Raw genomic sequence first — 55496 nt, 5'->3', positions numbered from 1 at the left:
AACCCGCCGTGTGCTGGACCGCCTCTACGGCTACGAAATCTCCCCGGTGCTGTGGCGCAAGGTGGCCCGCGGTCTCTCCGCCGGCCGTGTGCAGTCCGTGGTGACCCGCATGGTCGTGGACCGCGAGCGTGAGCGGATGGCCTTCACGGCGGCCTCCTATTGGGACCTGACCGGCCAGTTCGCCGCCGGGTCCGGCTCGTTCAAGGCCAAACTGGCCATGGTCGACGGCGCCAAGGTCGCCAGCGGCCGCGACTTCAACGACAACGGCGAGCTCACCTCCCGCAACGCTGTGCACCTCAACGAGGACCTCGCCACCTCCCTCGCCGCCGGCCTGCAGGACGCCGACTTCCGCGTCCGCTCCGTCGACACCAAGCCGTACACCCGCCGCCCGGCCGCACCCTTCACCACCTCGACGCTGCAGCAGGAAGCCGGCCGCAAGCTGCGCTTCTCCTCCAAGAGCACCATGCAGGTCGCCCAGCGGCTGTACGAAAACGGCTACATCACCTATATGCGTACGGACTCCTCCGCGCTGAGCAACGAGGCCGTCACGGCTGCCCGGCGGCAGGCCTCCGAGCTCTACGGCCCGGAATATGTCCCCGCGTCCCCGCGCGTTTACAGCGGCAAGGCAGCGAATGCGCAGGAGGCCCACGAGGCCATCCGCCCCGCCGGTGACTCCTTCCGCACCCCGGCCCAGGTGGCCAAGCAGCTTTCCGGCGACGAGTTCCGGCTCTACGAGCTGATCTGGAAGCGCACCGTCGCCTCGCAGATGGCCGATGCCAAGGGCTCCACCGCCACGATCCGCCTCGGCGCGGTGACTGTCGGCACCGCCGATCGCCGGGACGCCGAGTTCTCGGCCTCCGGCACCGTCATCACGTTCCCCGGCTTCCTCGCCGCCTACGAAGAAGGCAAGGACGAAAGCCGCGGCGACGACGAGTCCGAGGAAGCCCGCCGGCTGCCCAATGTGGCCAAGGACGACGCGCTCACCGCCTCGGAGATTGTCGCCGTCGGGCACGAGACCTCCCCGCCGCCGCGTTATACGGAAGCGTCGCTGACCGCCGAGCTGGAAAAGAAGGGCATCGGCCGCCCGTCGACCTACGCCTCCACCATCTCCACCATCCAGGACCGCGGCTACGTCAGGAAACAGGGCTCCGCGCTGGTGCCGAGCTGGATCGCGTTCTCCGTGATCCGCCTGCTCGAACAGCACTTCCACGACTACGTGGACTACGAGTTCACGGCGGACATGGAAGCGGACCTCGACAAGATCGCCAACGGCCAGGCCGAGGGACCCGCCTGGCTCAAGCACTTCTACTTCGGCGAGGATTCCAACCCCGGGCTGCTGAGCATCGTCAACAACCTCGGCGAGATCGACGCCCGCGAAATCAACTCCATTCCGATCACCGAGGGCATCACGCTGCGGGTCGGGAAGTTCGGCCCGTATCTGGAAAGCTCCGTCCCCACGGTTGATCCGAAGACCGGCGAAGTGGTGGATGCCGCCCGCGCCAACGTCCCCGAGGACCTGGCCCCGGATGAGCTCACCGCGGCCAAGGCGGTCGAGCTGATGGAAACCGCAGCCCCCGAGGAGCGCGTGCTCGGCGCGGACCCGCACACCGGGCACACCGTCGTCGCCAAGAACGGCCGCTACGGCGCCTACGTCACCGAGGTCATCCCGGAGATGACCGAGGAACAGCTCGCCAACCAGCCGGTGGAATACTACAAGAACGGCAAGCCCAAGCCGCCGAAAAAGCCGGTGAAGGCCAAGCCCCGCACCGGGTCGCTGTTCGCCTCGATGAGCGTGGACACCATCTCCCTGGACGAGGCGCTGCAGCTGATGAGCCTGCCCCGGGTGCTCGGCCAGGACGCCGAAGGCAACCCGATCACGGTGCAGAACGGCCGCTTCGGCCCGTACCTGAAGAAGGGCACGGACTCCCGGTCCATCGGCTCGGAAGAGGAAATCTTCACGATCACGCTGGAGCAGGCCCTGGAGATCTACTCCCAGCCCAAGCAGCGCGGCGCCCGCGCCGCCGTCCCGCCGCTGGCCGAGTTCGGCCCGGACCCGGTCTCGGAGAAGAACATCGTGGTGAAGGAAGGCCGCTTCGGCCCGTACATCACCGACGGCGTCACCAACATCACGGTGCCGCGCTCCACCTCGCTGGAGGAACTCACCCGGGAACAGGCCGTCGAACTCCTCGCGGAGAAGCGCGCCAAGGGCCCGGTCAAGCGCACGACGACGGCCCGCAAGGCCCCGGCCCGCAAGGCAGCCGCCAAGAAGTAGCCCAGCCCCACCGAAGTCGCCGGAAGCGTTCGGGTTCGCCGGAAGTTTCCGGCGACTTCGCAGGTTTCCGGCGATTTCGCGTTTGCGGACCCGGGCGCAACGTGATCGAGTAGAGGCATGACTGAAACGCCCGATCACTTGGACCTCCAGCCGCTGAACGACCTCGAAGAGCAGCTTGCCCGGGGGGAGGAGCCCGACGCCAACCCCGTTGACGTCATCCTCGCCTTCCTCAACAACGAGGTCTACATCGTCAGCTCCGACGTGCTGGAAGGAGCCGACGCCCAGGTCGAGCCGCTGGTGCTGGCCAACTCCGCCGGCAAGCCGGTCCTGGCCGTGTTCTCCCACCCGAGCCGCGTCACCGAGCAGTACCTGGCGGCCGCCCCCAACGTGCTCGGCACGCAGGGCGCCGCGATCCTGGGCAACCTCGGCGATGACCTCGGCATGGTCATCAACCCCGGCGCAGCCTTCGGCTTCGAAATCGATCCGGAAGGCGTGGCGAACATCCGCCGGGACTTCAAGCCCGCCGACGAGCCCGAAGACGTCCACGGCCAGGACGGCCAGGCCTAAGCCGGCTGTCGGGGCGCGGCCGGTCCGTTAGGCGGGCCGCGTTCCCGGGGGCAATAATGACACTATGCGTCTTGGCGTCCTCGATATTGGATCTAACACCGTCCACCTCCTGCTCGTGGACGCCCACCCCGGTGCGCGCCCGGTGCCGTTCGCCTCGCACAAACGCCCGCTGTCCCTCGTGCAGTTCCTCGAGAGCGACGGCAGCATCAACGACGCCGGCCAGCATGAGCTGATCGAGTTCGTCCTTGAAGCGTGGGAATTCGCGGCCAAGCACAAGGCCGAAGACCTGCTGGCGTTCTGTACCTCCGCCATCCGCGAGGCCACCAACGGCCCTGCCGTGCTGGCCCGGGTCAAGCATGAGACCACCGTGACGCTGCGGGAACTGACCGGCAGTGAGGAAGCGTCGATGACGTTCTTCGCGGTCCGCCGCTGGTACGGCTGGGGCGCCGGACCCATCCTGAACCTGGACATTGGCGGCGGCTCCTTCGAGATGGCCTACGGGGAGGATGAACTCCCCAAACTCGCCACGTCCGTTCCGCTCGGGGCGAGCAGGCTCACCCGTGACTGGCTGCAGGAGGACCCGCCCTCGGCCAAGAGCGTGAAGGAACTCCGCCGCTATATCCGGACCACGCTCAAGCCGGTGGTCCGCGACTTCGCGAAGCTCGGCAAAGCGAACCACGTGGCGGGCACGTCCAAGACGTTCCGCTCGCTGGCCCGGATCGCCGGGGCCGCTCCCAGCGGCGCAGGCCCCTACGTCAAGCGGGAACTGTTCGCCGCGGACCTGGGCCTGTGGGCGCAGCGCATCTCGGCCATGGAGGTGGAGGACCGGCTGAACCTTCCCGGTGTCTCAGAAGCCCGCGCTCCCCAGCTCCTGGCAGGGGCCCTGGTGGCCGAAGCGGCCCTGGAAATGTTCGATTTCCCGAGCATGCAGATCTGCCCCTGGGCTCTCCGCGAAGGCCTGATCCTCCGCCGGCTGGACCAGCTGATCTTCGAGGGGCCGCTGGACCCCGCGCCCCACGTGACCCAGACCGACCACCCCGCCAAGCTGCAGTCCCCCGGGGCAGAGGCACCGGACGCAACGCGATCCCAGTCAGCCGACGCCCGGTGACCGATCTCCTGTAGGGCCGCATTGCCGGCAGTGGCGTGTCGATCCGGACGATGGCCGTTCGTCTAGTAGGTGAGAGGCCGGCACGGAAGCTGGCCGAATCGTCAAGGAGGACAACACCATGGCACAGTACCTGCTCAGCGTTTACCAGCCCGTCGGCCCCGCCCCGGCCCCGGAGCTCCTCGAACCGATCATGCAGGACCTTGAGGCCCTGAACCGCGAGATGAAGGCCGCCGGCGCGTGGGTGTTTGCGGCCGGACTCCATCCCACCGATACCGCGACTGTCGTGCGGCAGCAGGGCACCGAGGTGCTCGTCACGGATGGCCCTTTCGCCGAAGCCAAGGAGCACCTGGGCGGCTTCACCGTCATCGAGGCGGCAGACCTCGACGCCGCGCTCGGCTGGGCCGAAAAACTGGCCCGCGCCACCACACTTCCCATCGAAGTGCGACCCATCCAGCACTAGGCACCCCGAATGGTCCGGAACACCGCGTCCGCGATCCCGCCGGCACCCGGCGGGAGGCCACAATCCGCGCTCCCGCCGGCACCCGGCGGGGCACCGGAACCCGCAGGGGCACCGGCGGCGGAAGCGGACGTCGCCCGCGTTTTCCGGGACGAATACGCGCGTGCCGTCGCCGTTCTGACCCGCCTACTCGGGGACATCGACGCTGCCGAGGACGCCGTCCAGGAGGCTTTCACCCTCGCCGTCCGGCACTGGCCCTCCACCGGCCTCCCGCCGAGCCCTGCGGGCTGGATCATCACCACCGCCAGGAACCGGGCGACCGACCGGCTGCGCCGGGAAGCCGGACGCGGGGACAAACACCTCAAGGCCGCGCAGCTGCTGGCGTCCCGCTCCCCGGCCGTGCCGACGCCGGAGGAACTCGTGATCACGGAACTCGCCAGGGAGGGCACGGTGGACGATGACAGGCTGCGGCTGATGTTCACCTGCTGCCACCCGGCCCTCGCCGCCAACGCCCAGGTGGCCCTGACGCTGCGGCTGCTGGGTGGACTCACGACGGCGGAAATCGCCCACGCGTTCCTGGTGCCGGAAACCACCATGGCCCAGCGCCTGGTCCGGGCCAAAGCGAAAATCCGGGAAGCCAGGATTCCCTACCGGGTGCCGCGCGGGGCGGAACTACCGGCGCGCCTGCAGCCGGTGCTCGCGGTGGTCTACCTCATCTTCAACGAGGGCTACAGTGCCAGCTCCGGCGGGCCCCGGATCCGGGAGGACCTCTGCCGGGAAGCGATCCGGCTGGGCCGCCTGCTGGCCACGCTGATGCCGGACGAGGTCGAAGTGAAGGGACTGCTGGCCCTGATGCTGCTGACCGAGTCGCGGCGCGCCGCACGGGACACCGGCGGCGGCCCGGTGCTCCTGGCAGACCAGGACCGCGGCTTGTGGGACAGTGCCCTGGTCGCGGAGGGCCAGGAGCTGGTGCGTCAGTGCCTGCGGCGGAACCAGCCCGGACCGTACCAGCTCCAGGCCGCCATCGCCGCGGTCCACAGCGATGCCCCCGATGCCGCCGCCACGGACTGGCACCAGATCCTCCGGCTCTACGACCAGCTCCTCGAACTCGCGCCCGGACCTGTCGTGGCTCTCAACCGGGCGGTCGCACTGGCCGAGCTGAAAGGCCCGGAACCTGCGCTGCGCCTCGTCGACGCGCTGGGGCTGGAGAGCTACTACCCGTTCCACGCCGTCCGGGCCGCCTTCCTGGCCCGGCTGGGCCGCAGCAGTGAGGCCGCCGCGGCATACAGCGCTGCGCTGCAGCTGGCCGGAAACGCTGCCGACCGGGGATTCCTCGAAACCCGCCTGCGGGCGGCCCAACTGGGTGCCGCCGGGCAGGACCTGGACTGAGGCGGGGAAGCGCCGGGCTGCTTCGCGGCGGGCACGGGGTGGACTTGCCTGTTAACGGCGAAGGCACCGGCGGTCCGCTGCGGGAAAATGGGGGAAACCCGCTGCAGACCACCGGTGCCGGGCAGACATCCGCATGACTGCCGCATCACTCGCACCCTCAATGAGGTAACCACCACGTTAGTTACGGAGTTTGTGAACTTGCTGACCTGAAGGTGGGAGCTGGCTGGGAATCGGGCCGGACTGCAATGATGGGGGCATGAGCAACCGAATCGCATTCCTGGGCTGTGGATCAATGAACGAGGCCATCTTGGGCGGCCTGATCGCCGGCGGCACCGACCCGGCGGACATCGTCGCCACGGTCCGCCGCGCCGAACGCGCCGACGAACTGGCCAAACGGCATCACGGCATCACGGCCATCGCCGGCGCGGAAGAGCCGGAGAACAACAAACAGGCGGCCACCGGCTCCGGCGTCGTGATCCTGGGCGTCAAACCGGTGGGCATCACGGACCTGGCCCGGGAGATCGGCGATTCGCTGGCCCCGGACGCGATTGTCATCAGCGTCGCCGCCGCCGTGTCGCTGGAGCAGCTGGAAGCGGCGCTGCCGGCCGGCCAGCCCGTGATCCGGAGCATGCCCAACACCCCGGCTCAGCTGGGCCGTGGCGTCATTTCGGTGTCCCCGGGCACGCACTGTTCCCGGGCGCAGCTCCAGCTGGCCAAGGACCTGCTGGCAGCGGCGGGCACCGTCGTCGAGATCCCCGAGCAGCAGGTCGACGCGCTGTCCGCGATCAGCGGCTCCGGCCCGGCGTACGCGTTCTACCTGGCCGAAGCGATGGCGGCCGCCGGCGTCGAACTCGGACTGGACCCTGAACTGTCGCTGCTGATTGCCCGGGAAACCGTCGCCGGGGCAGGGTTCATGCTGGCTGAGCCGGGCGCGGATCCGACGGCGCTCCGCAAGGCCGTCACCAGCCCCAACGGCACCACCGAGCGCGCCATCGCCACCTTCGATGCGCGCGGCGTGCCCGCGATCATCGCCGAGGGAGCCCGTGCCGCCGCCGCCCGGGCAGCGGAGATCACCAAGCAGCTCGGCTAGCGGCAGACGCGGGCGCAACCCATGACGCAGACCGGAACGGGTGGCAGGATGGGACCCATGGAACTGCACATCACAGGGGATCCCGCGGCGGACAAACTACTCAGCGACGACGCGTTTGCACTGCTCACCGGCATGCTGCTTGACCAACAGGTGACCATGGAATCGGCTTTTGCCGGTCCCGAAAAAATCCGGACGCGCATCGGTTCCATGGATCCCGCCGCGATCGCCGGCTACGATCCGCAGCAGTTCGTGGAGGTGTTCAAAGAGCGCCCGGCCGTCCACCGGTTTCCCGGATCAATGGCCGGCCGCGTGCAATCCCTTGCCGAGACGGTGCTCAAAGACTGGAACGCCGACGCCACTGGCATCTGGACGCAGGGTGACCCCGACGGGCAGGAGGTGCTGCGCCGGCTCAGGGCATTGCCGGGATTTGGCGAGCAGAAAGCGATGATCTTCCTGGCGCTGCTGGGAAAGCGGTGTGGCCTCCAGGCTGAAGGCTGGCGTGAGGCCGCCGGCCACTATGGTCAGGAGAACGCCTTCTTGTCCGTCGCTGACATTGTGGATCCGGAGTCGCTGGGCAAGGTGCGGGCCAGCAAGCAGGCGGCCAAGGCCGCCGCGAAGGCTGCGAAGACCGCCGGGCCCTGATAGCGCGGCAGCTAAGGGCCCCGGACATCACCGCTTTCCCCCACGGCCAGCCCCGGGGCGCGAGGTGCCGCTACGGCCGCGCGGCGAACCGTTCCAGCAGGTCCACGTGCCCGGAGACAATGAGCATGTCCCGTGAGGAAACCTTCGTCTCGGGCCGGGCGTAGGTGAAGTCCTCACCCGGGGACTTCACCCCCACGATCGTGACGCCGTACTTGGAACGGACCTTGGACTCGTCCAGGGTGAAGCCCACGGTTTCGCGCGGCGGATACATCTTCACGATCGCGAAGTCGTCGTCGAACTCGATGAAGTCCAGCATGCGGCCGGAGACCAGGTGCGCGGCGCGGACACCGGCGTCGGCCTCCGGGTAGATCACGTGGTTGGCGCCGATCCGGGTCAGGATCTTGCCGTGCGAGGGCGTGATCGCCTTGACCCAGAGGTGCTCGATGCCGAGGTCCACGAGGTTCACGGTGATCAGCACCGAGGATTCGATCGAGGTGCCCACGCCCACGACGGCGGAGCTGAACTCCTGCGCGCCGAGCTGGCGGAGGGCATCGATGTTGGTGGCGTCGGCCTCGACGACGTGTGTCAGGACGCCGGACCACTTCTGCACCAGGTTCCGGTCGCGCTCGATCGCCAGCACCTCGCGGCCCTGCTTGACCAGCTGTTCTGCGGTGGAGGAACCGAAACGGCCCAGCCCGATCACCAGCACGGGGGCGTTGTGGGCGGGACGGTTGACGGCGCTGGATGAACTAGCCAATGATCGGTCTCTCTTCCGGGTAGTGGTACAGCTGGCTGCGCTGGCGCAGGGCCAGGGCAGCGGCAAGGGTGACGGTCCCGACGCGCCCGGCGAACATCAGGGCGGTGAGGACGTACACGCCCGACGGCGGGAGCTCGGCGCTGAGGTTCGTGCTGAGGCCGCAGGTGGCGAAGGCGGAAATGGTCTCAAAGAGCACCCGGTCGAGGGACTCCCCGCTGATGTGGAGCAGCACCATGGCCGACACGGCGACCAGGGTGGCGCCGGCGACGATGACCGAGATGGCCACCCGCATGGTGCCCTCCGGGATGGTGCGGCCGTAGACCTTCACGTCGGAGTCGCCGCGGGCCTCTGCCAGGATCGCCAGGAACATTACGGCGATGGTGGTCACCTTGATGCCGCCGGCGGTCGACGCCGAACCGCCGCCGGCGAACATCAGGGCGTCGGTGAGCAGCATGGTGGTGGAATCCATCTGGTTCTGGTCCACCAGGTTGAACCCGCCGGAACGCGTCATCACGGAGGCGAAGAGCGAATGGATGACCTTGTCCGCGTCGTTCATGCCGCCGATGGTCCTCACGTTTTCCCATTCCATCAGCCCCCACAGCACCGTGCCGGACACCAGCAGGATCAGTGAGACCTGGATGGTCAGCTTGGTGTGCAGGTTCCATTTCTTCCAGTTCAGGCCGTTCTGCTGCAGCACCATCACCACGGGGAAGCCCAGGCTGCCGAGGAAGACGCCGACCATCAGCGGGACGAGGATCCACAGGTCGGTCTCGTACGGGACGATGCCGTCCGAGTGAGGGGTGAACCCGGCGTTGTTGAACGACGAGATCGCGTAGAACACCCCATGCCAGACCGACTGGCCGAGGCTTTCGCCCAGCATCAGGAAGCGGGGGATCAGCGCCAGCGCAAGCGCGGCCTCGATCACCACCGAGGTGACGATGACGATCCGCAGCAGGGTGCCCACTTCACCGAGGCGGCCGGTGTTCATGGCCTCCTGGGCGATGAGCTTGCCGCGGACACCCAGCTTCTTGCTCACCAGGAGGGCCAGCAGCGAGGCCAGCGTCAGGGTACCCAGGCCGCCGACAAAGATGCCGATGAGGATCACGAGTTGGCCGAAGAAGGACCAGTGCACCGCCGTGGACACCACGGTCAGCCCGGTCACGCAGACGGCGGACACGGCGGTGAACAGGGCCTGGTGCAGCGGGGTGAAATCACCGGTGGCGGAGGAAGCCGGCAGGGACAACAAGACAGTGAAGACCAGGATCACCAGTCCGAAGGCGGACAGGGCGAGACGGGCCGGGGAGGTATTCGCAATGTTGTCGATGAAGTCGCGGAGGCGTGTGAAGATCCACAGGCCTTCCCGCTCCGGAATGCCGGGGTGCCAGTTGGCCGGGCTCTTGGACCTCGACTGGCTCTGCGTCATGTGTGGCTTTTCCTCGCTTGAAACTGCTTCCTTCAGTAGTAAACCACTAAACCCCGCGCAATGACTGGGGAAAGGCACCCCACGCTCAGGTAGCCTGTGATTGATGACATACCTGCCGGGGCTCGCCAAGACCGCACTGCCAACGACGGTGGTGTGGGATCCCTCCATGACTGCCTACAACTTCGGCCACAGCCACCCGATGGCTCCGGAGCGGATGGAACTCACGGCCAAGCTGGCCGGAAGCCTCGGCCTGCTCGACCTGGAGCACGTCACGGTTGCGGCCCCCGACGTCGCCAGCGACGCGGAGCTGGCCACCGTCCACAGCCCCGACTTCGTCGCCGCGGTGCGGCGCGTGAGCGCGGACCCCGGGACCCCGGACCTGGAACGCGGACTCGGTACCGAGGATGACCCGGCCTTCGCCGGCATGCACGAGGCCAGTGCCCGGCTGGCCGGGGGCTCCCTCCTCGCCGCCGCCGCCATCCTGGACGGCAGTGCTGTCCGGGCGGTGAACTTCGGCGGGGGCATGCACCACGCGGCCCGTGAGCGCGCGAGCGGTTTCTGCATCTACAACGACGCGGCCCTCGCCATCCAGCGGTTGCTCGACGGCGGTATGCAGCGCGTGGTGTACATCGACATCGACGCCCACCACGGCGACGGAACCCAAAGTATTTTCTGGGACGATCCGCGCGTGCTGACGATCTCCCTGCACGAGACGGGGCTGACCTTGTTCCCGGGCACCGGCTACGCCAACGAGATCGGCGGCCCGAACGCGCAGGGCAGCGCCGTGAACGTGGCACTGCCGGCCGGTACCGGAGACGGCGGCTGGCTCCGCGCCTTCCACGCCGTGGTGCCGCAGCTCGTGGGCGCCTTCGCCCCCGAGGTCATCGTGAGCCAGCACGGCTGCGACTCCCACCGGCTGGACCCGCTCACCCACCTCAATATCAGCGTCGACGGCCAGCGGGAGGCCGCCATAGCGATCGGCAACCTCGCGGCCCGCCACTGCGAGGACCGCTGGATCTCCACCGGCGGAGGGGGCTACAACGTCATCACCGTGGTGCCGCGGGCCTGGAGCCACCTGATCGCGATCGCGGCCGGGCGCCCCGTCCCGCTGCGCACCCCCGTGCCGGAGGACTGGCGCAGCTACGTGAAGGAGAAGTACGGGGCCAAATACGGGGTGGACGCGCCGGAAATGATGGGCGACGACGTCGATCTCTGGTGGCGCTCCTGGGAAGTCGGCTTCGATCCCAACGACGAAGTGGACCGGACGGTCATGGCCACCCGCAAGGAAGTTTTCCCGCTCTACGGGCTGGACCCCTGGTTCGACTAGGTGGCTGGTCCGGCACCGGCTAACCGGCTGCGGACGGCTGCGGGCTGGGCTTCTCAGTCTGGAACACCACGCCGGCGGCGCCGATGATCCAGCCCAGCAGCGAAAGAGAGAACGCCCCGATCAGGTCGGTGGATGCGGTGCCCTTCACCAGCCATACGCCGAGCACCAGCATTCCTATCACGAGGTACACCATGAGCGCCGCGATGATCCGGCCTGAGAGCTTCGTGGTGATCCCGCCGGCCTCGAAGACACCTTCCTGGGCCCGGCCCGCGGCCGCCGCGCCGCCGGCCTGTTCCTCCCGGCGGACCTCGGCAATGGTGAACCCGAGGGCGGAGGCGGTCAGCGAACTCAGCGAGGTGGACAGTACCCCGGCGGCGCAGACGACGGCGCCGTTCAGCCTGGGCGGGGTGCCCGGAACTTCCGGGACGAATACCCAGACCTGGAGCAGCACGTTGCCCCAGACGATCACGAACAAGGCCAGGAACACGACAGCGATGATGTTGAACAGCTGTTTCCGGAAGAAATCCCCCATGGTCGTCCACTCCTCTCTCGTCGGTAGGCTGCGGCCTCACCTGCCGGGAGGGCGGTGCGTCCGTTTTAGCACCGCGCCCGGTACAGGGCAATGCCCGGCGGCTACGGCCGCGGCCCGCAATTGGTGGATGCCATCCGGCGTATATGTCGCTAGTGTGGAGGGCATGGTGACAGACGACGTATTTGCCGTCATTGCTGAGGCAACCCGGCGTGACATTCTGGTATCCCTCCGCAAGGGGGACAAGGCGGTGGGGGAGCTGGTCCAGGAGCTCGAGGCCAGCCAGCCCACCATTTCCAAGCATCTGAAAGTGCTCCGCGAAGCGGACCTGGTGAGCATGCGCGCCCAGGGCCAGAAGCGCTACTACACACTCAACCCCAAGCCGCTGGCCGGGATCGCCAACTGGCTGGAGACGTTCGACGTCGGCGCTGCCGCCTCTCCGGCACCGTCGCCAGCGCGGACCGCGGAAACGTCCCCGGCGCGGACCCCGGCACCCCGGCTCCAGCCCGTCCCGGACACCCTCGCCGCGGCTGCCACGGCCACGGTTGCCCCGCCCGAAGCGCACGCCGCCCCGGCGTCGCAGCCAGCCGCGGCGCTCGCCGGACGGCCCGCCGGAAGCCCGCTGAGCCCCGCCGTCGTAATCCCGGTCGGCACGGCAGGGGAAGACAAAATGCCGCAACAGATCGGCCGGACCGTGGGCAGGGCCGCGACCAGGGCCGCCGATCTCCTGGCCAGCCTGCCGAAGTTCGGCCGCAAGAAGTAGCCCAGCCCGTTTGTGTCCCGCGCCACCCCTTTTTTGTCACACGGGGCGGCCTCGGGGCCCCGAATGGAAATCCCCTCCTGCCCGGTGCAACCATGGAAAGGCTTGATTGTTGCGCCCAAAGAGGGGCGCCAGGGTTTAGGGAGTTGGAATGGACGCACGGCTTGAGGCCATCCGGGACACAGTACTGGCACGGAATCCCGGCGAAGGGGAATTCCACCAGGCGGTCACCGAGGTCTTCGAAAGCCTCGGCCCGGTCCACGACCGCCACCCCGAGTTCCTCGAAGGCGCCGTCCTTGAACGGCTCTGCGAGCCCGAACGGCAGATCATCTTCCGGGTCCCCTGGGTCGATGACGCCGGCCGCTTCCAGATCAACCGCGGCTTCCGGGTGGAATTCAACTCGGCGCTGGGCCCCTTCAAGGGCGGCCTCCGCTTCCACCCCTCGGTGAACCTGGGCATCGTGAAGTTCCTCGGCTTCGAGCAGATCTTCAAGAATGCGCTGACCGGCATGCCCATCGGCGGCGGCAAGGGCGGCTCCGACTTCGACCCCCGCGGACGCTCGGACGCCGAGGTCATGCGCTTCTGCCAGTCCTTCATGACTGAGCTGTACCGCCACATCGGCGAGTACACGGACGTCCCGGCCGGGGACATCGGCGTCGGCGGGCGCGAAATCGGTTACCTCTTCGGGCAGTACAAGCGGATCACCAACCGGTACGAATCCGGCGTCCTCACCGGCAAGGGCATTTCCTGGGGAGGTTCGCTGGTCCGGCCCGAGGCCACCGGCTTCGGCACCGTGATCTTCGCCGAGGAGATGCTGAAGACCCGCGGCCATACCTTCGACGGCCAGCGCGTGGTGGTCTCGGGTTCCGGCAACGTCGCCATCAACGCGATCGCCAAGGCCCAGGCGCTCGGTGCCACCGTGGTGGCCTGCTCGGATTCCTCCGGCTATGTCGTGGACGAGGCGGGGATCGACGTCGCGCTGCTGCGCCAGATCAAGGAGGTCGAGCGCGGACGGCTCAAGGACTACGAGGCCCGGCGCTCCGCCGTCGACTATGTGGAGGGCGGCTCCGTGTGGGACCTCGACGCGACCGTCGCGCTGCCGTGCGCCACGCAGAACGAGCTCGACGGCGACGCTGCCGCCCGGCTGGTCCGGAACGGGCTGCGCGCGGTGGGGGAGGGCGCCAACATGCCCTCGACCCGTGAAGCCGTCGCGGTCTTCCAGGACGCCGGTATCCTGTTCGGCCCGGGCAAGGCCGCCAACGCCGGAGGCGTGGCCACGTCCGCGCTGGAAATGCAGCAGAACGCCAGCCGCGACTCCTGGTCCTTCGCGCACACCGAGGAACGGCTGACCGAGATTATGATCGGAATCCACGACAGCTGCGCAGCCACCGCGGACGAATACGGGGAGCCCGGGAACTACGTGCTGGGCGCAAACATCGGCGGCTTCGTGAAGGTGGCCGACGCGATGCTCGCCCAGGGGCTCATCTAGGACTTACCTGCCGCGCAGTGGCGGCCGTGTTCTTCAAGAGCACGGCCGCCACTGTGATGTCCGCGTTGCCCGCGCAGGCTACTTGGAGAGCAGCCGCACGTGGTCCGGGGTCAGCTCCGAGATCCGGCTGACGCCCAGCAGGGCCATGGTGCGGAGCATGTCCTTTTCCAGGATCTCGATGGCACGGTCCACGCCGGCCCGGCCGCCGGCCATCAGCCCGTAGAGGTAGGCGCGGCCAATCAGCGTGAAGTCGGCACCCAGGGCCAGCGCGGCGATGATGTCCGCTCCGCTCATGATGCCCGTGTCCAGGATGACCGCGGCGTCGGAGTTGTCCTTGTCGAAGGCTTCCTTGACGCCGGGCAGCAGGTGGAACGGGATCGGGGCACGGTCCAGCTGGCGTCCGCCGTGGTTGGAAAGCACGACGCCGTCGGCCCCGTGGTCCACCACCCTGCGGGCGTCCTCGACGGTCTGGATCCCCTTGACCACGAGCTTGCCCTTCCAGGTCTCGCGGAGCCAGTCGAGGTCGTCGAACGTCAGGGTGGGGTCGAACATCGAGTTGATCAGGTCCGCGACGGTTCCGGTGTAGCGGGAGAGCGACGCGAAAGTCAGCGGTTCGTGGGTGAGGAAGTTGAACCACCACGCCGGCCGGTAGGAGGCATCCAGTACGGTCTTGATCGTCAGCGCCGGCGGGATGGTCATGCCGTTCCGGACGTCGCGCAGCCGGGCCCCGGCGACGGCGGTGTCTACCGTGACCATCAGGGTGTCATTGCCGGCCCTGGCGGCACGCTCGATCAGTTCCAGCGAACGGTCGCGGTCCGTCCACAGGTACAGCTGGAACCAGTTCCGGCCGTCCGGAGCGGCGGCGGCCACGTCCTCGATGGAGGCAGTGCCCATGGTGGAGAGCGTGTACGGGATGCCGGCGGCCGCGGCGGCCTGGGAACCGGCGTACTCACCCTCGGACTGCATCATCCGGGTGAAGCCGGTGGGTGCAATGCCGACCGGCAGCCGGGACGTCTTGCCCAGGATGTCGGTGCTCAGGTCTACTTTGGAGACATTCCGGAGGATGCCGGGCCGGAACTCGATGTCCAGGAATGCCTCGCGGGCGCGGCGCAGGGTGATCTCCGCTTCGGCCGCGCCGTCGGTGTAGTCGAACGGGGCCTGCGGCGTGCGGCGCTTCGCCTGGTCGCGGAGGTCCCAGATGGTGCTGGCACGCCGCAGCCTGGCGGCGCGGCTGAACTCGGGCTTCTTGAACTGCATCAGCGGGGCGAGGTCCGAGTACTTGGGGACGCGGCGCGTCAGGGCCGGAATGCGAACCGGGGTGGCTGCGGCGGAGTGGGTGCCCGCGCCGGTGTCTTCGGGTTGTGTGGGCGCCTCGGGGTTGCCGGGTTCGATGGTCTGCGTCATTGCTGCCTCCGGGCAGGTCTCGTGTTCCTGGATGTCGGGATCCCCCCGAATAACACCGCGGGGAGTGTGGTCCAACCACAGTCTAGACCTATGGTCCAACCACATCAAGTAGGATGGGCCCATGCGTACCCACCAGCTTGTCCTGCAGTGGATTGAGGGCCAGCTCTCCAGCGGTCAGCTGGCCCTGGGCGGACGGCTTCCGGCCGAGCGCGCCCTCGCCGAGCAGCTCCAGGTCTCCCGTACCTCCGTCCGCGAGGCCATCCGCGTCCTCGAGGCCATGGGTGTGCTCCGGGCCGGGGTGGGTTCGGGCCCGGATGCGGGGACCGTCGTCATCGCCGACCCGACCGCGGCGCTGGGCTCAGCGCTTCGGCTGCACGTGGCCACCTCGCACCTGCCCGTCAAGGACATCGTGGAAACCCGTGTGCTGCTGGAATCCTGGGCTGCGTCGCGGGCTCGCCCGGAGTCGCCCGCGCTGGCCGAGGCAGCCCGGCTGCTGGAGCAAATGGACGGCTGCGCCGGCACGGAGGCGTTCCTTGCCCTGGACGTCCGCTTCCACCTGGCCCTGGCGGACGCGGCGGGCAACGCCGTCGTCAGCGCCATGATGGGTTCCCTCCGCGAAGCCATCCAGGACTACGCCGGACGGCTGACCGGAAACCTCCCGGACTGGGACTCGACGGCGGCGCGGCTCCGCGCGGAACACCGGGGCATTCTGGCGGCCATCGCCAGCCACGACGGCGGCCGCGCGGCGCAGCTGGTGGCGGACCATATCGAGGGGTACTACCGGGAAGCCGGGCTGGGGTCCGGGGCCTGATCCGAAGCTGATCCGCCCGCAGATCTCCCGTCTGATTCGCCGGCCAGGGACGGAATGTTACGTCCCGGATTTTGCCGTGAAGTCAGTCACCGGGCTATCGTCGAATCATGATGAACCGTTGGTATGCGTATTTTTCGTTGGCTCTGGAGGGGCCCGCGTCTAGCTGACACGCATCCAACCTTCCTTCAGAGCCAACAGGGCAGAGATCATTCTCTGCCCTTCGCCATTTCCCGGCGGGTTCTGACCAGGGCCCGCTCCGCACCCCGGAACAGGACCCCGCACCATGAGCATCGAAGCAGCCCCCGAATCCCAGCAGTCCACGTCCAACCTGCGCGTCAGCGAATTCACCCCGCTCCCGACCCCGCAGGAGATCGTCGCGGACCTGCCGCTGGACACCCGCCTGGCCGACGTCGTCGCGCGGGGCCGGGACGAGGTCCGCGCCATCATGGACGGCGTCGATGACCGACTGCTTGTCATTGTGGGCCCCTGCTCCATCCACGACCCCAAGGCCGGCCTCGAATACGCCCGCCGGCTGGTCAGCCAGGCCGAGAAGCACAAGGAAGACCTGCTGATCGTGATGCGGGCCTACTTCGAGAAGCCCCGCACCACGGTGGGCTGGAAGGGCCTGATCAACGACCCCCGGCTCGACGGCAGCCACGATATCGCCGCCGGGCTGCGCGCCGCACGCAGCTTCCTGCAGCAGGTCACCGCGCTTGGCCTGCCGGCCGGCACCGAATTCCTGGAACCCATCAGCCCGCAGTACATGGCGGACCTCGTCTCCTGGGGCGCCATCGGTGCCCGCACCACCGAAAGCCAGATCCACCGCCAGCTGGTATCCGGGCTGTCCATGCCGGTCGGGTTCAAGAACGGGACCGACGGCGACCTGCAGGTCGCACTCGACGCGTGCAGCGCCGCCGGGGCAGCCCAGGCGTTCCTCGGAATTGACGGCGACGGCCGTGCCGCCCTGGTCTCCACCGCCGGCAACCCGGACACCCACATCATCCTCCGCGGCGGACGCAAGGGACCCAACTACTCCGCCCCAGACGTGGCGGCCACCACCGCCAAGCTGGCGGCCAAGCAGCTCAACCCGCGCCTGATCGTTGACGCGAGCCACGCAAACAGCGGCAAGAACCACCACCGGCAGGCCGAGGTCGCGCTGGAAATCGGCGCGCAGCTGGAGAGCGGCGGCACCTCGGCGGGTGCCATCGCCGGCGTCATGCTGGAGAGCTTCCTTGTTGGCGGGGCGCAGAACCTCGACGTCGCCGAGCACGCCGCCGGAACGGACGACCTCGTCTACGGCCAGAGCGTGACAGACGCCTGCATGGACTGGGATGTCACGGCCTCGGTCCTGGCCCAGCTGGCGGCCTCGGCGCGCCTCCGCCGGACCCGGAGCTAGGCGGGACGGCGGTCAGGAAGGGCCGGCAGGCGGGCGGCAGAAGGGCGGGGCGGCAGCCGGGCGGCAGAAAGGCGGGGCCCCAGCCGGGCGGCAGAAGGCCGGGGCATCAGGAATTCCCTGCCGGGGCCCGGAGATTCCCGGAACTCTTTCACATTGGCACCATCAGCCCCTAGAGTATCTAACACATGGTTGTTTGATGGCTCAGCATCGGCACACCGCCATGTCATTCAGATGGGGCTGCCGTTCGCTTGAGCAAAGGAATAGTGAAATGTCTTCGGAGGCCAACTTTTCCAACGCGCGCTTCTTGACCGTGGCTGAAGTTGCGGAGGTGATGCGCGTGTCCAAAATGACCGTGTACCGGCTTGTTCATTCCGGCGAGATGCCGGCTGTCCGTTTCGGGCGGTCCTACCGGGTGCCGGAAACCGCCGTCGAGCAGTACCTCAAGGGTGCTGTGGTCGACGGGAAGACGGAAACAGCCTGAGCATCCGGCGTCTTCTGTGGCCGGAATGAGGATGTGTGGGCGCCGGATGGTGCCTGCGGTCGTGGTGTGCCCCCGAGAGGCGGTACCCTGTTAAGGAACGTTTTACGTCATTGTAAGAACCTGTCAGTTGTACAGTCTGCTGCTTAGCCCGCGGACCCTTCCCAACAGGCAGGTACTGCATCTAGCCGGTAAGGAACTTTCGTGGGTTCAGTTATTAAGAAGCGTCGCAAGCGTATGGCCAAGAAGAAGCACCGCAAGCTGCTTCGCAAGACGCGCCACCAGCGTCGTAATAAGAAGTAGAGATACTTCGCATCATGTGAATGCCCGTTGCCTTCCCGGCAGCGGGCATTTTCTTTGCCGTCTTCGCGCCGGGTTTGGCGGGGCGATGCGGGTTTGGCGGGGCGATGCGGGTTTGGCGGGGCGACGCGGGTTTTTACGGGCGCTACGCGGATCCAGGTAGCGCGAGGGCAGAAGCGCAGCGCTCGGCCGAAACTGTAGCGGAAATAGGCCCGGCAGCGGCGCGCGGGCCAGACCCTGGGGCCACGGAAGCCGGAGAAGCCAGCCAGCGACTGTAGACCGCCCCTCCGACACGGGCGACGCGGGTTTGGCGGGGCGACGCGGGTGCGGCAGGGTGACGCGGGTTTGGCGGGGCGACGCGGCTTCGGCAGGGTGACGCGGGTTTGTACGGGCGCTACGCGGATCCGGGTAGCGCCAGGCCGGAAGCGCAGCGCTCGGCAGGAATCGCAGCGGAAAGTGGTGGAGAAGTGGTGCCGCGGGTTAGACCGTGGGTCCGCGGAAGCGGGAGAACCCCCGCCAGAGGCCGTAGATGGCCCCGCCGACGGTGGCTGCCTTGAGCCCCAAGGTGGCCGCGCGCCGTCCGGAGCGGAAATCGTAGACCGGCCAGTTGTTGTCGCGGGCATGGCGGCGGAGCCCGGCGTCGGGGTTGATGGCGACGGGGTGCCCCACCATGCTCAGCAGCGGGATGTCGTTGCGCGAGTCGCTGTACGCCCAGCACCGGGCCAGGTCCAGCCCCTCGGCCGCGGCCATCGCTTTGACGGCCACCGCCTTGGCCGGGCCGTGCAGGATCTCGCCGACCAGCCGGCCGGTGTAGGAACCGTCGAGGATTTCGCCCACCGTGCCGAGCGCGCCGGTGAGGCCCAGCCTGCTGGAGATCACCGTGGCCACCTCAATCGGCGTCGCCGTGACGAGCCAGACCCTGCGGCCCACGCGGAGGTGCTGCTCGGCCAGTGCCTTGGCCCCCGGCCAGATCCGGGATTCGATCATTTCGTCATAAACCTCTTCGCCGAGGGCCTCAATGTCCTCAACGGTGAAGCCGGAGGCCAGGCCCATGGCGGTGTCGCGGACAGCGTGGATGTCATCCATCTTCTCCCCGCGCAGCACGAACATGAGCTGCTTCCAGGCAATCCCGAGCGCCTGCGGAATCGTGAAGGCCCCGCGCTGGTGCATCTTGCGGGCGACGTGGAACAGGCTGGCGCCACGCATGAGGGTGTTGTCGACGTCGAAGAACGCTGCTTCGCCGTGCTGCGGCGCTGCAACAGGCTCGGTGACCACAGCGGCGTACTTCTCTTCGGGCATGCCCCGAGTCTAGCCAACGCCGGGGGCGGTTCCGGTCGCATCGGCCGCGGCGGCGGCACCGGACGTGTCGGGAGCGTCGACGCGGGCGCGGCGGCCGGGCTACCGTGGAGCCATGCCAAGCCCCGACGTCGTCCTCATCACCAAAGCTGACTGCCATCTGTGCTCGGCGGCACGCACCGCCGTCGGCCGCGTCACCCAGAGTCTCGGGATCGGCTGGCGCGAGCAGTCCGTCGACGACGACCCCGAACTGCGGGAGCGCTTTGCGGAGGAGATTCCCGTGGTCCTGGTGGACGGCATCCAGCGCGACTTCTGGAAGATCGACGAAGCCCGGCTGGAACGGACGCTGCGGCGGGTGTTGGGCCAGCAGGCCTGAGGCGCGGGGAGCCGTTGGAGACGGCTGCTTTGTTCGCTGAACTGCGGGGGCTCTAGAGTGGAACTCACAACGCGACTCAATGGAGCAGATAGTGACTTCGCTGGATTCATCCCCTGACGCGATGCCCGGGGGAGCAGGGACTGCAGCAAAGCAGATTCCGCCTGCGGCCGTGGCCCGGCTGACCATTTACCTGCGCGCCCTCACCACCCTGCTTGCCGAAGGAATTGACCGGGTCTCGTCCGAATCCCTCGCCGAGGCCTCAGGGGTCAGCTCGTCCACCCTCCGCAAAGACCTTTCCTATGTCGGCTCCTACGGGACGCGTGGGGTCGGCTACGAAGTGCAGTACCTCAACCGGCATATTGCCGCGGCGCTGGGCCTCACGCACGACTGGAAGGTCGCCATCGTCGGTGCCGGCAACCTGGGCAAGGCGTTGGCCCGGTACGGAGGATTCGAATCCCGGGGCTTCGATATTGTTGCGATCTTCGATGCGGACCAGATGGTGGTGGGCAGCGAGGTGGGCTGGCTGCGTGTCAGCGATGCCGCCGACCTCGAGCCGGTGCTGCAGCGGACCGGCGCCAACATGGTGGTGCTGGCCCTGCCGGCCGCCGTGGCGCAGGACGTCTGCGACCGGGTGATTGCCGCCGGTGTGCGGAGCATCCTCAGCTTCGCCCCGGTGATGCTGCAGGTGCCGCCCGGGGTCAACCTGCGCAAGGTGGACATGGCCACCGAACTCCAGATCCTCGCCTATCACGCACAAAGGGCGCAGGACCCGGAGGATGCCGACTAGTTTCAGTCGGCCCGTCCGGCTCCCGCGCCCGCTGCGCTGGTGCCTGGCGGCTTAGTAAGGCCCGCCCGGCTGACCGTAGGGGTTGGCGAACGGCTGGCGCTTGGTGAAGTACGGCGACGCGGCCGGCAGGTACAGCATCACAATGCCTGCGATGCCCAGGAGGACTGCCAGCGTGCCGAGGCTCAGCGGCAGGACGCTGAGGAGGGACAGGGCTGCGAAGACCGTCCCCAGGATCCGTGCCCAGTTCTTGCCCTTGCGCACGTTGAAGGCCACGAGCGCGTAGAGGCCGGCACCGATCACGGCGATGGCCACGAGGCTGCCGACCAGGAATCCCCTGAGGTCTTCGAACCTGACGTCCGCGCCGGCGGAGGCCATCTGATCCTCGAACTCGGCCCGCAGCTCAGGGGAGTCGACCATGCCGATCGCCAGCAGGGCGGACAGGACCCACAACACCCCGGACGCGACAATGAGCCAGAATGCCGTGTTAACGAGCTTGGGCATACCGGCCGTGGCCTGCGGCTGCTCGGAGGGGAACTGGGCGTAAGGAGACTGGCCGTACCCGGGCTGTCCGTACTGCGGACCCTGCTGGTTGTACGGGGGCTGGTTGTACTGCGGCGGGTTCTGGCCGTATTGGGGAGCCTGCGGGGCGTTCTGTCCGTACTGCGGAGCCTGCTGCCCGTACTGCGGTGCCGACGGGGCCTGGCCGTACTGGGGCACGGAGGGCGCCTGCTGCCCGTACTGCGGTGCGGACGGCGGCTGCTGGCCGTACTGGGGCGCGTTCTCTCCGTAGCGGGGAGGCGGCTGTTCGCCCGGCTCGGGGGAGTCCGGGTTCGACGGCGGGACTGGCGGGATGCTCATGGGCGTTCCTTTGCGTGGCGGTCTGGTCAGATACCGGAAACAGCTTCCTGCCCTGCCCCCAGCATGGTTTACTCCCACCGTACCGCGGGCTGGCGCCCCCGCGGATCATTCCGGAGAGGTATTCTCGCCGCGCGCCCGGGCATCCGATAGGGGCCGGTTCCACCACGAACGAAGTGTGCCCGGAAGCGGCTGGCGCGCAGCTCAGTCGCGGCTCAGGCGCGGCTCAGGCGCGGCCCCGCAGCGAGGCGAACCATGCCTGGGAATTGGGCAGCCACATCAGCACGGCGGCCACCAAACTGATGGTGAAGCTCGGCCAGCTGCCTGCTCCACGGCCGTCGGCCGCGCTGGTGTTGAGGATGGCCAGCAGCAGGGAAATGCCGGCGACGATCGTGAGGGCGAAGCGGGCCCACTCGTGGCCCTCCTTCATCTTCATGGCCAGGATGACCTGAGCCCCCGCGAGGGCCAGGGCCACCAGCACCAGCAGGAGCACCACAAATCCCAGGCCCGGGACGACGGCGAGGAGCACAAACGCCCCGAAGAGGCCCACAACCCCGCCCAGCAGGCCCAACAGTCCGCCGATGAGCCAGATCCAGTAGGCGACTTTGAGCTCGATTGGCAGCCAGGTGACCGCGAACATGTCGGAGACTCCGCCCCGGGGCATCATGTCGTTGAAGTCCCGCGGCCGGTCCGCGGGCATCTCAAAGCGGAATCTGCCCGACGGCTGCCCCGACGGTCCGCCCGGCACTTGGTTGCCCGGCGCCTGGCCCGGCACTTGGTTGCCCGGGGTCTGGTTGCCCGGCAGCCGGTTGTCCGGTGCTTGGTTGCCCGGGGCCTGGTTCCGTGGTGTCTGGTTCCGCGGGGGCTGGGCGCCCGGCTGCTGCGGCTGAGGTACCTCATTGGGGTTGCTCATGGCTCTCACTGTAGACCGCGGATGTGCCGGTATCGAGGGAACTTCGGCATGTTGCGGAGCATGTCGGGGCAACGTCAGCCGCAGCCTGTTCGCGCTCTGCGGGAGGTGCCTTCCGGAGATGCCATCCGAAGGTGGCTCCGCAGCAGGACAACCCCGGGACACCCCCCCCGGAATAAGCGGAACACCCAGCCTCGTCACATGGACGAAGCGGGGTGCCGGCGGCTGAAAGCCGCGGGTCCGGCCTGGTCCTGTGGACCAGGCCGGTCAAACATGTACTGACTAGGCTGCCGGAGCGATGAAGGCCAGTTCGAGGTTGACGGCAACCTTGTCGCTGACCAGCACGCCGCCGGCTTCGAGGACTGCGTTCCAGGTCAGGCCGAAGTCCTTGCGGCTGATCGTGGTCTCGGCGGACAGACCGGCGCGGGTCATACCAAACGGGTCGACGGCAACGCCGTTGAACTCGGTCTCGAGGGCCACCGGGCGGGTAACACCCTTGATGGTCAGGTCACCCTGGAGTTCGTAGCTGTCACCCTTGGGGACGATGCTGTGGGAGACGAAGGAGATTTCCGGGAACTTCTCGACGTCGAAGAAGTCTTCGCCGCGGACGTGGCCGTCGCGGTTGGCGTCGCCGGAGTCGAAGCTCGCGGTCTGGATCGTGGCGTTGACCTTGGAATCGGCCACGTTCTCGGCGAGGTCCAGGGTGGCCTCTGCATCCTTGAACTGACCGCGGACCTTGCTGATGCCTGCGTGGCGGACGGTGAACGCGATCTCGCTGTGCGAGTTGTCGAGGGTCCAGGTGCCGGTGGTGACGTTAGCGGGAAGTGCCATGGTGTTGCTCCTTGAGTCGGGTGGGCCGTGCGGTGGGTCTGATCGTCAGTTGAAGCTCCATTTGTTGAAGTCTCAACTAACTGCTTCACCCAGTATAAACATGCATTTGCATCTTTTATTCCAACTCCGGGGAACATTTCTGAAAACTCTTCAGTTCTACTTCTTGTAGAAGATTTCGTCATTGCCCCTGCCCTTTGAGAAACTGGTACACATGCCCCAAGCCACTGTTCATTTGCTCCGCCACGGCGAGGTCTACAATCCCGATGGCGTCCTGTACGGCAGGCTGCCCGAATTCCACCTCTCCGAGCTCGGCCAGGAGATGGCCCGGACGCTGGCGGCGCACTTCAGTGCACGGTCCGCGCAGGGGGCGAACATCGTCCACCTCGTCGCGTCGCCGCTGACCCGCGCGCAGGAGACGGCGCAGCCCATCTCCGAGGCGCTCAACCTCGCGATTACCACCGAGGACCGGATCATCGAGGCCGCCAACTACTTCGAGGGCATCCACGTCAACAAGGCCGAGATCTTCAAGCCGAAGCACTGGCCCATGCTGCGCAACCCGTTCCGGCCTTCCTGGGGCGAGCCCTACAAGGACCAGGCCGCCCGCGTCATCGCCGCAGTGCAGGACGCCCGGCTGCGCGCCATCGAGCTCGGCGGCGAGGGGGCCGAGGCCATCCTCGTCAGCCACCAGCTGCCCATCTGGGCCACCCGGCTCAGCGCCGAGGGCAAGCCGCTGTGGCATGATCCGCGCAAACGCGAATGCACCCTCACCTCAGTCACCTCCCTGGTGTTCGACGACGCCGGGAACCTCCTGCGGGTCGACTACAGCGAGCCTGCTGCCGCCCTTCTCCCCGGTGCCTCCAGCACCCCCGGAGCCTGAGCATGGCCGGTAACAACATGAACGCGTCACCGTTGTCCCGCCGCAGTGTCCTGACGGCGGGCGGTGCTGCCCTCGCCGTCGTGCTGGGTCTTTCCGGCTGCGCCCAGGAGGATGCGCTGGCCAAACAGGCCAAGGCCGGCGACAACAAGAACTACGTGGCCGGCGACGGTTCGGTGACGGAATTCGCCGCCGCGGACCGCAAGAGCGCCATCGCCATCGAGGGCACCCTCTTTGACGGCACCGAGGTGACGGCCGAGGCCTTCCAGGGCCAGGTGACCGTGCTCAACTTCTGGTTCGCGGCCTGCGCGCCTTGCCGGGTTGAGGCACCCTCGCTGGAGGCCCTGCACCAGGAGTTCAAGAGCCAGGGTGTGCAGTTCTTCGGGGTCAACCTCCGCGACGAGAAGGCCACGGCGGAAGCGTTCGACAAGACCTTCAACCTGACCTACCCGAGCTTCAATGACAAGGACGGCGCCGTGCTGCTGGCCGTGTCCGGACTGGTGCCCCCGGGAGCTGTGCCCACCACGCTCGTGCTCGACAAGCAGGGACGCGTGGCCTCCCGTGTCCTTGGCGAGATCCAAAAGGGCACCCTCAAGTCCCTCATCGCCGCTGCCGTGGCCGAGTAGCGGACGGGCCAGCCACCGTGAACAGCCCCTTCGCCGAAGCCATCCTGAGCGGTTCGCTGCTGCTTGCCATCCCCGTGGCCCTGCTCGCCGGATTCGTTTCCTTCCTCTCGCCCTGCGTGCTGCCCCTCGTGCCGGGGTACCTGGGCTACGTCACGGGGCTGACCGGCGTCGACCTCCAGAAGCAGAAGCGCGGCCGCATGCTGGCCGGCATCGGGCTCTTTGTCCTGGGCTTCTCGGTGATTTTTGTGCTGCTCGGCGGGGCATTCGGGCAGTTGGGGACACTGATCACCGGCTCGCAGAACGCCTGGATCACGCAGGTCCTGGGCATCCTGGTCATCATCATGGGTGTGGTGTTCATGGGCGGCTTCGGCTGGCTCCAGCGCGACGCCAAGATCCAGTCGAAGCCGCCGGCCGGGCTGTGGGGTGCGCCGCTGCTGGGCATCACCTTCGGGCTCGGCTGGGCCCCCTGCATCGGCCCGACCTATTCCGCGGTCCAGCTGCTGAGCCTCTCCGGCGGGTCCTCGGCCGCCAAGGGCGCGTTCCTGGCGTTCGTCTACAGCCTGGGCCTGGGCATCCCCTTCCTGCTGATCGCCCTGGCCGTGCGCCGCGGCATCGGCGTGATGTCCTTCTTCCGCAAGCACCGGCTCGCCATCCAGCGCATCGGCGGCGGCATCCTGGTGGGGCTGGGCCTGCTGATGGCCAGCGGCGTATGGGGAACGTGGGTTTCCGAGTTGCAGTACTGGTTCCAAACCGATGTGAAATTGCCGATCTGATGAGCGAGCGAGTGAACGTAGAGAAGAAGTCCCCGGCCCCCGGCACCAAGCCTGGCGCCAAGTCCGGCGGCAGCCCTGTGGCCGCCGCCAAGGCTGACGCTGTCCTTCCCACGCTTGGGCCGATGGGCATGCTCCGCTGGGCCTGGACCCAGCTGACCAGCATGCGCACCGCGCTGTTCCTGCTGCTGATGCTGGCGGTCGGCGCGGTTCCCGGTTCGCTGTTCCCGCAACGGCCCGCCAACCCCTCGATCGTCACGCAGTACATCAAGGACAACCCGGACTACGGCAAGATCCTCGACGCGCTCCAGCTCTACGACGTGTACTCCTCGGCCTGGTTCTCGGCGATCTACATCCTGCTGTTCATCTCGCTGATCGGCTGCGTGGTCCCGCGCGCCATCGCGCACTACAAGGCGATGCGCTCCCAGCCGCCGCGGACACCCGCACGGCTGTCCAGGCTGCCCGAATACGGCACCCTCGTGATTCCCGCCGACGCCGGGATCCCGGCGTCGCGCGCCATTACCGACGCCGCCGGGCTGCTGAAGAAGCGCGGCTACCGCGTCGACGTTCGCGACCGCGACGGCGCGCGGCCGTCAGTGGGTGCGGAGCGCGGCTTCCTGCGCGAAGTCGGCAACCTGGTCTTCCACACCTCGCTGATCGGGGTGCTCGTCTCGGTCGCGATCGGCGGGCTGTTCGGCTACAGCGGGCAGCGGATCCTCGTGGAGGGCGACACCTTCGTGAACACCCTCGTCGGCTACGACCAGTTCACCCCGGGCACTAACTTCCAAAGCAGCCAGCTGGAGCCGTATTCGGTGCAGCTGGACAAGTTCCAGATCACGTTCGACCGGGAGTCCCAGGGCAAGATCGGCCAGCCCATCGACTTCCAGGCCGACGTGACCACCAAGGACTCCCCGGACGCGCCCGCCCAGAAAGAGGTGCTGAAGGTCAACGACCCGCTCACCCTCGGCGGCACCAGCATGTACCTGACCGGCAACGGGTACGCCCCGGTCGTCACCATCCGCGACGGCGCCGGCAACATCGCCATGCAGGGGCCGGTGGTGGCCAAGCTGCAGGGCGACAACTACTACTCCTCCGCGGTCATCAAGGTCCCCGATGCCAAGCCGGAGCAGCTCGCGTTCGCCGGCTTCTTCCTGCCCACCGCGTTCGTCACCGAGGAAGGCGTGTCCTTCAGCGGCGACCCGGAGCTGTTCAACCCGCAGCTGACCCTGAACTCCTACTACGGCGACCTCGGCCTGGACGACGGCGCCCCGCAGAACGTCTTCGAACTCGACGTCAAGAAGCTCACACCGCTCAACGCCCGCAACCTCGACGCCGGAGGCATCACCCTCTCCCCGGGCGCCAGCTACACCCTCCCGGACGGCAAGGGCACCATCAGCTTCGACGGCGTGAAGCGCTATATCGGCGTGGACATCCACCACAACCCGGGCCAGCTCTACGCGCTGATCTTCGCGCTCTTGGCGGTGGCCGGCCTGGTCACCTCGCTGTACGTGAACCGCCGGCGCGTCTGGGTCCGCACCGGAACGCACGAGGACGGCCGCACCATGGTCGAATACGGGCTCCTGGCGCGCGGCGAGGACCACCGGCTGGCCGGCGAGGCAGTGGCGATCCGCAAGCTGCTCGCCGGGGCCTGGGATCTCGACGACGGCGGCTCCCAGTCGGCTCCCAGCAGGGGAGCGGATAATGACCGGGCGGAGACCACGCTGCCCGGTGCCGGTGCTGGGCACGTCTCCCCGGACCACCCCGCAGCAGACTTCATCCAGTCAACAGCAGGCTCTTCCGAGTCAAAGAAGGAACAGTAATGCTCCCCATCAACGAAACCATGGGCCAGTACAGCGAGTTGTTCATGCTCCTCGCGGCAGGCACCTACACGGTGGCGTTCATCGCCTTTGCGTGGGACCTGGCCAAGAGCAGCAAGACGCTGCGCGCGGTGGACCTCAAGGCCGCCGAGCTCTCCGGTGCCGCAGCCGCCCGCGTTCCGGTGGCCGCCGGCGTCGGGGCCTCCTCCTCGTCCGCCGCCGGTGCTGTTGACCGCGCCGACGGGGACGTGGCCGGGCCTGTTGGCCGGGCGGAGCGTCCGACGTCGTCCGTGGCGGGCGATTCCGCCGGAAACGCCACCGGCATCGGCCAGACCGCCGACGGTTCCATGCTCTACTCCGCCGAGCGCCGCGCCCCCGCCCGGGTCGCCGTCGCCCTGACGGTGCTCGGTGCCGCCATCCACGCGGCCGGTGTCATCACCAGGGCCATCGGCGCGGGCCGGGTGCCGTGGGGCAACATGTACGAGTTCCTCACCACCGGCGCGTTCGTGGCCGTGGCCGTCTTCCTGCTGGTCCTGATCCGGCGCGACCTGCGCTTCCTGGGCACCTTCGTGGTGGGCCTGTCGATCATCATGCTTGTGGCCGCCTCCGTCGCGTACTGGACGCCGGTGGGGCACCTCGTTCCCGCGCTGCAGAGCTACTGGCTGATCATCCACGTCTCGATCGCCGTGCTGTCCTCAGCGCTGTTCACCCTGACCTTCGCGATGTCGGCGCTGCAGCTGGTCCAGACGCACCGGCAGAAGACCATCGCGGCCGGGGGTGCCGACAAGCTGGGCTTCATGCGCCTCGTGCCGTCCGCGCTGAGCCTCGAGAACCTCTCCTACCGGATCAACGCCATCGCCTTTGTCGGCTGGACCTTCACCCTTATGTTCGGCGCTATCTGGGCCGAGAAGGCCTGGGGCCGGTTCTGGGGCTGGGACACCAAGGAAGTGTGGACCTTCGTGATCTGGGTGGTCTACGCCGGCTACCTGCACGCCCGCGCCACCCGCGGCTGGACCGGAACCCGCGCGGCCTGGCTGTCGATCGTCGGCTACCTCTGCGTGGTCTTCAACTTCACCATCGTGAACCAGTTCTTCAACGGCCTGCACTCCTACTCGGGGCTGTAGCCCGCTCGTCACTCTTCTTCACTCCTCCGCGATTCGCCACGAATGGCCGCTAAGCCACCCCGCTTAGCGGCCATTCGTGTCAGATGGGTGGCTGCGCTGGCCCACGCACTCCATCGATTCGCCACATATGGCCGCTATGAGGCACCGTTTAGCGGCCATTCGTGTCAGATGGACGGCCGAGCGCCTTGCTTAGCGGCCATTCGTGTCAGATGGACGGCCGAGCGCCTTGCTTAGCGGCCATTCGTGTCAGATGGGTGGCTGCGCCGGCCCACGCCCTCAATCGATTCGCCACATATGGCCGCTATGAGGCACCGTTTAGCGGCCATTCGTGTCAGATGGACGGCCGAGCGCCCTGCTTGGCGGCCATTCGTGTCAGATGGGTGGCTGCGCCGGCCCACGCACTCCATCGATTCGCCACATATGGCCGCTATGCCATGCAGTGCCGCGCCCATTCGCCACATATCGCCCCAATGACGCCCTGCTTAGCGGCCATTCGTGTCAGATGGGTGACTGGGCGTACTTGCTTAGCGGCCATTCGCGTCAGCTGGGTGGCCGGCCCGCGTACTGCGAGGGCGCTGCGGACTCGGACTTGGACTCCGGACCGGTGCCGGGGTCCAGCCTCGCTCCGTCAGGGCAGCGCGCACCCGGGTCACGGCAGTCGGCGTCATGCCGGGTGCAATCGGGTCCAGGTCCCGCTGCGTCAAGACGACGACGCGCCATCCGGCATCCCGGGCGTTCTCGTCTCGAAAGATGTCGCTGCGACGCTGTGCCGGACTGGCGTGATGCGCGCCGTCGTACTGGATCGCGACCTTTTCCCGCTCATAGGACAGGTCCGGGTCCTCGATCCACGCGCCGGTCTCGTCGAAAACCGGGACGTTGATTCCGGGCTCCGGCAGACCATGGCGAATCAGGAGCAGGCGGAGTTCGGTCTCTTTGGGCGAGTCCGTGTTGGCGCGCATCAGAGCCCGCGCTCGCATGGCACGCCGGTAGCCTGGCCTGCCCGGTTTCCCGGCGAGGAAGGTGTCCAGGGCGTCGACCGTGGTCAGCGGGTTTCGCCGGCGCAGCAGGAAGTCGCCGGCATTCACAAGATCATCGAGGCCCAGGAGGCAGGCGAGGTCGAACCACGTCCGCAGTGGGGAGGTGCAACTCACCCAAACCCCGGCCACGATCTCATCCGGTTTGAGTGACTGCTGATGCCCCACGACATCCTTGTACCGCACGGCCCGCCTGGCCGGATCGCTCGTCAGATGGACGACAGCATGGTTCGCCACTGCGATCGGCAGAGGAAAGCCCCACAGGACTGCTGCCGACAGGTGACTCACGACAGCACCGGTCACAGCCGTTAGGGCCCGTAAACGCTCCAAGGAGGTGTCCTGGGTGGTGGCCGGGGCGCGCACTCCGTGGCAGGGGTTGACGAGATCCCGAGCCCGGGTCCGACGTCGGCTCAGCCCGGCGGCGCGGGCCTCGGCCACGGTGAAGGGCTGGTTTCGAAGCTGCAGCGGAAGCTCGCTGGGAGGGCGCATACGAGCATTCTGCGCGCGTCAGGAAGGGGCTCGGAGGTTATCCACAGTGTGGAGGAGGAGTGGGCCTTGTGAGCGGCGATGGTGCAGGGAGGACGAGTACTACTTGACCTCGTCGGTGCCCTGCGCGTCGCCGCTGCCGCGGGCGTCGCCGGATTCGGAGTCGTGGCTCCCGGGAGTGCCCTTGCCGTCGCCGGTTTTGGGCTCCTTGGCGTCCAGCTCGTCCTTGAGCTTCTTGAGCCGGTCGGCTTCGGCCTGCTTGCGGCGGCGGAGTTCGAGGTTGCGCAGGAAGTCCGGGTCGTCGTCGGGCGCGACGGGGTGGCTGTAATTGGTGCGCACCGGGCTGGTCCCGCGCGGACGGCCAATGAGGAACCACAGGATCGCGCCGATCACCGGAAGGACGATCTGCACCACAATCCAGGCCGGCTTCGAAATGCCTTTGGTCTGGCGCGGGTCAGTGCGGATCACGTCGACGAGTCCGTAGACGAACACGACGAGAACGGCGACAACAACCACTACACGGAGCATGTACTCAGTCTAGCCTCCGGGGGAGTGTCCGGCTTCTACTGATCGCTGGTCCGGGCGGGAACCCTGCACCAACCGGATGAACGCTGCCGCAGCACCGCCCCGCCGCAGCGCCGCTGCGCCGCCCCACCGCCCCACCGCCCCGCCGCAGCGCCGCAGCGCCGCAACACCGCCCTGCCGCCCCACCGCAGCGCCGCAGGTGGCTCCGCGGAGGGCCGGCACCGGCCTCGGTGGGCCGGGGGTGCCGCCGGCGGCTAAACTTGGAGAGTGGCTTTCCTGAAATACTCCCTGATCCGCCTGGCCCTCTTCGTGCCGTTGTTCGCGCTGTTCGTTTACCTCGAGCTCGGGTGGCTGCTGGCCGTCCTTTGCGCGGGAATGATGGCCTTCGCGATCAGCTTCCTCTTCTTCCAGAAGCAGCGCGACGCCGCCGCCGCCTCGCTCCACCAGCGGTTCTCCGGCAAGGCCAAGCCGCTGCGCAGCGCCGGGGAAGTGGACGACGCCGACGCCGAGGACCGCCTGGTCGACGCGCACCCGGACATCACCGTCAACAAGGACAACCGCCCGAAGGACGCTTAGCCCTCCTGGTCGACGGCGGACATGTCGCCGACGCCAGGCGTGCCCTCGGCGAGCGCGTAGCGCTGCAGCACCGCACCCTTCGGCGACGCAACGACCGGCTCGATGAGTCTGAGGTTCGTCGGAACCACCCCGTCGGCGAAGACTTTCTTTCCCCCGCCGAGGAGGATCGGATACACCCACAGGTTGAGCCGGTCGAAGAGCCGCTCGGCGAACAGGGTCTGCACGAAGTTGAGGCTGCCGATGACGTGGATGTTCTCGTGCCTGTCGCGCAGTTCCCGCACGGCGGCGACGACATCAGGGCCGAGCAGGGTGGAGTTGGCCCACTCGAGGGCCGGCGTCTGGCGCGAGGCCACATATTTGGGGAGGCGGTTGAAGAGCCGCGCGATGTCCCCGTCCGCGTGCGGCCAGTATGAGGCGAAGATGTCGTAGGTCCGGCGCCCAAGCAGCAGCGCGTCCATCCCCGCCATCCCGGCGTCGATCTGCCCGCCGACCACTTCGTCCAGGAGCGGAGCCTGCCAGCCGCCAAACGCGAAGCCGCCGTCAGGGTCCTCGTTCGGTCCGCCGGGCGCCTGCGCGACGCCGTCGAGCGTGGTGAACAGGTCGATATGGATGAGTCCCATGCCGTGCTCTTTCCTCTGCCGCCCGTCGTCGTCCCGGCGACGGGATCACTTCGAGGCTGTCACACGGTCCCCCAGCGAGGCAACGGGTATTTGCGCCCCTTAGAACCCGTGGCTCAGCACCAGGCCCAGGGAGAACAGCACCGCGTAGCCGAGGTTGATCAGCCCCGTCTGCTTGAGCACCGGAATCAGGCTCTTGCGGCGCCGCCCGGCGATCATCAGCCAGGACGGCATCAGGCTGGCCGGGATCAGCAGCAGCACAATCAGCATCCACGGCCGGCTCGGCGCCAGCACAACCGGCAGCAGGATCGCGACGGCGAGCATCAGCACATAGCTTTCCCGGGCATGCTTGTCGCCGAGCCGCACGGCCAGGGTCTTCTTCCCGGCCTTACGGTCGGTGGGGATGTCGCGGACGTTGTTGGCCATAAGCAGAGCGCAGGCGATGAGGCCGGTGCCGATGGCGCCGATGATGGCGGCGAGGCTGATTTGGCCGGCCTGCGTGTAGGTCGTTCCGAGGGTGGCGACCAGGCCGAAGAACACAAAGACGAACAAGTCGCCGAGGCCCATGTAGCCGTAGGGGTTCTTCCCGCCCGTGTAGCCCCAGGCGGCGAGGACGCAGCCCAGGCCCACCAGGATCAGCCACCACGTCTGCGAGAGGATGACCAGGGCCAGGCCAAACACCATCGCCAGCCCGAACGCGGCGAACGCGGCGTACTTGACGTGCTCGGGCTTCGCGGCGCCGGAGCCCACCAGCCGGAGCGGGCCCACCCGGTCCTCGTCGGTGCCGCGGATGCCGTCCGAGTAGTCATTGGCGTAGTTCACGCCGATCTGCAGCAGCAGTGCCACGAGCGCGGCCAGCACGGCATGGAGCGGAAGGAATGCGTCCATCTCGTACGCGGCCGCCGTGCCGATCAGGACAGGCGCGATCGCGGCCGGCAGGGTGCGCAGTCGGGCGCCTTGGATCCATTGAGCGGCTGTTGCCACGTTCAGTACCTCGTGTTGGTTCGGCTAAACCGGGAGTGCCCGGCTTATCTATTTTCCCTGATGCAGCTCGGTGAGCCGAACCGTCATCGCCAGGCGGTCCGGCTTCCCGTTCGGCAGCATCAGCAGTCCACCGGCGGCCAGCACCGTTTTCGGGGCCAGCGTGCCCAACGCCGGTGCCCAGGGCGCGCCCGCGGTGAAGTCCCGGATGCCTTCGTCTGAGCTATCGGCCAGGGCCACATAGGCGGCGAGGGCTTGGCCCCACTCGGCGGAGGGGACCCCTGCGACAAAGGCGGCCAGCACGCCGTCGAGCTTCTCCAGCTCCGCCTGCACGTGCGCGGCGGAGACCTTCACGCCGCCGGTGATGACGACGTCGTCGGCCCGGCCCAGGACGGTCAGCTTACCGGTGGCGTCGATGGAACCGAGGTCGCTGGTGCGGTACCAGCGGACGCCGTCCTCCTCGAAGAAGGCGTCGGCCGTGTGCCCGGGGTCGCCGAGGTAGCCGGCGGCCAGCGTGGCGCCGCCCAGCAGTATCCTGCCGTCGCCGTCCACCCGGGCCAGCACGTCCTCGAGCGGGAAGCCGTCGTAGACGCAGCCGCCGCAGGTCTCCGCGGAGCCGTAGGTGGTGATCACACGGGCACCGGCGTCGCGGGCCGCAGCGAGCAGTTCCGGCGAGGCCGGGCCGCCGCCGAGCAGGATGCCGTTGAAGCGGCGCAGCACGGCCAGGGTTTCGGCCGACGGCGAGTCCAGCAACCGCTGCAGCTGGGTGGGCACCAGCGAGGTGAAGCGGATCTTGTCCGTGAGCTCCAGCGCGGCGGCGGTGAACGCTTCCGGGGTGAAGCCGCCGCTGAGGTCCATGGCCCAGGGCCGGGTGCCGGCGAACAGCGAGCGCACCAGGACCTGCACCCCGGCCACATACTGCATGGGCAGCGCGAGCAGCCACTGGCCCTCGCCCTTAAGCGCGAAGGCGGTTGCCACGGAGGAGGCCGCCAGGGCGTCCACGGTGAGGACCGTCGCTTTGGGCGTGCCAGTGGAGCCGGAAGTCCGCACGACGACGGCGGCGTCCTCATAGCCCGGCGTTTCCACGGCGGAGACCACAACGCTCCCGTCGGTGCCGGCGGACAGTTCGACGGCGGGACCCTCACCGTGCAGGGCGTCCGCCAGTGCCTTAAGCGCGGGCTCGATGTTCGGGGGTTGGGAAGTCACAGCTCCGGAAGTCATTGGGCCGCCTTAGAAGTAGTACGGGAAGCCGGACCAGTCCGGATCGCGCTTTTCGAGGAAGGCTTCCTTGCCTTCCACGGCCTCGTCCGTCATGTACGCCAGCCGGGTGGCCTCGCCGGCGAAGACCTGCTGGCCGGCCAGGCCGTCGTCGGCCAGGTTGAAGGCGAACTTGAGCATCCGGAGGGCCTGCGGGGACTGCCGGGCGATGTCGGCGGCGTATTCCAGCGCCACGTCCTCGAGCCGCTCATGGTCCACGGCCTCGTTCACGGCACCCATCCGGACCATGTCCTCGGCCGAGTATTCGCGGGCCAGGAAGAAGATCTCGCGGGCGGCCTTCTGGCCGATCTGGCGGGCCAGCAGCGCGGAGCCGTAGCCGGCGTCGAAACTGCCGACGGTGGCGTCGGTCTGCTTGAACTTGCCGTGCTGGCGGGAGGCGATGGTCAGGTCGGAGACGACGTGCAGCGAGTGCCCGCCGCCGGCGGCCCAGCCGTTCACGACGGCGATGACCACCTTGGGCATGGTGCGCATGAGCCGCTGGACTTCCAGGATGTGGAGCCGGCCGGCGCGGGCGGGGTCGATGGTCTCGGTCGTTTCACCGTCTGCGTACCGGTACCCGTCGCGGCCGCGGATCCGCTGGTCCCCGCCGGAGCAGAACGAGTGTCCGCCGTCTTTGGCGGAGGGGCCGTTGCCGGTGAGCAGCACCGTGGCCACGTCCGGGGTCATCCGGGCGTGGTCCATGGCGCGGTACAGCTCGTCCACGGTGCCGGGGCGGAAGGCGTTGCGCACCTCGGGCCGGTTGAAGGCGATGCGCACGGTCGGGAGGTCCCGGACCACCGTGCCGTCGTCGGCACGCTCCACCTGCCGGTGGTAGGTCATGTCCTGGAAGTCGTCGAAGCCGGACACAGTGCGCCAGCGGGTGGGGTCAAAGACGTCGGACACCTTGGCGGGGATTTCGTTGCTCACAGTCCGAGTCTAGTAATGGGCATCAGCTGATGCAGAACTCGTTGCCTTCCGGGTCCGCCATGGTGTGCCAGGAATGTGGCCCCTGGCTGGCGGTCCAGAGGAACGTGGCGCCGCGGGCCTCAAGGACGGCGCGCGCCGCGTCCTTGTCCGCACCGGCCAGGTTGACGTCCCAGTGGATCCGGTTCTTGATGGTCTTCTCCTCCGGGACGGTCTGGAAGAGGATGCGGCGGGCGGGCGGCTTGGCGTCGAGTTCCTCGGGCGGGCGGATGGCGGCCCCGGCACCCCACACGAGCTTCCCGTGGTGCCGCGTGGTTTCCGCCTCCGCGGCGAAGCCCTGCGCGATCATGGAACGGATGAAGTCCTCGTCCTGCGGCTCCACGGCCCACTCGAGTGTTTCGGCCCACCAGTCGGCGAGCGCTTGCGGGTCCCGGCAGTCGACGGCGATCTGGATGTTCAGTGTCATGGGAAGAAACTACGACGTCGGCGCGCGCGGCGGTAGGTCCCCAAGGCAACGCGGGGTCACCTAGCGCCCATAAAAGACCCCGGAATGGGCTGTAGGTGACCCCGCGTTGCTTGTAGTCAGCCCTGGATCTGCTGGAGCTGCTCCATCAGTTCGGGCGGGATGGCGTAGATGAAAATGACGGCCAGCAGGTTCTTCGAGGCGTGGACGAAGTAGGCGAACATGACGTTCCTGCCGGTCCAGACATAGACGAACACCAGCACGGCGCCCATGGCGAGGTAGGGCATCAGCACCTGGAGGCTCAGTTCCTCCTGGCCGACGATGTGCAGGGCCGCGAACAACACCACGGACAGGGCACAGCACACCCAGATGTTGACCCGCCGGCTGAGTTTGCCGATCAGCAGGTGGCGGAAGATGTACTCCTCCACAAAGGGCCCCACGATCACCAGCAGCGGCACCATCAGCCAGGCCGGCACCTGCTGCATGAGTGCCTGCAGGCCGGCCTGGTTGGCGGACGTTTGCGGCGGCCCGGTGAGGGAGACCAGGACCGCGGTGAGGATCATCATGGCCACCACAGCCAGCGGGACCATCAGCACGGTGAACCAGGGCCTGGTGGCGAGCACCCGGAGGTCCCGGGCGGCGATGTGCCGGACGGCGGCCAGGGCCAGGATGCCGATGCCGCCGTAGAAGACCAGGTTGACGGTGTAGGACGCCACCGCCGGGTTCGGGGAGAGCTCGAGCAGCAGCGGGACCAGCAGTCCGCCGGCCACGGCGAAGAACGCGGCCACCGCCACGTACAGGCCTGCCGTGATGAAATCGAGCCGCGAGAACCGGTAGAGTTCCGGCCGCGGTGCCGGTGGTGTGCGGAGAACAGTGCCCATGCCACCAGCCTAGCGCCGCAGCCGGACGGGCAGGTCCCGTATAATATTCGGTATGCCTAATAATTTGTTTCGGTCCGCCAAAGTTGTCGGCCGGACACGTCGCCGCCGCACTGCCGGGGCCGCCGTCGTCGCCGTTCTGCTCGGACTGTCCCTGGCCGCCTGCGGGGCTGCCGTCCCGGGCCAGGGGCCGGGTTCCGCGAACGGGAAGCCCGTTGTCCTGACCACCTTCACCGTGCTGGCCGACGTCGCGCAGAACGTGGCCGGGGACAAGCTGCAGGTCGAATCCATCACCAAGGCCGGCGCCGAAATCCACGGCTACGAGCCCACGCCCGGGGACATCCGCAAGGCGGCCAAGGCAGACCTGATCCTGGACAACGGGCTGAACCTTGAAGCCTGGTTTGCCCGGTTCGTCGAGGGCCTGGACGTTCCGCACGCCGTGGTGAGCGAGGGCGTGGAGGTGCTGTCCATCGGCGAGGACTCCTACGAGGGCAAACCGAATCCGCACGCGTGGATGTCCCCGGTCAACGTCCAGCTTTACGTGGACAACATGGTGAAGGCGTTCGCGCAGCTGGATCCGGACAACGCGGCGGCCTTCGAGGCGAACGGCGCGGCGTACAAGGCCAAGCTGCAGTCCGTGCAGGATGAAATGGTCCAGAAGCTCGCCACCGTCCCCGAGGCGCAGCGGGCGCTGGTGACGTGTGAGGGTGCCTTCTCGTATCTGGCCCGCGACGCCGGCCTCCGGGAGGTCTACATCTGGGCCGTCAACGCCGAGCAGCAGGCCACCCCGCAGCAGATCACCAAGGCCATTGAATTCGTCAAGGCCAACAAGGTCCCGGCCGTGTTCTGCGAGTCCACGGTGTCGGACGCCCCGATGCGCCAGGTGGTGGGGGCGAGCGGCTCCACCTTCGGCGGGGTGCTGTACGTGGATTCGCTCTCCGAGGCGGACGGGCCTGTCCCCACGTACCTGGACCTCATCCGGCACGATTCCAAACTCATCACTGAAGGACTGACGGGAGCGGCATCATGAGCAATCCGGCCATTCTGGTGGAAAATGTCACCGTCCATTACGGGGAGGTCCTGGCGCTCGACGCCGCCTCGCTCACCGTCGGGGCGGCCCGGATCTGCGGGCTGGTGGGCATGAATGGCTCCGGCAAGTCCACGCTGTTCAAGGCGATCATGGGCATGGTCAAGCCCGACGCCGGCCGCGTCCTCGTCAACGGCGAGGCACCGGCGAAGGCGCGCAAAAAGGGCGGAATCGGCTACGTCCCGCAGAGCGAGGACGTGGACTGGCAGTTCCCGCTGTCCGTCCGCGACGTGGTGATGATGGGCCGCTACGGGCACCAAGGCTTCACCCGCCGCCCGTCCAAGGCGGACCGCGACGCCGTCGACCTCGCCCTGGACCGGGTGGAACTGTCCGAGTTCGCCAACCGGCAGATCGGCCAGCTCTCCGGCGGGCAGAAGAAGCGCGCCTTCGTGGCCCGCGGAATCGCCCAGGGCGCCACCATGATGCTCCTGGACGAGCCCTTCGCCGGGGTGGACAAGCGCTCCGAGGCAACGATCACCCGCCTGCTCAAGGAACTCGCCTCGGACGGCTGCACCATCCTCGTCTCAACCCATGACCTGCACGCCCTGCCGCAGCTCTGCGACGAGGCGGTGCTCCTGATGCGCAAGGTCCTGATGCACGGCCCGCCCGAGGTGGTGCTGCAGCCGGAGCACCTGGCCATGGCCTTCGGCCTGGACGTCCTCAACCGGGACCTTCCCGAGCTGCCCGGCGTTTCGAACCAGCCGGGCAGGAACTGAGCCATGGATCTCTTCGACCTCCTGCTGGAACCTCTGAGCTATGACTTCATGGTCCGCGCCATCGCCACCACGGCGCTCGCGGCGATTGTCTGCGCGGTGCTGAGCTGCTGGCTGGTGCTGATCGGCTGGTCCCTGATGGGGGACGCCGTCTCCCACGCCGTGCTGCCCGGGGTGGTGCTCGCCTACATCGTCGGGGCTCCCTTCGCGCTGGGGGCACTGGTGTTCGCGCTGATCGCCGTGGCCCTGATCGGGGTGGTCCGCAACACCAGCCGGGTGAAGGAGGACGCGGCGATCGGGATCGTGTTCACCTCGCTGTTCGCCCTGGGTTTGGTGCTCATCTCCGTCACGCCAAGCCAGACGGACCTCAACCACATCATCTTCGGCAACCTGCTCGGCGTCAGCGTTCCCGACCTCATCCAGGTTCTGGTGCTCGGTTTCGTCGCCCTTGCCATCCTGATCCTCAAACGGCGCGACCTCACGCTGTATGCCTTCGACCCCACGCACGCCCATGCGATCGGGCTGTCCCCGAAGCGCCTCGGTGCGCTGCTGCTGGGGCTGCTGGCGCTGACGTCCGTGGTGGCGCTGCAGACCGTGGGCGTGGTGCTGGTGGTGGCCATGCTGATCATTCCCGGGGCCACGGCCTACCTGCTGACGGACCGGTTCTCCCGCATGCTGGTGATCGCGCCGGTCATTTCCGCGCTGTGCTCCATCGCCGGCATCTACCTCAGCTACTACCTCGACACCGCCTCCGGCGCCATGGTGGTCCTGACGCAGGCGGCCGCGTTCGCGCTCGTCTATCTGTTCAGCCCCCGGCAGGGGCTGATCGGCACCCGGCTGGCGATGGCCCGGCGCCGGAAAGCGGCCGCGCTCGCCGCCTGATGGTGTCCGCCCGGGCCCCTGCCCGACGGCGGCACGCGCGTCAGGCGGGGGCCTGCGGTGTCATACTTGACGACGCAGGCCGCCGCCGGGCAGGCTCGCCACCTATTTGCGAGGACTCCTTGAGCGAACATCTCCGCCTTTCGGGCGTATCCCATGGCTACGGGGACCGCCAGCTGTTTGCCGACGTCGACCTTGCCATCACAGCCGGTGAGCATGTGGCGATCGTCGGCGAAAACGGCGCGGGCAAATCCACGCTGCTCCGGATTCTGGCCGGCATCGAAACCCCGGACGCGGGCACCGCCGTCCACCGCGGCCGCGTCGGCTACCTCGCCCAGACCCTCGGCCTGCCGGATCAGTTCACGGTGAGCAACGCGATCGACGCCGCACTGGCATCCCTGCGCGAAATGGAGGCCGAGCTGGACAGTCTGGAGGACGGGCTCGCCGACGCGGACGCGGACGAACTGGAGCGCTACGGCAACCTGCAGACGCAGTACCAGCTCAGGGAAGGCTACGCCGCGGAATCCCGGGTGGAGGCGGCGCTGGACCGGCTCGGCCTGGGCGGGCTGGACCGGATGAGGGCGCTGGGCTCGCTCTCCGGCGGGGAACAGGAACGCGTGGCGCTCGCCTGCGTGATGGCCGATCCGGCGGACATCCTGCTGCTGGATGAACCCACCAACCACCTTGATGCCAGCGGGACGGCCTGGCTGGAGGCGCGGCTGGCGGCGCACCGCGGAACCGTGGTGGTGGTGTCCCACGACCGCGTCCTGCTGCGCAAGGTTGCCTCCACCGTGATTGAAGTGGACGCCGAGCGCCGGACGGTCAACCGCTACGGCAACGGCTACGAAGGATATCTTCGGGAGAAGGCTGCCGAACGCGAGCGCTGGGCGCAGCAGTACCGCGGGTGGCTGGACGCGATGGAGGCCGAACGGCTCCAGGCGGACACGGTCGCCGGGAAGATGGGCTACGCCCGCCAGCGCGACGGCGACAAAATGGGGTTCGACTTCAAGGCCGGCACGTGGCAGAAGGCCGCTTCCAGCAAGGTCCGCAACGCCCAGGAGCGCCTCCGCAGGCTGGAGGCCAATCCCATCGACCGTCCGCCGGTGCCGCTGAAGCTGGCGACGGACCTGCGGGCGGATGTTGCCGCGGGACCGGCTCTTGAAGCCCGGGCAGTGGCGGTGCCCGGACGCCTGCAACCCACCGACATCACGGTGGAGGCGGGCCAGAAGATCCTCATCACCGGCCCCAATGGTGCCGGCAAGTCCACACTGCTCTCCGTGCTCGCCGGCACGCTGGAACCGGCCCAGGGCACCGTGGTCAGGCACGGCCGGATTGGCTACCTGCAGCAGGAGCTGGAGCTCCCGCAGCGCCCGGGGCTGCGTCTCCTGCCGGCTTTCGCCGCAGGCCTGGGCGGGAACATCGATGAGCACGCCGAGGCGCTGCTGCGCCTGGGGCTCTTCCGGACCAGCGAATTCCACGTCCCGGTGGGAAGCCTGTCCGCAGGGCAACAACGCAGGCTGGCGCTTGCCCGGCTCCTGCTGGGCGGATTCGGGACGATGCTCGTCGATGAGCCCACCAACCACCTGGCGCCCGTCCTGGTGGAACAGCTCGAAACGGCTCTTTCGGAGTTCGCAGGGACGCTGGTCATGGTCAGCCATGACCGCGCGCTGGGGGAATGGTTCGACACCTGTGCCCGCGGAAACAGCACCGGGAACTGGCTCCGGTATGCCATGCGGGACGGCGCCCTGGCCTAGCAGGCGGCCCAAGACCGGCCCCGCTGATTGCCTTACTGACGGCCCAACTGACGGATGCGCCGGGCTCTGGCGGACTGAAATCGAACATTGTTCGGTAATTTCGCCACTGTGGCATCACTTATTGGGAAGATTCGCCGCAAGGTGTTGTGCGCGTCACGGAAGGCTCCGGAAAGCTAGTACGATGGATGAGCCGCGCGAGCTTCGACACTTGTGAGGTTCGGTACATGCTTTGGCCCCCACAAGGGGCTCTGGCCCGAATTTTGTGTACTTGAACCCACGGTCACTTCCCGGCCATACCCCGCGACCTACAAGGAACAGCTGTGCCATCACCTACGCCCACAGAACTTAAGAGCGCACCGGCGCAACCCGCCGTCGTCGACTCGACCCTCAGCGCCGAGGGCTACGCGAAATCACTGAGCGGCCGACAGGTCACCATGATCGCGATGGGCGGCGCCATCGGCGTCGGCCTCTTCATGGGTGCCGGCGGCCGCCTGGCCTCCACCGGCCCCGCGCTGATCTTCTCCTACGCCATTGCCGGCGTCATCGCCTACCTGCTGATGCGCGCCCTGGGCGAACTCATCATGTACCGCCAGACGTCGGGCTCCTTCGTCAGCTACGCCGGCGAAATGTTCGGCAAAAAGGGCGCCTATGTGTCCGGCTGGATGTACTTCATCAACTGGGCCATGACCGGCATCGCCGAGCTCATCGCGATCGGACTGTACTTCCAGTTCTTCTTCCCCAACGTGCCGGTCGAGCTGTCCGCGATCGCGGCGCTGCTGCTGCTCGTGGGCGTGAACCTCATGAGCGTCAAGGCGTTCGGCGAATTCGAATTCTGGGCCTCCTGCCTCAAGGTGGGCGCCATCCTCATCTTCCTGGCCGTGGGTACCTTCATGGTCATCACCAACGCGCAGGTGGGCGACGGCAACGCCTCGGTCAACAACCTGTTCGCCGCCGAAGGGGGAATGTTCCCCAAGGGTGCGCTGGTCATGATCCTGGTCCTGAACGCCGTCATCTTCGCCTACAACGGCATTGAACTCGTCGGCATCACCGCCGGCGAAATGCAGGACCCGGCCAAGGAAGTTCCCAAGGCCATCCGCGCCGTCGTCTTCCGCATCATAGTGTTCTACGTTGGCTCCGTCACGCTCCTGGCGATGCTGCTGCCTTCGGACCAGTACGTCGCCGGCACCTCGCCGTTCGTCACCGTGTTCGGCCAGATGGGCCTCGGCTGGATGGGCGACGTCATGAACATGATCGTCATCACCGCCGCGCTGTCCTCCTGCAACTCTGGCCTGTACTCGATCGGCCGGATCTTCCGCACCATGGCCAACAATGGGCATGCTCCGGAGTGGCTGACCAGGATGTCCAAGAGCCATGTGCCGTATGCCGCCATCCTGGCCATCGGCGGCGTCTACCTCGTCGGCATCCTCCTCAACATCTGGCTCGGCGGCTCGCACGCCTTCGACCTGGCGCTCAACTCCGCGTCGATCGGCGTGATCTTCACTTGGGGCGCCATCTTCGCCAGCCAGATCGCGCTCCGCAAGACCAAGGGCAAAGTCTCATCCCTGCCCGCGCCCGGCGGAACCTGGACCAGCTGGGCCGGCCTGATTGCCCTGCTGCTCATCACGGTGCTGATCGGTTTCGACACCATGACCAGCAAGACCGGCGAGGTATTCCACCTCGGTCTCTGGACCCTGGCGACCATCCCGTTCTTCGGGCTCCTGCTGTGGCTCGGCTGGCACAAGGTCAAGAACAACGAACCGAAGAACGCACTCTTCAACTAACCGCTCCAGTCAATATCCCCAGCGGTCGACGACGGCGGGCCTCCAGTGCGGAGGCCCGCCGTTGTTGGGTTAAGGGGGGACGCTGCGTGAGGCCTGGGGGACTCGTACCAACACTGCGCGCCGAGCAGCCGGTGCCGACGAACCCGGCCAGGGTGTCTGCTGGGGCTTGGACGGGCTCGAACTGCGCTCAGGGGACGCCATGGCCGCGCCGATATGACGAGAATGGCCGCTATGCGGGGTGGTTTAGCGGCCATTTGTGACGAATCGCTGGGCCGGGACGCCATCCCAGGTGGTTTAGCGGCCATTTGTGGCGAATCGATGGGCCGGGACGCCATCCCAGGTGGTTTTGCGGCCATTTGTGGTGAATCGCTGGGCCGGGACGCCATCCCAGGTGGTTTAGCGGCCATTTGTGGTGAATCGATGGGGCCCGGAGGTGGCGAGGGTGTCTGGAGGGGTTTGGACGGCTCGAGTTGCCCTCAGGGACGCCCATATGACGAGAATGGCCGCTATGCGGCGTGGTTTAGCGGCCATTTGCGGTAAATGGGTGGGCCGGGACGCGATCGCCGGGAGGTTTAGCGGCCATTTGTGGCGAATCGGTGGGCCGGGACGCGATCGCCGGGTGGTTTAGCGGCCATTTGTGGCGAATCGGTGGGCCGGGACGCGATCGCCGGGTGGTTTAGCGGCCATTCGTGGTGAATCGGTGGGCCGGGACGCGATCGCCGGGAGGTCTAGCGGCCATTCGTGGTGAATCGGTGGGCCGGGACGCGATCGCCGGGAGGTTTAGCGGCCATTTGTGGCGAATCGGTGAGCCGGGACGCCATCGCCGGGTGGTTTAGCGGCCATCTGTGGCGAATCGCTGGGGCCCGGGCACACGAAAGCGGCGGCGGACATCCCCCAAAGGAAAGTCCGCCGCCGCTTTTTGTGAGGACTAATCCTTCTTGAAGGCGTCCTTGGTGTTTTCGCCGACCTTCTTGGCGTCTGCGACGACCTGGTCCTTCTGGCCCTCGGCGCGCATCTGGTCGTTGTTCGTGGCGTTGCCAGTCGCTTCCTTGGCCTTGCCGCCGAGGTGCTCTGCTTCGTTCTGAATCTTGTCTCCGATACCCATGGTGCAAACACCTTTCGTTTCCGGTTGAAATTCAACGTTCATTCACCATAACACAAAGCATGCTTACTAAATCAAGGGGGCATCCAGGGCGTATCCGGAGTGATGGGACGAAATCTGCGATGGGGCCGGGCTAGGCTCGATGCCATGGACCACAAAATCAGCCTGACCCAGCATGTCAACGCCCCGGCGGACAAGGTCTGGGCGGTCATTTCCGACATTCCCGGTTCAGCCGCAACCCTCTCCGGCATCGATGCGATCCAGCTGCTCAGCGACGGACCCTACGGCGAGGGAACACGCTGGAAGGAAACCCGCACCATGATGGGCAAGTCGGAAACCGTGGAAATGTGGGTCTCCCAGGCCGACCCGCCCCGGAGCACCACGGTGAAAGCGCTGCAGGGCGGGGCGGACTACACCTCACGCTTTACGCTGGCCGATCGCGACGGCGGCACGGACCTGACGCTGACCTTCGGCGCCGAGCTCCAGAATCCCTCCCGGATGACCAGGCTGGCGATGGCACTCTTCGGAAAACTGGGCATGCGCATCACCCGCAAGGCCCTCGCCAAAGACCTGGCGGAAATCGCGGCCAAAGCCGAGTCGCTCTAGTGGCGCGGGGCACCGCGGCGTCCAAGGCGCCGAAGGTCACCGCGCCGCGGCTCAGTCCGGTCCGGCTGGCGGAACTTCGGGACGAGCCCGCCCCGGAATTCCAGTCCGGGGAGAGGTACGACGGCGTCCGGTACAGCAGGGCTTCGGCCGACGGGCTGGAACTTGCCGGCACCGACTTCGCCGAGTGCGACTTCCAGGGCGTGTCCTTCAATGAGACCCAGCTGCGCGGCGCCACCTTCCGGGACTGCATCCTGGCCGAGGTGTACGCCCCCGTTTTGATGGCGGCACGGAGCACCCTGCGCGACGTCGAGATCGGCAACCCCCGCTGGGGTTCCGCGGAACTCTACGAAAGCGGCTGGCAGTCCGTCAGGATCGACGGCGGGAAGCTCGACTACGTGAACCTCCGCGGTTCCAAGCTCACGGACGTGCAGATCAGCGACTGCATCATCAGTGAACTGGACCTGGGTTCCTGCGCGGCGACCCGGGTGGCGCTGAAGAACTGCACCATCGGCACCCTCGACGTCGCCGGTGCCAGGCTCAAGGACTTCGACATCCGCGGCACCGACTTCCGCGCCATCAGCGGACTGGAAAGTCTCGCCGGCCTCGTGATCGACGACTACCAGCTCGGCCTGCTGGCCCCGCTGATGGCGAGCCATCTCGGCGTCGTCGTCGCGTAATCCGGCGGCGTTTTGATTGACCCCCTTGCCGCGCCGTGTAATCTTTATAGAACGAACGGTCGGTAAATTGCGCACCAGCGGGTCGAACGTGGATGCCGCGGCCGATGAGAGTTCTTTCGATGACAGATTCGATGACAGAGACGTTTATCGCGTGAAGGGTGTACCCATGGCATCAGCAGCAGCAGGACCACAGGCATTTCTGGTAGGCGGTGCCCGCACCGCGGTGGGCCGCTACGGCGGGGCACTCGCCGCGGTCCGCCCCGATGACCTGGCCGCCCTGGTGGTCCGCGAGGCCGTGGCCCGGGCCGGGCTGGACCCGGACAGCATCGACGAGGTCATCCTCGGCAACGCCAATGGCGCCGGCGAGGAAAACCGGAACGTCGCCCGGATGGCCACCGTCCTGGCCGGCCTGCCGCTGCACATCTCCGGCATCACCGTGAACCGGCTCTGCTCCTCCGGCCTGAGCGCCATCATTATGGCCAGCCACATGATCAAGTCGGGAGCCGCAGACATCGTGATCGCCGGCGGCGTCGAATCCATGAGCCGCGCGCCCTGGGTCCAGGAGAAGCCCCGGACCGCCTTCGCCAAGCCCGGCGAAATCTTCGACACCTCCATCGGCTGGCGCTTCGTGAACCCGCTGTTCCAGAAGGGCGAGCTCTCCCGCGGCGGGAAGATGACCTACTCGATGCCCGAAACGGCCGAGGAAGTCGCCCGCGTGGACGGGATCACCCGCGAGGACGCCGACGCGTTCGCCGTCCGCTCCCACGAGCGCTCCCTCGCGGCCATCGCCGCCGGCCGCTTCGCCGATGAAATCGTCCCGGTCACCGTCAAAACCCGCAAGGGCGAAACCATCGTCGACACCGATGAGGGCCCGCGCGCCGGCACCAGCATGGACGTCCTCGCAGGCCTCCGCCCCGTCGTCGCCGGCGGCTCGGTGGTCACGGCCGGAAACTCCTCCACCCTCAACGACGGCGCCTCCGCCATCATCGTCGCCTCCGAAGCCGCCATCGAGCGGCTCGGCCTCACCCCGCGCGCCCGGATCATCGACGGCGCCTCCGCCGGCTGTGAACCCGAAATCATGGGTATCGGCCCCGTCCCGGCCACCCGGAAGGTGCTCGCGCGGACCGGTCTCAGCGTCGGCGACATCGGCGCCGTCGAACTCAACGAAGCCTTCGCCACCCAGTCGCTCGCCACCATGCGCCGGCTCGGCCTGGACCCCGAGATCGTGAACCGCGACGGCGGCGCGATTTCCCTGGGGCATCCGCTGGGTTCGTCCGGCTCGCGGCTCGCGATCACCCTGCTGGGCCGGATGGAGCGCGAGGATGCCCGGATCGGCCTCGCCACCATGTGCATCGGCGTCGGCCAGGGCACCGCGATGCTGCTGGAGCGCGTGTAGTGGCGGCCGCCGCGACGGGTCTGAACCCGCAGGACTTCAGCACCCTGCTGATCGACGAGCGCGAGGACCGGCTGGTGGTGCTCCTCAACCGGCCCGAGGTCCGCAACGCGATCGACCAGCAGATGGTCGACGAGCTGCACGCCGTCTGCGCCGCGCTGGAGCAGACCCCGAAGGTGCTCATCATCGCCGGCACAGAGGGTGTCTTCGCCTCCGGCGCGGACATCGGGCAGCTGCGCGAACGCCGCCGCGACGACGCCCTGCAGGGCATAAACTCCACCATCTTTGTGCGCATCGCCAAGCTGCCGATGCCCGTCATCGCGGCCCTGGACGGCTTCTGCCTGGGCGGCGGCGCCGAACTGGCGTACGCCGCGGACTTCCGGATCGGCACGCCGTCGGTGCGGATCGGCAACCCGGAGACCGGCCTCGGCATCCTGGCCGCCGCCGGTGCGAGCTGGCGCCTCAAGGAGCTCGTGGGGGAGCCGGTGGCCAAGGAAATCCTGCTGGCCGGCACCGTCCTGCGCGCCGACCGGGCCCTCGCCGTCAACCTCATCACCGAGATCCACGAGGCACCCGAACTGATGGCGGCCGCGCACGCCCTCGCCGACAGGATCGCCGGCCAGGATCCCCTTGCGGTCCGGATCACCAAGTCGGTGTTCCACGCGCCCGCCGAGGCACACCCGCTGATCGACCAGCTGGCCCAGGGAATCCTTTTCGAATCCCAGGCCAAGTTCGACCGTATGCAGGCTTTCCTCGATCGAAAGTCTGAAAAGAAGTCAGCCAAGAAGTCCGAGCAGGATACAGACCGGAAGAAGAACTGAAGATGAGCAACTCCGTACTTCCCTCGAACCTTCCCGGCGGTGGCCTTCCCGACTCTGTCGGGGTTCTGGGCGGCGGCCGGATGGGCGCCGGCATCGCCCACGCCTTCCTGATCAACGGCGCCAACGTCCTTGTCGTCGAGCGCGACGAGCAGTCGGCCGAGGCGGCGCGCGAGCGGGTGGAATCCGCGGCGGCCAAGAGCATTGAGCGCGGCGCCACCGACGGCAACCTGGACGAGATGGTCTCGCGGCTCGCGGTCACGGTGGACTACGACGACTTCAAGGACCGCCAGCTGGTCATCGAGGCCGTCCCCGAGGACTGGGACCTGAAGGTCGCCTCGCTGCGGGGGATCGAGGAACGCCTCGCCGCCGACGCCTACCTCGCCTCCAACACCTCCTCCATCTCGGTCGATGCGCTGGCGCGCGAGCTGCAACGCCCGCAGAACTTCCTGGGCCTCCACTTCTTCAACCCGGTGCCGGCCTCCACCCTGATCGAGGTCGTCCTCGGCGAGCGCACCTCCGAGCAGCTGGCCCAGGCGGCCCGCGGCTGGGTCGAAGCGCTGGGCAAGACCGCCGTCGTCGTCAATGACGCCCCGGGCTTCGCGTCCTCACGGCTGGGCGTCGCGATTGCCCTCGAGGCGATGCGCATGGTGGAGGAGGGCGTGGCGTCCGCGGAGGACATCGACAACGCCATGGTCCTGGGCTACAAGCACCCCACCGGTCCTTTGCGCACCACGGATATCGTGGGACTGGACGTCCGCCTCGGCATCGCCGAATACCTGGCCTCCACCCTGGGCGAGCGCTTCGCACCGCCGCAGATCCTGCGCGACAAGGTGGCCCGCGGCGAACTCGGGCGCAAGTCCGGCAAGGGCTTCTTCGACTGGACTGACTAAGGCAAGCGAGCTTAGTCGAGGATCCCGACGATGTAGCCGACAAAGAAGAGCACCACTAAGAGCACCACCACGGCGATCATGACGATCCAGAGGTACTGGACGAAGCCCCGGTCCTCGCGGATCCGCGGCCCTTGCGGCCCCACCGAGGTTCCCTCCCCGGGCGGTGTTTCACCGGGCGGTACGCCGCCGCCCGGCTCGAGACCGGTGAGGTTGTTTTCAAGGGGATCCGGATTTTGGGATGTCACGGTGTGCTCCTGTTCTACACAGCGCCGCTAGAGTGATGCCTGGGCGTCGAGGGTCTTTTTCATCCCGTCCATGGCGGGTCCCGCGAGGGAGTTGAACGCCGGCCGGACAAAGGGTTCGGCGAACTTGAGCATGCCCTTGAGCTGGAACTCCGCCGTGTAGTCCACCTTGGAACCCGTCCCTGCCGGCGAGACGTCGATGGTGTCTACGGAGATGACCGATTTGTTCTCGCCACGCAGCGTGATCCGGTTGGCCGTCAGCTCAATCACCTCATAGGTCAGCGCCTGGCGCTTGCCGCGGAACTCGGCTTCCGCGTGGTACCGGTGCCCCACCGCCACTGGTCCCTCGGAGAGCTTGTCCACCACTGGGGTCCCGGGGTCCCATTCGGGGGTGTGCTCAAACGCTGACAAGTAGGTGAAGGCCCTGGCGGGGTCAAGGGTGGACTGGACAGTGCCGTGAACTGTGATCATGCCCAAGCCTAACCAGAACGCCTGCGATCGCACCCGGCCGGGGCCCGAAAATCTTCAGCGCCACAAGTCACGTCCCCCTCCACGGGCCCCGCCGTCAGCCTAGGATGGGCGGGTGACTTCCCTGGACCGGCCCGCGATCGGCCCCATCACCCTGACCGGCAAATACGTCGTCCTCGAGCCGCTGCGCCCGGACCACCACGACGGCCTCGTCGAGGCGGCCCGCGACGGCGAACTGTGGCACCTCTGGTACACCAGCGTGCCCGCCCCGGAGCGGATGGCCGCCGAGATTGAGCGTCGGCTGGCCCTGCAGGACAACGGATCCATGCTGCCCTTCACCACGCGGCTGATTGACCCCGCCACCGGCGGACCGGGCCGGGTGATCGGCATGACCACCTACATGAACATCGACGCCGCCACGCCCCGGGTGGAGATCGGCTCCACCTGGAACGCGGCGTCCGTGCACGGCAGCGGCAGCAACCCGGACTCCAAACTGCTGCTGCTGCGGCACGCCTTCGAAACGCTGGGGTGCCCCGCCGTCGAGTTCCGGACCCACTGGCTCAACCACCAGTCCCGCGAGGCGATCGCGCGGCTGGGCGCCAAACAGGACGGGGTGCTCCGCAGCCACACCCGCAGCAGCGACGGCGCGCTGCGGGACACCGTGGTTTATTCCATCCTCGAGCACGAGTGGCCGATGGTCCGGAATGCGCTGGAATCCAGGCTGGCCAGCCGACGCTAAGCGTCGGCAGCCTGGCCAGCCTGGCAAGCCTGGACGAGGCAACGCTAAGCGGCACTGGGCCAGGCTAGGGAGCCGAATAAGCCCCGGCCGCACTCATCGACGCGTAGTACGCCTCGTAGCCGTCAGCGTTCGGGTGGAAGTTGTCGGGACTGCTCGGGTCGGCCAGGTTGAGATTGATCCACGGGTCCGCCGAGTTGATGCCGTGGCCGGCGAACGCGGCCCGGACGTCGACGTACTCCGCTCCGGTGGCCCCGGCAGCGGCGGCAATGGAGCCGTTCAGACCGTCGGCCAGCAGAGTTGCCTTGTAGATGAACACGGACATCGGATCGGTCTGGCCGGCAGCCACCGGATCGTAGAGGTAAGGATATCCGGTCACCACGATCTCGGCGTTGGGCGCGGTAGCCTTCACACTCTGGATCATCGCAATCACGTCGCCGGCCAGTTTTTGGCTGGTGATCTCGTTCGCGGCGAAGGCGCTGGCAGCGTCACACGCCGGAGCAGCGGTCGGATCGAGAATGGCCGCGCCGCAGGCCGTGATGATGGCCCCAAACCCGAGGTTGTTGCCGCCGGCCGTGATGGTCACCAGCTCCGTGCTTTTGTTCAGCCGTTCCAGCTGGGTGCTCACGACTTCCTGGGTGGTTTTGCCGCTGCAGGCCGCGTTGGTGACCAGTTTGATGGCCTTGGTGTCAGCCGCGAGTTCGGAATAGGTATTACCGCTCCGGTAGCAGTCATCCAGGTACGGTCCCGCTCCCTGCCCGGCGGCATAGGAGTCCCCGAGCGCGATGTACTTGGCCTTGTCCACGGCCTGCGCCGGGACCGCCGCGAGACCGGCCGCCATGGCCAGGGTGGCGAGACCGGCAGCCAAAGCCGTTCGCCGGCGTCGAATTGTCAGATTTCCCATGGTGTTTCCCCTCAGTAGCACGCGGGTTCAGCGCCCCGTGCCGTGATGAGGTGTCAGTCCCGGCGGCGGGTGGGCTGAAAAAAGAGCCCGGCTGCTACCGGGTTCACCGCCACCCTACTCGCGGGCCTGATCCCGGCACCATGCCAATCGTCCCGTTGCGGAAATCTTTCGGAATGTCGGCCCGTGGATTCCTTCCGGGGCGTGTGCTTAGCTGTCAGAATGACGATTCCTGCCGCGCCCGGTGGCCCAGCCACAGGGAGGAGGCTGCCCGGAGCCATGGACTGGGACGGGGCGGTAAACGCCTGGCACGTCGCCGGCAGTGTGTTCCGGATGGGACGCCGCGAGTGGCTCACCGACACCGGCTGGCAGCAGGCGTACGACGGCGGCATCCGGACGGTGATCGACCTCCGCAACCCGGCCGAGATCCGCCGCCGCGAGACTGATCCCCGGGTGAGCACCGAGATCCTGGCAGCGTTCGACGTCGTGCACGCCCCCACCGAGGACCCCGGCAACACTGAATTCCGTGAGCTCTGCGTTCCCTACCTGAACGATCCGGCGTCGTACGCGGACAATGCACGGATCTTCCCGGACAAGCTCGCCGGTGTCTTCAAAGCGGTGGCGGAGGCGCGCGGCGGCGTGGTGATCCATTGCTCGGCCGGGCGGGACCGCAGCGGGATGATCGCGGCCATGCTCCAGGACCTCGCCGGCGCCGGTGAGGACGCCATTGCCGGCGGCTACGAGCGGGCCGCGCGGGGCATCAACGAACACCACCGGGTGTCGGCGGTCCCGCATCCGCACGAAAGGTATCTGCCTGAGGAGGTTCTCGTGCCGCTGCTTGAAACGCGGCGGGAAAGCCTGCTGCGGTTTGTGCGCCACGTAAGGACCGGTGAATTCCTGCGACACAATGGGGTAACGGACCCGGAGGTGACGGCTATTCTGGCCAAACTGGGGCGCTAGAGTATCCGGGTGATGACACCGAAGTTTCAGCTGACAGCGCGAGCGGTGGCGGCTGCCGCCCTCGCGCTCGCGGGCTCGTTCCAAGCCGTTCCTGCACTGGCCGAAGCCGGGGGACCGGAACCCGTGTCTGCAGCTTCGACGTCGGCTCCGGCCGGCACGACGGCGACGGTTGAGTCCACGACGACGACGGCACCGGCGCCGACGACGTCAGCGGCACCGGCGCCAGCAGCGGCCCCGCCGGCAATCAGCGACGCCGGACTGGCGGAAGCCATCCGGCGCGACCTGGGCATGACCCTGGAGGAGTTCAACGCCGCGGGCCAGCTGGCCAGGACCGCCGCCGACGCCCTCCCGTCCCTGCAGGAGATCCCCGGTTACCTGGGCATCAGCCTCCGGGACGGAAAAATCCTCGTCGAAGGCAGCGGCGCCGAGCTGATGGCCCAGTTGGATGAACTGAACGCAGCCGGAAGCGCGGCAGAGTTCGTCCTCGTGGCGCCGGCAGCTGACGCGGCCACTCCAGCCTCCGATTCGCCGGCTGTTGACCCCTCGACTCCTCCGGCCGATTCACCCTCGGCGGCGCCCTCTGCGTCGCCCTCCGCGGTGCCCTCGGCGGCCGAGCTGCTCGCATCCAGCACGGAGCAGCTGTTCCAGGCCTACGTCCGCGAGGTGGGGCCGGCCGGACTGCAGGCCGTCGCCTACTCCGGGGGGAAATTCGTTGTCCGCACCGGCGGGACAAACACGGCCGAAGCCGGCCTGTCCCAGGCCCAGGCAACCGCTCCGGCAACCGACCAGCCAACCGCTCCGGCGATGGCCACGGACCAGCGAGCGGCCACGGTGCCCGAGCCCGGGGCCACAGCCACGGCACCCAGGAAGATCTCCCCGGCTGACTTCGTGGCCCGGTACGCCAACGTCCAGCTGGAGCAGGGGTCCCCGGTCACCACCGAAGCGGACGTTTTCGGCGGGGAAGGCGTCGCCATTGACCGGCGGACCATCTGCTCGACGGGATTTGGCGCCTTCAGCGCAGCGGGACTTCCGGTCGTGCTGACGGCGGGGCACTGCGCCGAAGACGGCGCGGCACGGATCGCCGAGCTGGAGCCGCCGCTCTCCGCCACGGCGGGCGGGGCGGCACCCCTGCCCCGCACGCTCGCCCCGCTCGGCAGCTTCGGCTTCAGCCAGTTCGGCGGGCCACTCAATTCCTGGATCACCGGAACCAACGAAGCCCCCGGCAACGTGGGCACGGACATCGCCGTGATCGAGGCGCTCGACGGCGGAGCCAACCTGCAGCCGGCCGCGAGCACCTGGGCCGACCCAGCGAATCCCGGCGCTACCGCGGTGAAGATCATCGGTACGGTTGCCCCGTTCCAGGGCCAGGAAGTGTGCCGCTCCGGGCGGACCGAGGGCTGGTCCTGCGGCCAGGTAGAGGAAACCGGCATCTACGTGGTGGGCGGACGAACCACCGCAGCCGCAGACCTGCGGGCCTTCCGCGGCTTCTTGTCCAAGAATGTCCAGTCCCGCGGGGGAGACTCCGGCGGGCCCTGGATCAGCGGCAACTTCGCCGTGGGCACCCATTCGGCCGGCGAAACGTCCGGCGAGAACTTCGCCATCGCCACCACCCTCGAGGACGCCCTCACCAAAATCCCCACCGGCGTGCAACTCCAGCTGTTCCTGAACAAGCCCGAGCTCGCGGCGCCGGAAAGCCTGGCTGTCCTGTCGGGCCAACCCATTACGGGCCGGGTCCCGGCGGCTCCGGCGTCGGCCGTTGCCGCCGACTCGAAAGTCCGCATCACCATTGACAAGCAAACGGACAAGCAAACGGACAAGCAAACGGATCAGCAAACGGATCAGCAAACGGACCAGCAAACTGGCCAGCAAACTGGCCAGCAAACGGTGGAAGTGCCGGTCGACGCCGACGGCAACTGGGCCTTCCCCGCCCCCGAGAGCAACGGTCCGCTGAAGTTCACGGCGGAGACGGTGAACGGATTCAGCCGCTCCGGCCCGGTTTCCCTGGCCGTCGAGGTGACTGACCTGGACGCACCTGTGATCTCGTCACCGGACGAGGGAGCGGTGCTGAAGACCCTCACCCGCATTGACGGCACCGGCACCCCTGGACATACCGTGAAACTTACGGGTGACATCACCGGCACCGCAGTCGTCGCGGCGGATGGCCAATGGACCATTCCCGTCGAGGGAGCCGCGACCGGCCCGCTCACGGTCCGCGCCGTCCAAACATCCCTTGGCACGGTGGACAGCCCGCCCGTCGTCCGGAACTTCACCGTTGTTGTCCCGGTCGAGCCTGTTGTTCCGACAGAGCCCGTCGTCCCGGTGGAGCCTGTAGAGCCGTCGGAACCTGTGGCACCGGTGGAGCCTTCGGTCCCGACAGAGCCCGTCGTCCCGTCGGAGCCGCCGGCACCGGCACCGGCAGAGCCCGTGGCACCGGCAGAGCCCGTGAATCCGGTGCTTCCAGCCGGCGCAAGCCAGCCGCCTGCCGCCTCCGGCGAACTGCCGGACACCGGCGCCGGTTCGCTGCTGCCGGCGGCGGGACTTGCCGGCGGCGCGATCCTGCTCGGCGGTGTCCTGCTGGCCGCCACGCGGCGCAGGGCGACCGGCTAACTACCGCCGCACGGCGCCGGCGGAGCTATCCAACTTCCGCACGGCGCCGGGCGACCCGCTCACTGCCCCTGGCCCCCGCTACTGGAAGTCAGCCAGCCAGAGGTCCGGGCCAAACACCTCGTATTGGATGTCCTTGGCCGGAACACCGCCGGCCACCAGCGCGCTCCGGACGGACTTCAGGAACGGCAGGGGACCGCAGAGGTAGTACTCGGCGTCGTCGGGGAGGTCCACCGCACCGACATCCATAAAGCCGGAGAACTCCGATCCGGACGCTGTGCCGCCCACGGTGGGATTCAGGAACCACGTCTTCAGCGTCCCGTCCGGCAAGGTGCCCAGATCCTCCCGGACCTGCCCCCGGAGCGGGAAGGACTCCTCGCTGTCATCGGCATGCAGCAGCACCACCTGCCGCTGGGAGCCGGACTTGACGAGGTGCGAAAGCATGCCGGCCATCGGGGTGATCCCGATCCCCGCGCTGGCCAGGACCAGGGGCCGGTCCGTGTACTCCATGACCACATCGCCGAAGGGTGCTGAGAGCACCACCTCGTCGCCCACCCGGACCTCGTTGTGCAGCAGTTTGGACATCTCGCCGTCGGGAGTCCCGAGTCCGTGGACCCGTTTCACCGCAAACTGGCGGTGCTGACCGTCGTCGGCCTTTGTCAGGCTGTACTGCCGGGGCTGGTGGACGCCGTCGTGCATAGCCATCTTGATCGTGACGTACTGCCCCGGCAGAGACGGCTTGACCTCGCGCTCATCAACCCGTTCCACCACGAACCGGACCACGTCGTCCGTCTCCTGGATCCGCTCGGCCACCCGCCAGGTCCGCCAGATCGTGTCCGGGGTGAGGTGCACCGCGTTGTACAGCCCGCGTTCCTTATTGATGAGCATGTTCGCCATCAGCCAGTAGACCTCGTCCCAGGCTGCGGCGACGTCGGGTGTGACGGCGTCCCCCAGCACATCCACGATGGCCCACATCAGATGGTCGTGGACAATCTGGTACTGGTCCGGGCTGAGCCCCAGCGAAACGTGCTTGTGGGCGACCCGTGACAGGAGGTGGTCCGGGACCTGGTCCACGTTGTTCACAAGCAGCCCGGCGAACGCCGCGATGGAACCGGCGAGTGCCTGCTGCTGGCGCCCGTCCGCCTGGTTCCCCCGGTTGAATAGCCCATCCAGGAGGTCCGGCCGAGCCTCGAACATGTGTTTGTAGAAGCGCTTGGCGATCTCCTCGATGTGCTCGCCGACGACCGGCAGCGTTGCCTTGATGACGGGAAGTGAGGTGTCTGAAAGCATGGTGGATCCCTTCCGGTGAAACCGGTTTTACCCAGCGGTGTCGGGTGAATCAGCACTTCCACGCTAACAGTGACGGCGCGGGGCCTTCCGGGTCCACCGGCCCTACAGCTATGGGCGGGATGGGTGTAAGCGTGCCCAACAGCGCATCCTTTGCCGGATGCGCAGCTGGGCAGCTCTTCAGGGCCGTTCCGACGGCTCAGCCGTCGTTATCGGATCAGTGGCGGTGGTGGCCACGCCATTTGGCCGAGTCGACCACCTGGACCGCAACGCCGAGGGTGCCGTCCTCCAGGCTGCCCCAGGCGTACACAATCGTGTTCTTGCCCGCCTCGACCGGAACATCCGCCGGGCCGATCAGGGGCGCGGTAGTGCCGGCGGCCGCAACCGAG

At 67.7% G+C, this 55496-nt stretch carries 57 protein-coding genes (2 of these 57 cut by a window edge); 35 read left to right on the top strand and 22 right to left on the bottom strand.

The annotated features are described in order from the left end of the window. The 7 genes from topA to ABIB29_RS12055 all read left to right on the top strand — a co-directional run. Positions 1-2272, top strand: the 3' portion of a protein-coding gene (gene topA, locus ABIB29_RS12085) for a type I DNA topoisomerase (RefSeq protein ID WP_354173047.1). It extends 464 nt beyond the left edge of the window; only the last 2272 of its 2736 coding nucleotides appear in the window; its start codon lies beyond the left edge, outside the window; its stop codon occupies positions 2270-2272. Between the two features lie 117 nt (positions 2273-2389). Further along, positions 2390-2839, top strand: coding sequence for an SseB family protein (locus tag ABIB29_RS12080; protein WP_354173046.1), 450 nt, complete (start codon positions 2390-2392; stop codon positions 2837-2839). A gap of 64 nt (positions 2840-2903) precedes the next feature. After that, positions 2904-3947 carry a Ppx/GppA phosphatase family protein gene (locus tag ABIB29_RS12075; RefSeq protein WP_354173045.1) on the top strand — a complete coding sequence of 348 codons (1044 nt, stop codon included), beginning with the start codon at positions 2904-2906 and terminating at the stop codon, positions 3945-3947. Positions 3948-4065: 118 nt separating this feature from the next. Then, positions 4066-4407, top strand: coding sequence for a YciI family protein (locus ABIB29_RS12070; RefSeq protein ID WP_354173044.1), 342 nt, complete (start codon positions 4066-4068; stop codon positions 4405-4407). Between the two features lie 9 nt (positions 4408-4416). Next, positions 4417-5793, top strand: coding sequence for an RNA polymerase sigma factor (locus ABIB29_RS12065; protein WP_354173043.1), 1377 nt, complete (start codon positions 4417-4419; stop codon positions 5791-5793). Between the two features lie 256 nt (positions 5794-6049). Then, positions 6050-6883, top strand: coding sequence for a pyrroline-5-carboxylate reductase (gene proC, locus ABIB29_RS12060; RefSeq protein ID WP_354173042.1), 834 nt, complete (start codon positions 6050-6052; stop codon positions 6881-6883). Between the two features lie 57 nt (positions 6884-6940). Then, positions 6941-7525 (top strand): HhH-GPD-type base excision DNA repair protein, encoded by a 585-nt coding sequence (locus tag ABIB29_RS12055; RefSeq protein ID WP_354173041.1) that lies wholly within the window; start codon positions 6941-6943, stop codon positions 7523-7525. A gap of 70 nt (positions 7526-7595) precedes the next feature. Here the strand turns inward: ABIB29_RS12055 and ABIB29_RS12050 are convergent, their stop codons facing one another. Both ABIB29_RS12050 and ABIB29_RS12045 read right to left on the bottom strand, forming a co-directional pair. Then, complete coding sequence (locus ABIB29_RS12050; protein ID WP_502915599.1) at positions 7596-8234, bottom strand: potassium channel family protein; 639 nt, start codon at positions 8232-8234, stop codon at positions 7596-7598. 40 nt (positions 8235-8274) lie between these two features. Then, complete coding sequence (locus ABIB29_RS12045) at positions 8275-9705, bottom strand: TrkH family potassium uptake protein (RefSeq protein WP_354173040.1); 1431 nt, start codon at positions 9703-9705, stop codon at positions 8275-8277. A 103-nt stretch (positions 9706-9808) separates the two neighbouring features. Here ABIB29_RS12045 and ABIB29_RS12040 point away from each other — a divergent pair, with 103 nt between their 5' ends. Then, entirely contained in the window at positions 9809-11032 is a 1224-nt protein-coding gene (locus ABIB29_RS12040; protein WP_354173039.1) for an acetoin utilization protein AcuC, read from the top strand. A gap of 19 nt (positions 11033-11051) precedes the next feature. On the opposite strand, the gene ABIB29_RS12035 is transcribed toward ABIB29_RS12040, so the two are convergent. Then, the gene (locus tag ABIB29_RS12035; RefSeq protein ID WP_354173038.1) at positions 11052-11564 is read right to left on the bottom strand and encodes a hypothetical protein; all 513 of its coding nucleotides are present in this window, start codon (positions 11562-11564) and stop codon (positions 11052-11054) included. A 163-nt stretch (positions 11565-11727) separates the two neighbouring features. Between ABIB29_RS12035 and ABIB29_RS12030 the strand changes: the two genes are divergently transcribed. Beyond that, positions 11728-12324, top strand: coding sequence for an ArsR/SmtB family transcription factor (locus ABIB29_RS12030; protein WP_354173037.1), 597 nt, complete (start codon positions 11728-11730; stop codon positions 12322-12324). Between the two features lie 148 nt (positions 12325-12472). Continuing rightward, positions 12473-13810 carry an NADP-specific glutamate dehydrogenase gene (gene gdhA, locus ABIB29_RS12025; RefSeq protein ID WP_354173036.1) on the top strand — a complete coding sequence of 446 codons (1338 nt, stop codon included), beginning with the start codon at positions 12473-12475 and terminating at the stop codon, positions 13808-13810. A 78-nt stretch (positions 13811-13888) separates the two neighbouring features. Here gdhA and ABIB29_RS12020 read toward each other — a convergent pair whose 3' ends face one another. Beyond that, entirely contained in the window at positions 13889-15214 is a 1326-nt protein-coding gene (locus tag ABIB29_RS12020) for an alpha-hydroxy acid oxidase (protein ID WP_354173035.1), read from the bottom strand. Positions 15215-15335: 121 nt separating this feature from the next. On the opposite strand from ABIB29_RS12020, the gene ABIB29_RS12015 reads away from it, so the two are divergent. The 4 genes from ABIB29_RS12015 (at position 15336) to ABIB29_RS12000 (ending at position 18202) form a co-directional block, all read left to right on the top strand. Further along, entirely contained in the window at positions 15336-16025 is a 690-nt protein-coding gene (locus ABIB29_RS12015; RefSeq protein WP_354173034.1) for a FadR/GntR family transcriptional regulator, read from the top strand. Positions 16026-16308: 283 nt separating this feature from the next. Next, entirely contained in the window at positions 16309-17421 is a 1113-nt protein-coding gene (locus ABIB29_RS12010; RefSeq protein ID WP_354173033.1) for a 3-deoxy-7-phosphoheptulonate synthase, read from the top strand. Positions 17422-17689: 268 nt separating this feature from the next. After that, entirely contained in the window at positions 17690-17902 is a 213-nt protein-coding gene (locus tag ABIB29_RS12005; protein ID WP_354173032.1) for a helix-turn-helix domain-containing protein, read from the top strand. 201 nt (positions 17903-18103) lie between these two features. Further along, on the top strand, positions 18104-18202 hold the full coding sequence (locus tag ABIB29_RS12000; RefSeq protein ID WP_003792170.1) for a 30S ribosomal protein bS22: 99 nt from the start codon (positions 18104-18106) through the stop codon (positions 18200-18202). A 477-nt stretch (positions 18203-18679) separates the two neighbouring features. Here ABIB29_RS12000 and ABIB29_RS11995 read toward each other — a convergent pair whose 3' ends face one another. Further along, positions 18680-19498, bottom strand: coding sequence for an HAD family hydrolase (locus ABIB29_RS11995; protein WP_354173031.1), 819 nt, complete (start codon positions 19496-19498; stop codon positions 18680-18682). A gap of 112 nt (positions 19499-19610) precedes the next feature. Between ABIB29_RS11995 and ABIB29_RS11990 the strand changes: the two genes are divergently transcribed. Next, positions 19611-19871, top strand: a complete 261-nt coding sequence (locus ABIB29_RS11990; protein WP_354173030.1) for a glutaredoxin family protein — start codon at positions 19611-19613, stop codon at positions 19869-19871. Between the two features lie 91 nt (positions 19872-19962). Continuing rightward, positions 19963-20658 carry a redox-sensing transcriptional repressor Rex gene (locus tag ABIB29_RS11985; protein ID WP_354173029.1) on the top strand — a complete coding sequence of 232 codons (696 nt, stop codon included), beginning with the start codon at positions 19963-19965 and terminating at the stop codon, positions 20656-20658. 51 nt (positions 20659-20709) lie between these two features. Here ABIB29_RS11985 and ABIB29_RS11980 read toward each other — a convergent pair whose 3' ends face one another. From ABIB29_RS11980 to ABIB29_RS11970, 3 genes are all read right to left on the bottom strand, one after another. Next, positions 20710-21516 carry an MlaD family protein gene (locus tag ABIB29_RS11980; RefSeq protein ID WP_354173028.1) on the bottom strand — a complete coding sequence of 269 codons (807 nt, stop codon included), beginning with the start codon at positions 21514-21516 and terminating at the stop codon, positions 20710-20712. Positions 21517-21739: 223 nt separating this feature from the next. Further along, positions 21740-22426, bottom strand: a complete 687-nt coding sequence (locus tag ABIB29_RS11975; RefSeq protein ID WP_354173027.1) for a hypothetical protein — start codon at positions 22424-22426, stop codon at positions 21740-21742. A 279-nt stretch (positions 22427-22705) separates the two neighbouring features. Beyond that, complete coding sequence (locus ABIB29_RS11970) at positions 22706-23254, bottom strand: YceI family protein (RefSeq protein WP_354173026.1); 549 nt, start codon at positions 23252-23254, stop codon at positions 22706-22708. A gap of 211 nt (positions 23255-23465) precedes the next feature. Here ABIB29_RS11970 and ABIB29_RS11965 point away from each other — a divergent pair, with 211 nt between their 5' ends. The 5 genes from ABIB29_RS11965 to ccsB are packed head-to-tail and all read left to right on the top strand — an operon-like array spanning position 23466 to position 28465. After that, positions 23466-24131 carry a histidine phosphatase family protein gene (locus tag ABIB29_RS11965; protein ID WP_354173025.1) on the top strand — a complete coding sequence of 222 codons (666 nt, stop codon included), beginning with the start codon at positions 23466-23468 and terminating at the stop codon, positions 24129-24131. 2 nt (positions 24132-24133) lie between these two features. Beyond that, positions 24134-24754 (top strand): TlpA family protein disulfide reductase, encoded by a 621-nt coding sequence (locus ABIB29_RS11960; protein WP_354173024.1) that lies wholly within the window; start codon positions 24134-24136, stop codon positions 24752-24754. A 17-nt stretch (positions 24755-24771) separates the two neighbouring features. After that, on the top strand, positions 24772-25527 hold the full coding sequence (locus ABIB29_RS11955; RefSeq protein ID WP_354173023.1) for a cytochrome c biogenesis CcdA family protein: 756 nt from the start codon (positions 24772-24774) through the stop codon (positions 25525-25527). Then, positions 25527-27344, top strand: a complete 1818-nt coding sequence (resB, locus tag ABIB29_RS11950; protein ID WP_354173022.1) for a cytochrome c biogenesis protein ResB — start codon at positions 25527-25529, stop codon at positions 27342-27344. Before ABIB29_RS11955 ends, resB begins: the two co-directional genes overlap by 1 nt. Beyond that, a complete protein-coding gene (gene ccsB, locus ABIB29_RS11945; protein ID WP_354173021.1) occupies positions 27344-28465 on the top strand; it encodes a c-type cytochrome biogenesis protein CcsB in 1122 nt (373 codons plus the stop codon). The genes resB and ccsB overlap by 1 nt, the downstream gene beginning before the upstream one ends. Positions 28466-28989: 524 nt before the next feature. Here ccsB and ABIB29_RS11940 read toward each other — a convergent pair. Both ABIB29_RS11940 and ABIB29_RS11935 read right to left on the bottom strand, forming a co-directional pair. Beyond that, entirely contained in the window at positions 28990-29988 is a 999-nt protein-coding gene (locus ABIB29_RS11940) for a hypothetical protein (protein WP_354173020.1), read from the bottom strand. A 99-nt stretch (positions 29989-30087) separates the two neighbouring features. After that, the gene (locus ABIB29_RS11935; RefSeq protein ID WP_354173019.1) at positions 30088-30513 is read right to left on the bottom strand and encodes a PLD nuclease N-terminal domain-containing protein; all 426 of its coding nucleotides are present in this window, start codon (positions 30511-30513) and stop codon (positions 30088-30090) included. Positions 30514-30777: 264 nt separating this feature from the next. On the opposite strand from ABIB29_RS11935, the gene ABIB29_RS11930 reads away from it, so the two are divergent. Then, on the top strand, positions 30778-31086 hold the full coding sequence (locus tag ABIB29_RS11930) for a DUF4229 domain-containing protein (protein ID WP_354173018.1): 309 nt from the start codon (positions 30778-30780) through the stop codon (positions 31084-31086). Here the strand turns inward: ABIB29_RS11930 and ABIB29_RS11925 are convergent. The 6 genes from ABIB29_RS11925 to ABIB29_RS11900 form a co-directional block, all read right to left on the bottom strand. Further along, positions 31083-31706: a dihydrofolate reductase family protein gene (locus tag ABIB29_RS11925; protein WP_354173017.1), complete on the bottom strand. Its 624-nt coding sequence runs from the start codon at positions 31704-31706 to the stop codon at positions 31083-31085. The genes ABIB29_RS11930 and ABIB29_RS11925 overlap by 4 nt on opposite strands. Positions 31707-31805: 99 nt before the next feature. Further along, positions 31806-32687 (bottom strand): 1,4-dihydroxy-2-naphthoate polyprenyltransferase, encoded by an 882-nt coding sequence (locus tag ABIB29_RS11920; RefSeq protein WP_354173016.1) that lies wholly within the window; start codon positions 32685-32687, stop codon positions 31806-31808. A 48-nt stretch (positions 32688-32735) separates the two neighbouring features. Continuing rightward, positions 32736-33905, bottom strand: a complete 1170-nt coding sequence (locus ABIB29_RS11915; RefSeq protein ID WP_354173015.1) for an AMP-binding protein — start codon at positions 33903-33905, stop codon at positions 32736-32738. A 9-nt stretch (positions 33906-33914) separates the two neighbouring features. Beyond that, on the bottom strand, positions 33915-34868 hold the full coding sequence (locus tag ABIB29_RS11910) for a 1,4-dihydroxy-2-naphthoyl-CoA synthase (RefSeq protein WP_354173014.1): 954 nt from the start codon (positions 34866-34868) through the stop codon (positions 33915-33917). 22 nt (positions 34869-34890) lie between these two features. After that, positions 34891-35331, bottom strand: a complete 441-nt coding sequence (locus ABIB29_RS11905) for a VOC family protein (protein ID WP_354173013.1) — start codon at positions 35329-35331, stop codon at positions 34891-34893. Positions 35332-35447: 116 nt separating this feature from the next. Beyond that, positions 35448-36209, bottom strand: a complete 762-nt coding sequence (locus ABIB29_RS11900) for a CPBP family intramembrane glutamic endopeptidase (RefSeq protein ID WP_354173012.1) — start codon at positions 36207-36209, stop codon at positions 35448-35450. A gap of 52 nt (positions 36210-36261) precedes the next feature. Between ABIB29_RS11900 and ABIB29_RS11895 the strand changes: the two genes are divergently transcribed. From ABIB29_RS11895 to ABIB29_RS11875, 5 genes are all read left to right on the top strand, one after another. Further along, entirely contained in the window at positions 36262-37236 is a 975-nt protein-coding gene (locus ABIB29_RS11895; protein ID WP_354173011.1) for a metal ABC transporter substrate-binding protein, read from the top strand. Continuing rightward, positions 37233-38009 (top strand): metal ABC transporter ATP-binding protein, encoded by a 777-nt coding sequence (locus tag ABIB29_RS11890; protein WP_354173010.1) that lies wholly within the window; start codon positions 37233-37235, stop codon positions 38007-38009. The genes ABIB29_RS11895 and ABIB29_RS11890 overlap by 4 nt, the downstream gene beginning before the upstream one ends. 3 nt (positions 38010-38012) lie before the next feature. Next, a complete protein-coding gene (locus tag ABIB29_RS11885; protein WP_354173009.1) occupies positions 38013-38888 on the top strand; it encodes a metal ABC transporter permease in 876 nt (291 codons plus the stop codon). A 119-nt stretch (positions 38889-39007) separates the two neighbouring features. Next, entirely contained in the window at positions 39008-40639 is a 1632-nt protein-coding gene (locus ABIB29_RS11880; protein WP_354173008.1) for an ABC-F family ATP-binding cassette domain-containing protein, read from the top strand. A 320-nt stretch (positions 40640-40959) separates the two neighbouring features. After that, on the top strand, positions 40960-42420 hold the full coding sequence (locus ABIB29_RS11875) for an amino acid permease (protein ID WP_354173007.1): 1461 nt from the start codon (positions 40960-40962) through the stop codon (positions 42418-42420). Between the two features lie 928 nt (positions 42421-43348). Here ABIB29_RS11875 and ABIB29_RS11870 read toward each other — a convergent pair. Then, positions 43349-43525, bottom strand: coding sequence for a CsbD family protein (locus tag ABIB29_RS11870; RefSeq protein ID WP_354173006.1), 177 nt, complete (start codon positions 43523-43525; stop codon positions 43349-43351). Positions 43526-43669: 144 nt separating this feature from the next. Between ABIB29_RS11870 and ABIB29_RS11865 the strand changes: the two genes are divergently transcribed. From ABIB29_RS11865 to ABIB29_RS11845, 5 genes are all read left to right on the top strand, one after another. Then, on the top strand, positions 43670-44128 hold the full coding sequence (locus ABIB29_RS11865) for an SRPBCC family protein (RefSeq protein ID WP_354173005.1): 459 nt from the start codon (positions 43670-43672) through the stop codon (positions 44126-44128). Beyond that, positions 44128-44805: a pentapeptide repeat-containing protein gene (locus ABIB29_RS11860; protein ID WP_354173004.1), complete on the top strand. Its 678-nt coding sequence runs from the start codon at positions 44128-44130 to the stop codon at positions 44803-44805. The genes ABIB29_RS11865 and ABIB29_RS11860 overlap by 1 nt, the downstream gene beginning before the upstream one ends. A gap of 166 nt (positions 44806-44971) precedes the next feature. Continuing rightward, a complete protein-coding gene (locus tag ABIB29_RS11855; RefSeq protein ID WP_354173003.1) occupies positions 44972-46201 on the top strand; it encodes a thiolase family protein in 1230 nt (409 codons plus the stop codon). Beyond that, on the top strand, positions 46201-47019 hold the full coding sequence (locus tag ABIB29_RS11850; RefSeq protein WP_354173002.1) for an enoyl-CoA hydratase/isomerase family protein: 819 nt from the start codon (positions 46201-46203) through the stop codon (positions 47017-47019). Before ABIB29_RS11855 ends, ABIB29_RS11850 begins: the two co-directional genes overlap by 1 nt. Positions 47020-47021: 2 nt before the next feature. Continuing rightward, complete coding sequence (locus ABIB29_RS11845; RefSeq protein WP_354173001.1) at positions 47022-47909, top strand: 3-hydroxyacyl-CoA dehydrogenase family protein; 888 nt, start codon at positions 47022-47024, stop codon at positions 47907-47909. 11 nt (positions 47910-47920) lie between these two features. Here ABIB29_RS11845 and ABIB29_RS11840 read toward each other — a convergent pair whose 3' ends face one another. After that, positions 47921-48154 (bottom strand): DUF6480 family protein, encoded by a 234-nt coding sequence (locus ABIB29_RS11840; RefSeq protein ID WP_354173000.1) that lies wholly within the window; start codon positions 48152-48154, stop codon positions 47921-47923. A 27-nt stretch (positions 48155-48181) separates the two neighbouring features. Further along, complete coding sequence (locus ABIB29_RS11835) at positions 48182-48622, bottom strand: SRPBCC family protein (RefSeq protein ID WP_354172999.1); 441 nt, start codon at positions 48620-48622, stop codon at positions 48182-48184. A gap of 112 nt (positions 48623-48734) precedes the next feature. Here ABIB29_RS11835 and ABIB29_RS11830 point away from each other — a divergent pair, with 112 nt between their 5' ends. Further along, positions 48735-49358: a GNAT family N-acetyltransferase gene (locus ABIB29_RS11830; RefSeq protein ID WP_354172998.1), complete on the top strand. Its 624-nt coding sequence runs from the start codon at positions 48735-48737 to the stop codon at positions 49356-49358. Positions 49359-49422: 64 nt separating this feature from the next. Here the strand turns inward: ABIB29_RS11830 and ABIB29_RS11825 are convergent, their stop codons facing one another. After that, complete coding sequence (locus tag ABIB29_RS11825; protein WP_354172997.1) at positions 49423-50259, bottom strand: SGNH/GDSL hydrolase family protein; 837 nt, start codon at positions 50257-50259, stop codon at positions 49423-49425. A 276-nt stretch (positions 50260-50535) separates the two neighbouring features. Here ABIB29_RS11825 and ABIB29_RS11820 point away from each other — a divergent pair, with 276 nt between their 5' ends. Continuing rightward, a complete protein-coding gene (locus ABIB29_RS11820) occupies positions 50536-51216 on the top strand; it encodes a tyrosine-protein phosphatase (protein WP_354172996.1) in 681 nt (226 codons plus the stop codon). Positions 51217-51228: 12 nt separating this feature from the next. Next, entirely contained in the window at positions 51229-53823 is a 2595-nt protein-coding gene (locus tag ABIB29_RS11815) for a S1 family peptidase (RefSeq protein ID WP_354172995.1), read from the top strand. A 78-nt stretch (positions 53824-53901) separates the two neighbouring features. Here ABIB29_RS11815 and ABIB29_RS11810 read toward each other — a convergent pair whose 3' ends face one another. Beyond that, the gene (locus tag ABIB29_RS11810) at positions 53902-55110 is read right to left on the bottom strand and encodes a globin domain-containing protein (protein WP_354172994.1); all 1209 of its coding nucleotides are present in this window, start codon (positions 55108-55110) and stop codon (positions 53902-53904) included. Between the two features lie 214 nt (positions 55111-55324). Then, positions 55325-55496, bottom strand: the 3' portion of a protein-coding gene (locus ABIB29_RS11805; protein ID WP_354172992.1) for a DUF4397 domain-containing protein. Its footprint extends 548 nt past the window's final position; the window shows 172 of its 720 coding nt (coding positions 549-720); the start codon falls outside the window, past its right edge — the gene reads right to left on this strand; it ends in the stop codon at positions 55325-55327.

The sequence above is a fragment of the Arthrobacter sp. UYEF36 genome (genome assembly GCF_040547025.1).
Taxonomy (GTDB): Bacteria; Actinomycetota; Actinomycetes; order Actinomycetales; family Micrococcaceae; genus Arthrobacter.
The sequence above is the reverse complement of the archived record's forward strand: the minus strand, read 5'-3'. Positions and strand labels throughout refer to the sequence as shown.

Bases quoted from the DNA above. Each gene is read 5' to 3' on its own strand.
- ABIB29_RS12080 (WP_354173046.1), top strand. From the start codon at position 2,390: ATGACTGAAACGCCCGATCACTTGGACCTCCAGCCGCTGAACGACCTC.
- ABIB29_RS12075 (WP_354173045.1), top strand. From the start codon at position 2,904: ATGCGTCTTGGCGTCCTCGATATTGGATCTAACACCGTCCACCTCCTG.
- ABIB29_RS12070 (WP_354173044.1), top strand. From the start codon at position 4,066: ATGGCACAGTACCTGCTCAGCGTTTACCAGCCCGTCGGCCCCGCCCCG.
- ABIB29_RS12065 (WP_354173043.1), top strand. From the start codon at position 4,417: ATGGTCCGGAACACCGCGTCCGCGATCCCGCCGGCACCCGGCGGGAGG.
- proC (WP_354173042.1), top strand. From the start codon at position 6,050: ATGAGCAACCGAATCGCATTCCTGGGCTGTGGATCAATGAACGAGGCC.
- ABIB29_RS12055 (WP_354173041.1), top strand. From the start codon at position 6,941: ATGGAACTGCACATCACAGGGGATCCCGCGGCGGACAAACTACTCAGC.
- ABIB29_RS12045 (WP_354173040.1), bottom strand. From the start codon at position 9,705: ATGACGCAGAGCCAGTCGAGGTCCAAGAGCCCGGCCAACTGGCACCCC.
- ABIB29_RS12040 (WP_354173039.1), top strand. From the start codon at position 9,809: ATGACATACCTGCCGGGGCTCGCCAAGACCGCACTGCCAACGACGGTG.
- ABIB29_RS12035 (WP_354173038.1), bottom strand. From the start codon at position 11,564: ATGGGGGATTTCTTCCGGAAACAGCTGTTCAACATCATCGCTGTCGTG.
- ABIB29_RS12030 (WP_354173037.1), top strand. From the start codon at position 11,728: ATGGTGACAGACGACGTATTTGCCGTCATTGCTGAGGCAACCCGGCGT.
- gdhA (WP_354173036.1), top strand. From the start codon at position 12,473: ATGGACGCACGGCTTGAGGCCATCCGGGACACAGTACTGGCACGGAAT.
- ABIB29_RS12020 (WP_354173035.1), bottom strand. From the start codon at position 15,214: ATGACGCAGACCATCGAACCCGGCAACCCCGAGGCGCCCACACAACCC.
- ABIB29_RS12015 (WP_354173034.1), top strand. From the start codon at position 15,336: ATGCGTACCCACCAGCTTGTCCTGCAGTGGATTGAGGGCCAGCTCTCC.
- ABIB29_RS12010 (WP_354173033.1), top strand. From the start codon at position 16,309: ATGAGCATCGAAGCAGCCCCCGAATCCCAGCAGTCCACGTCCAACCTG.
- ABIB29_RS12005 (WP_354173032.1), top strand. From the start codon at position 17,690: ATGTCTTCGGAGGCCAACTTTTCCAACGCGCGCTTCTTGACCGTGGCT.
- ABIB29_RS11995 (WP_354173031.1), bottom strand. From the start codon at position 19,498: ATGCCCGAAGAGAAGTACGCCGCTGTGGTCACCGAGCCTGTTGCAGCG.
- ABIB29_RS11990 (WP_354173030.1), top strand. From the start codon at position 19,611: ATGCCAAGCCCCGACGTCGTCCTCATCACCAAAGCTGACTGCCATCTG.
- ABIB29_RS11980 (WP_354173028.1), bottom strand. From the start codon at position 21,516: ATGAGCATCCCGCCAGTCCCGCCGTCGAACCCGGACTCCCCCGAGCCG.
- ABIB29_RS11975 (WP_354173027.1), bottom strand. From the start codon at position 22,426: ATGAGCAACCCCAATGAGGTACCTCAGCCGCAGCAGCCGGGCGCCCAG.
- ABIB29_RS11970 (WP_354173026.1), bottom strand. From the start codon at position 23,254: ATGGCACTTCCCGCTAACGTCACCACCGGCACCTGGACCCTCGACAAC.
- ABIB29_RS11965 (WP_354173025.1), top strand. From the start codon at position 23,466: ATGCCCCAAGCCACTGTTCATTTGCTCCGCCACGGCGAGGTCTACAAT.
- ABIB29_RS11960 (WP_354173024.1), top strand. From the start codon at position 24,134: ATGGCCGGTAACAACATGAACGCGTCACCGTTGTCCCGCCGCAGTGTC.
- resB (WP_354173022.1), top strand. From the start codon at position 25,527: ATGAGCGAGCGAGTGAACGTAGAGAAGAAGTCCCCGGCCCCCGGCACC.
- ccsB (WP_354173021.1), top strand. From the start codon at position 27,344: ATGCTCCCCATCAACGAAACCATGGGCCAGTACAGCGAGTTGTTCATG.
- ABIB29_RS11940 (WP_354173020.1), bottom strand. From the start codon at position 29,988: ATGCGCCCTCCCAGCGAGCTTCCGCTGCAGCTTCGAAACCAGCCCTTC.
- ABIB29_RS11935 (WP_354173019.1), bottom strand. From the start codon at position 30,513: ATGCTCCGTGTAGTGGTTGTTGTCGCCGTTCTCGTCGTGTTCGTCTAC.
- ABIB29_RS11925 (WP_354173017.1), bottom strand. From the start codon at position 31,706: ATGGGACTCATCCATATCGACCTGTTCACCACGCTCGACGGCGTCGCG.
- ABIB29_RS11915 (WP_354173015.1), bottom strand. From the start codon at position 33,905: ATGACTTCCGGAGCTGTGACTTCCCAACCCCCGAACATCGAGCCCGCG.
- ABIB29_RS11905 (WP_354173013.1), bottom strand. From the start codon at position 35,331: ATGACACTGAACATCCAGATCGCCGTCGACTGCCGGGACCCGCAAGCG.
- ABIB29_RS11900 (WP_354173012.1), bottom strand. From the start codon at position 36,209: ATGGGCACTGTTCTCCGCACACCACCGGCACCGCGGCCGGAACTCTAC.
- ABIB29_RS11895 (WP_354173011.1), top strand. From the start codon at position 36,262: ATGCCTAATAATTTGTTTCGGTCCGCCAAAGTTGTCGGCCGGACACGT.
- ABIB29_RS11890 (WP_354173010.1), top strand. From the start codon at position 37,233: ATGAGCAATCCGGCCATTCTGGTGGAAAATGTCACCGTCCATTACGGG.
- ABIB29_RS11885 (WP_354173009.1), top strand. From the start codon at position 38,013: ATGGATCTCTTCGACCTCCTGCTGGAACCTCTGAGCTATGACTTCATG.
- ABIB29_RS11870 (WP_354173006.1), bottom strand. From the start codon at position 43,525: ATGGGTATCGGAGACAAGATTCAGAACGAAGCAGAGCACCTCGGCGGC.
- ABIB29_RS11865 (WP_354173005.1), top strand. From the start codon at position 43,670: ATGGACCACAAAATCAGCCTGACCCAGCATGTCAACGCCCCGGCGGAC.
- ABIB29_RS11855 (WP_354173003.1), top strand. From the start codon at position 44,972: ATGGCATCAGCAGCAGCAGGACCACAGGCATTTCTGGTAGGCGGTGCC.
- ABIB29_RS11845 (WP_354173001.1), top strand. From the start codon at position 47,022: ATGAGCAACTCCGTACTTCCCTCGAACCTTCCCGGCGGTGGCCTTCCC.
- ABIB29_RS11835 (WP_354172999.1), bottom strand. From the start codon at position 48,622: ATGATCACAGTTCACGGCACTGTCCAGTCCACCCTTGACCCCGCCAGG.
- ABIB29_RS11825 (WP_354172997.1), bottom strand. From the start codon at position 50,259: ATGGGAAATCTGACAATTCGACGCCGGCGAACGGCTTTGGCTGCCGGT.
- ABIB29_RS11820 (WP_354172996.1), top strand. From the start codon at position 50,536: ATGGACTGGGACGGGGCGGTAAACGCCTGGCACGTCGCCGGCAGTGTG.
- ABIB29_RS11815 (WP_354172995.1), top strand. From the start codon at position 51,229: ATGACACCGAAGTTTCAGCTGACAGCGCGAGCGGTGGCGGCTGCCGCC.
- ABIB29_RS11810 (WP_354172994.1), bottom strand. From the start codon at position 55,110: ATGCTTTCAGACACCTCACTTCCCGTCATCAAGGCAACGCTGCCGGTC.